A 53,881-nucleotide genomic window follows, 5' to 3' on the forward strand; every position below is an offset into this window, starting at 1 on the left:
TGCATTCGTATCACCTTTCAACAACATATCGATAACTTGGATTGTCCGCTCGGTGGCTCCGCGCTGTTCCTGCGCGAACTTCGCGGCTTTCTCCCCGATTTCGGCTCGTTTTGCCGGATCGCTCAGCACTTCGTCGGCAGTCCGCAGAGCTTCCGTAAAATCAGCCGCGCGAAGGAGCGCACCTTCAGACTCCGCTTTTTTCACAATAAAGTCAAAATTAAAGATACTCGGTCCTACGATCACCGGAAGTCCGATGGCGCAGGGCTCAATCACGCTTTGGCAGCCGTAATTTTCAAAACTGCCGCCCATGATGACGAGAGAGGAAAGCGCGTAGTAAAAGCCCATCTCACCCATGCTGTCGCCCAAGACGATCTGAGGGCCCTGCTTGGACAGCACGGTCTTCCAGTCTCGGATCTCAGAGCGCTTGATGTATGTGAAACCGCTCTTTTCAATGAGCTTGGCCACCTCCTCGAACCGCTGAGGATGACGGGGCACAATCAGAACCAATCGGTCTTCCAGGACGCCTGCTGTCTGAGCTTTCTTCAGCGCCTCCAGGAATTTCTGTTCTTCGCCTTCTCGGGAGCTGGCAAGGCAGATGATGTCGCGTTCGGCAAACTTCAGAATTTCACGCCCGGTCCTCAGCTGAATCGCGTTCGGCGTGAAATCGAATTTCAAATTGCCCAAGACCTTTACATCGTGAGCGCCTGCTGCTTTAAGACGCTCCGCGTCTTCTTCGTACTGTGCCAGCGCTATCGTCAGACGCCCGAATGCGTCCTTAATGAGTGAACCGGCTTTTTGTCCCTGCTTAAAGGATTTTTCAGAGAGGCGTCCGTTGACCAAGACCGTCGGGATTCCGAATTTCTTGGTGAAATAAGTAAGGTTCGGCCAGACTTCCGTTTCCATAAGGAGGCAAAGATCCGGCTGAGTGGCCTTTAAGAATTTTTTAACTGCTCTCGGAGTGTCGTAGGGCAGATAACACTGAGCGATCCGGTTGCCGAATTTCTGAGCAAATTTAGCACCCACCTCACGCCCCGTCGGCGTCATGTGCGTATAAAGAATTTCGGTGTTCGGCCAGCGTTTAAGAATCGACTCGACCAGAGAAAACGTGGCGCGGGTCTCTCCGACAGAAACTGCATGTATCCAAATTCGGGTTCTGCCTTTAGTGCGCGGCGGATAATGAGCCGTTCCGAATCGCTCGGACCAATGCTCCAGGTACTGCGGCTGCTTGCGCGAGCGCTTGTATAAATAGAGCATAGCCGCCGGCGCCGCGGCATAAAGCAAACCGCTGTAAATCGGACGTGGAAGAATCATTGAATTACCTTTTCAAAAGCGCTGAGCACTTCCTGCACTTGAGGACAGCATCCTACTCCGCCGAGAGCTTTCTTTTTGCCCTCGCCGACCAACGGGACCAATTCAATCGGGTAGTCACGGAAGATACCGACAGTGGGTCGTCCCATTGCGGCGGACAGATGCGTCATACCGGTATCCAAACCAATGACGGCATCGGACGAAGAAATCTTTTCCATGAGCTGTCCGATCGACATACGATCGGGAACCTCGGCTCCGGTGCCGAGTCTTGCTTGGATGCGCAAAACCCTGTCTCTTTCTTCCGGAGAACCCCATGGAAGGACGATCTTTTTACCGCGGCGTATGAGTTCGGCGCCCAGTTCAATCCATTTTTCTTCTGGCCAAAGCTTCGTCTCTCGACTGGTATTGCAAAAGAAGAAGACACAGCCTACAGACTCCGGAGAACCTTCAAACTTAAAGTTAAATTGAGGTTTTGTTGAACCGAAATCGTAGCCAAGACTTTTCGCTGCCAGTTCCCGACAGCGGTCCACTGCTGATTTCTGTCGATCGACCGAAGACTTAATGGAGTACAGAACCGTAGCTAAAGGCTCCTTACCCGAGCGCCAGTCGTAACCGGCAACCGGAGCATTTGTCCAGGAGGCCAACACTGCACTTTTAATCAGTCCTTGGAGATCAATGACTAAGTCGTAGTGTTTGCTGCGAAGCTTCTCACAAAGAGCCTTGATCTGACCTCTTGTAGATTTTTCAAAAATCCGCTTTTTCCATTTCCTTACCGAGCACTCAATGACCTCGGAAACGCCCGCGACATGTCTGGGAATGTCTGCAAAAGAATCCTCAACCAGCCAGTCGATTTCGGCATCGGAAATAAAACGCTTGATATCTTCGACGACGGGGACGGCATGAACGACGTCCCCCATCGAAGTCGTTTTAACGATCAGTACTCGCATTCGCTGCAAATCAGAACGGAAGTTTGGCGTCGGGTGCGACTTTCAAAATCTCTTCTTTAAAGCGATCCTGGATACGGGCCAAGGCTTCCGGAGTGTCTGCCTCAAAGCGAAGAACGACCACCGGTGTGGTATTAGAAGGACGAGCCAGCGCAAACCCGTCTTTCCATTCAACTCGGATGCCGTCGATCGTAATAATGTCCTGAGCGTCGTCGAACTTGGCATTTTCCTTCAGGCGTTCGACCAGTTTGACGTTCTCGCCCTCTTCGGTCGGAATCTGCAGTTCAGGCGTCGAAACCGCGTTCGGGAGCGCCTTAAGAGGAGCATTCGCATCTGCGCTGCGGGTCAAAATTTCCAGCAAGCGAGTAGAAGCATAAACACCGTCGTCAAAGCCGGGCCAGCGGTCATGGAAGAAAATGTGGCCGCTCATTTCGCCGGCAAAGTCAGCATTGACTTCTTTCATCTTCGCTTTGATCAGCGAGTGACCGGTGCGGGACATCACACAGACGCCGCCGCGGGACTCAACGTACGGACGAATGTTGCGTGTGCACTTAACATCGTGAACGATAACGGCACCGGGTTTATGAGCAAGGATATCGCCGGCAAACAGCATCGCCTGACGGTCCGGGAAAATAACTTCGCCGTCCTTGGTCACAACGCCCAAACGGTCTCCGTCGCCGTCATAGGCAATACCGATTTCGGCATCGCCTTCACGGAGCACCTTCTTTAAGTCTTCCAAATTTTCAAGTTTGGAAGGATCAGGATGGTGGTTCGGGAAATGTCCGTCAACATTGGTGAACAAGCCCTGAACTTCAACGCCGAGGCGAGTCAGGAGATCAACAGCCAAAGGACCTGCAATGCCGTTGCCCGCGTCGACAACCGCCTTAATCGGACGAGAAAGTTTGACGTCGGAAAGGATCTTTTCCATATAAGCGGGAACAACGTCGACCTGCTCATAGGGGCCTTCTTTTTCAGCAGTGCAGAGCTCGTTGTTAACGATCATTTCATAGATGTGCTGGATGGCCGGGCCGTAAAGCGTCTCATCGGCAAGCATCATCTTCAGACCGTTGTAGTCGGGAGGATTATGGCTTCCGGTAACCGCAACGCCGCTTCCTGTCTTGAGGTAGACCGTGCTGAAATAGAGCACCGGAGTCGGAACCGCACCGATGTCATAAACACCGACACCGGCTTTACGAATACCTTTCATTAAAGCTGCCTGCAGACGCGGACCGCTCAGGCGGCCGTCTCTGCCCACACAAATGTGGGAAACATTTTTCTTTTGGGCCAGCGTGCCCAGTGCCATGCCGACTTTTTCGCAGACCTCTTCGGTCAGCGTTTTATCAACTATTCCGCGAATGTCATACGCCTTAAAAATAGAACGGGAAATCGTTTCAGCCATCGTTTTCATCCAAAGAAAGAATAGTTACCGATTTTAACGGCTTTAGCGTCCGATGAACTACCGCAAAATGATGGCGGTAAAATTTGGAGAACATTCAATTTGATCTGTCGTAAATGAACATTCTCAAACCCTCCATGGAGGCTATTCGCAACGCCTCTGTTCTTGTTGTCGGGGATGCGATGCTGGATCGATACTGGTTCGGCGATGCTTCTCGCATTTCTCCTGAAGCCCCCGTCCCCGTCGTGAAAGTAACTCGCACAGAAGACCGTCTCGGAGGTGCAGCCAACGTAGCTCGCAACTCCGCCAGCTTAGAAGCCCGTACTTCTTTGCTTGCAATCATCGGCGATGACGAAGCAGGCACCAAAATCATGGACCTCCTCGAGGCCTCAAAAGTTCGTCCGTGCCTCTACCGCGCGGAAAATTTCACTACGACACTCAAACTTCGCATTCTTGCGCGCAACCAGCAGATGCTGAGAACTGATTTTGAATCCTCTATCGCAGGAACAGTCCTTGATCAGCATTCTCACCGCTTTACCTCTCTGCTGCCGGACCATGACGTCGTCATTCTCTCGGATTACGGCAAAGGCGGTTTGGACCGCATTGAAAATATGATTCAGGAGGGACGCACTTTCGGCCGTCCGATTCTGATCGATCCGAAGGGAGACGATTACTCCCGTTATAAAGACGCCACGGTGATCACGCCTAACCGCAACGAATTAGCTCAAGTTGTCGGCAAATGGAACAGTGAAGCCGACCTCTTTAACCGTGCGCAAAACCTGAGAAAAGAATTAAATCTGGAAAAAATCCTTCTGACACGCAGTGAAGAGGGTATGACCTTATTTGATGACGACGGGGCTTGGACCGTACCCGCGCATGCCCGTGAAGTCTACGATGTGTCCGGCGCCGGCGATACGGTCATTTCCGTACTCGGCGTCATGCTCTCGGCCGGATGCGACTGGCATACCGCCGTCTACATCGCAAACCAGGCCGGCGGCATCGTTGTCGGCAAACTAGGGACTGCGACCGTTACCCCGGAAGAACTCTTTAATACACTTTAACTTGAGGAACTTGGAATGAGCTTTATTGTTACCGGTGCTGCCGGCTTTATCGGCGCAAATATCGTCAAAGGTCTCAACAACAGAGGCTGCAATGATGTCATTGCAGTCGACAACCTCACTCAGGCAGACAAGTTTGTCAATCTTGCCGACCATCACATCATTGATTATTTCGATAAGGTCGACTTCATTGAAAAAGTTAAAGCCCGCAAGATCGCAAAGCCCGAAGCCATTTTCCACGAAGGCGCCTGCTCCGACACCATGGAGCACAACGGCCACTACATGATGGAAAATAACTACCGTTATACGCTCGAGCTTTTCCGCTGGTGCCAGGAAGAAAAGATCCCCTTCATCTATGCTTCCTCCGCCGCAACCTACGGCGCATCCAATGTCTTTAAAGAAGACATCCGTTACGAAAAACCCCTGAACGTGTACGGCTACTCCAAATATCTGTTCGATCAGGTTCTGCGTAAAGAAATGCAGAAAGGCCTTACGGCACCGGTCGCCGGCCTCCGCTACTTCAACGTTTACGGTCCGCACGAACAGCATAAGGGCCGCATGGCTTCCGTGGCATACCATCAGTTCCACCAGTTCCGTAAAGACGGAAAAGTCAAACTTTTCGAAGGCTGCTTAGGCTATACAAACGGTGCCCAGATGCGTGACTTCGTTTACGTGGACGATGTCGTCGATGTGAACTTCTTCTGTCTGGATAAATCCGTTTCCGGCATCTACAACTGCGGTACCGGTAAGGCTCAGCAGTTCAATGACGTTGCACTGACGGTCGTTAACACCTTGCGTGAACAGGAAGGCAAAGCCGCCTTGTCCCTTGCCGAAGCCGTGAATCAGGGCTTCATTGAATACATTCCGTTCCCGGAGGCATTGGTCGGCAAATATCAGGCCTACACCCAGGCAGACCTCACCGAGCTCAGAAAAGCCGGATGTGAAGTCAAATTTAAGAGCGTTCAAGAAGGCACTCGTCTGTACATGCTCGAACTTCTGAAAAAATTCGCATGAGATTTTGCTTCACCTTCAGGCCTCGATTCAGCAGCGCGGTAAAAGCCGCGTTTCTGGACCGGGACGGCGTTATTAACGTGGACTATGCCTATGTCCACAGCCGGGAAAATTTTCATTTCATTCCCGGCGCACTTGAGGGTGCCGCCGAACTCGTCCGAAAAGGCCATCAGCTAATCATCGTGACAAACCAAAGCGGCATCGGGCGCGGCAAGTACAGTATTGATCAATTTAGAGAGCTCACCTTTTGGCTGGCCGGCGTTTTCGCCCGCAACCATGCTCCGCTCTCGGCTGTATATTTCTGCCCGCATCATCCGACCCACGCTTTTGCACCGTATCTCAAAGACTGCGACTGCCGGAAACCTAATCCCGGAATGCTGCTTCAGGCGGCACGGGATCTCAATATCGACCTGACGCAAAGCGTTCTCATCGGAGATAAAACTTCCGACATACAAGCCGCAAAAGCCGCCGGTCTTTCCAAGGCTGTTTTAGTGCAGTCCGACGGCACAAAACCTTGGACAGAATGCGCCGTTCCTCACTTGCAGACTAAAGACCTTCTCGCAGCCGCCAAACTACTATGAGTCAGCATCTTCCTCCTCCCCCTTTCGAGAAAAAGATTGTTTCCTTCGAAAAGCTCGAAGAATTCGTAAGAAAGCTCCCGCATCCGGTCGTCCTGACCAACGGTGTCTTTGACATCCTGCATCGCGGTCATGTGACTTACCTGGCACAGGCCGCTTCTCTGGGTGCTAGCTTGGTTGTCGCAGTCAACAGCGACGAATCCGTGCGAATGCTCGGCAAAGGACCCGACCGCCCGATTAATTCGGAAAACGACAGAGCCGCTGTCCTTGCTGCTTTGGAAAGTACTGCCTGCGTCGTGATTTTTAAAGACAAGGTTCCGCTGGAAGTCGTAAAAAAAGTCCGCCCCGACATTTACGTCAAGGGCGGAGATTATGAGATCTCTCAGCTTCCTGAAGCCGAGATCGTTCATTCTTACGGCGGAAAGGTTGTGACGGTCGCCTTTGATTACGACCGCAGCACAACCAAACTCCTAAATAAGGTCAGATCTAAATAATTCTGTAGCCTTCTTTGCGAGCGTAGTGAACGGTTGCATTCAGGAAGCCCTGTTTAGAACCGCAGTCAAAGCGCTCGCCGTCGTACTTGCAGGCAACAGTTTTGCCCTTCGGAATTTCGCGTGCGATCGCGTCCGTCAGTTGGATTTCTCCGCCGGCGCCGCGGTCAATCTTGCGCAGACTGTCGAAAATTTCGGGTTCAAGAACATAGCGTCCGATCACGGCCATCGTCGAAGGAGCAACCTGAGGATCCGGTTTTTCAACAATGGAGCGGATCGTCGGGCACTTCTCGTGCTCACCGTTGACTTCAACAATACCGTACTGCTTTGTCAGTTCACGAGGAACGGTTTGTACAGCCAGTACGTTGCCGCCGTTATTCTCTTCACGAGCCTTGATCAGCTGTGCAATCGCAGGCTGTTTAGCATCGATCAAGTCGTCAGCCAGCAAAACGGCAAACGGCTCTTCTCCGACGACCGGCTGGGCGCACAGGACTGCGTGGCCCAGTCCAAGCGGTTCAGGCTGACGGATAAAAATGAAATTAATTCCGGGGGGCACAACTGCTTTCAAAGTCGCCAAAAGAGCATTTTTGTTTTTGCTCTTTAAGTCGCGCTCAAGCTCGGGCGCGCTGTCAAAGTGGTCTTCAATGGCGCGTTTATGACGGCCCGTGATGAAGATCATGTCCGTAATACCGGCGGCGGCGGCTTCTTCCACTGCGTACTGGATCAAAGGTTTGTCCACCACAGGAAGCATCTCTTTCGGCATCGCTTTCGTTGCGGGAAGGAAACGAGTGCCGAGACCGGCAACCGGGAATACTGCTTTTCTAACAGGTTTCATTTTCGTCATATAGGTACACAAAACACTACTGCGATAAGTTTAATCGTCTTCGCAAAAAATTCGAACCTTAGCCGTTTGCGATCGCTTTGGCCAAAGCCTCAGCCGCATTCGCATCGTTGGCTATATATTCGTCGCCCCAGATTTCTTGGAGCTTAGCTCTCATGCTCTCCTCACAAATCTTTGCTACTTCGTGGCGCGTGAGATCTTTTGTATTGGTAATCGGTTCCAGAAAGTGAACAACTACTTCGGCGTCTTCCATTGTGACTACATTCCATAAAGAGCCGAACAAAGTGACGTCTCCGGCAAAAGCGGCCCGCTTGGTCGGTTTCCCTTTATTTTTGTAGGAAAGGATCACGGGCTGAACCGTTGCACCGATTTCACAGGCAGGCGCAATAAAGTTGGCTTTAATCGGCAGAAGCTCATTGCCGAAGGTCGTCGTTCCTTCGGCAAAAATCGTCACAGCTTCGCAGTTGCAAAGTGCGCCGCGAATGTCATCGTTGATTCGCAAAATGGCGCGTTTGCTCGAACGATTGATGAAAAGCGTTCCGATCTGCTGAGCAATCAAACCGAAAACCGGCCATTTCGCAATTTCAGCTTTCGCAATAAAGCGACTCGGCAGCTGAGAGTCCAAAGAAAAGATATCGAGCCAGGAAATATGATTGCTTAAGACCATGTAGGCCGGGGGCGTGTCGGTCAGCCCGCATTCATGCAGCAGTTCAGGCACGTTGCCCTCATAGCTACAGCGCACACCGGCAAGCTTCAGTACCTGCGTCGGATAGTAGCGAAGCATTCTGCCTTTTTCTTTGCGGTCTACGCGTTTAAACCGCGTGTACGCCTGAAAAAGACAAACAAAGGTATAACAAATGACTCGGCTGAACCGCCAAATGCCTTTAATGGTTTTCATTGTTTTCTCCGGGAACCTTGTTCAGCCATTGGTCAAGAATAATTGCGGCGGCCTCATCATCGATGGGCTCGTCATCGTCGGCGTCATGGTAGCTTTCCGCCTCTACCGAGCTGTAGCGCTCGTCTTCCCGGACCACGGGAATACCGTACCTGCCTTCAACTTGATTGGCGAAACGCTCGCAGATCGGCGTCATATCGTTCGGTTTACCGTCTTTATGGCGAGGGACGCCCACCACAACGGCTGCAGGCTGCCAATCTGAGAGCACCTGTGTAATTTCCGCCCATTTTTGATCATTCTTTTTCCAATGAATGATTCTCAGAGGGCGTGCGGATTTGGTCAGTAAATTTCCGACGGCTACGCCGATTCTTTTCAGACCATAATCAAAAGCAATGACAATCGAGTCTTCCGAAAGTCTTTCCAGTGCAGATTGCTGAGACATCTTATTTAGGTAACGAAAAAGGGACCGATAAATTGTCTAAAAGCGCCCCTGAAAAACCCTATTTTAATTCGCAAAAACCTTTTTCTTTTCCTTTCTAAAAGCGAAAAGCCTTAATTAGGCTCCTTGTCGCCTAAAATTCGTTCATATACGTGAGGAGAAAAAATAATGGTTGAGTTCAGTGCGACGCTCTCAGACGCTCTCGCGCCAGTAACACTCATTTCCGGTGTGGGGTTGCTGCTGGTGTCCATGTCTGCGCGCTATTGCCATGCCACAAGCCGCATCCGTCAGCTTCTGGCTGAACGAAAAGAGGAATCCGAAGATTTCCACGAAGAAATCGACCAGTCTATCGACCTTATTTACAAGCGTGCCAGCCTGCTGAAAACCGGCATCCTGACACTGATGATCTCGGCCGCTTTCAGCAGTCTTCAGGTTTTGGTAATCGTAATCGAACGCCTCTTCAGCCTGGACTTATCCCTGATGAAATCAACGATGCTGCTGGCCTCCGTGATCTTTATCGTGATCTCGAGCTGCATCTACGTCAGTGAAGTTCAGGTTTCCGTGAAAGCGCTCGGCCTGACCGTCCATCACCACAACAGACCGCAATAGGAGACTGAGCATGATTTCTTATGCGGTAACCCTTTCCGATGCGTTGACCCCGATCACTCTGATTTCCGGTGTCGGCCTGCTGTTGCTTGCCATGACAGCCCGCTACAACTACACCACTGACCGAGTACGCGCCCTGCTTAAAGAGCGCCGCCAAAAAGCTCCGGCAGTTGATCCGGTTCTTGAGAAGGCTATCCGGCTCACCTATGAACGCAGCCACCTGTTAAAGAATGCGATTCTGGCTGTGACCACTTCAGCGGCCTTCTCCGGCATTCTCGTTTTGGTGACGATTCTCGAGCATCTTTCGGGCCTCAACTTGGAGGTCTGGAAATCCACCATGCTGCTCACCGCCGTTGTATTCATTGTGGTCTCCACCATTTTCTTTGTGCTGGAAATCCAAATCTCTCTGAAGACCATCCATACCTCCATCCGCATCGCGAGAGGCTCATAGTGGTGCAGCTCCGCTGAATATTTCCTCCAAAAAGGCGATGATGGAATCATCGTCATTGGAGGAAAATATGACACAAAATAACGCAAACAATCGTGTGGTAAATGAACTGCTGAAGCCTCTTAAGAAGCGCAGCGGTGCAATGATCGGCTGGGGTATCTTCTGTATCGTCCTCGGCACGATCGGATTATTTGCCCCGATCGCATTCTCGGTTGGCGTCACGATATTTATCGGCGCAATGCTTTTGGTTTCCGGTGCCACCGGCTTAGCCCTCTTCTGGAAAGCAGAAGGCTGGGGTGCAAGAACCGCCGCTATTATCCTTGCCCTTCTGACCGCTTTAACCGGTCTGCTTCTGATGTTCTATCCGATTGCCGGAACTGAAACACTCACGCTCTTCCTGGCCTCTTATTTCATCGCCATCGGTTTGGTTAAGTGCTGGGCAGCCTTATCTAACACGGATGCAAAAGGCTGGGGTCTGATGCTCTTCTCCGCTATCGTTTCCTTACTGTTAGGCGGCTGCCTGTGGTGGGGATGGCCTCAGAGTGCCACTTGGATCTTCGGCATCTTCGTTGCAATCGAACTGATCTTCGACGGATGGACCGCACTTATGTTCGGACTTGAAGTCAGAGCTCTTCCGGACGACGACAACGACAACAAGTGACTTGTAGCATCCAGAATTTCAAAATCCCGCGTTACGGTTTCGCAGAGCGGGATTTTTATTTTTCGGATTTAGTACACCCGACAGCTCGCCGGATGCCCTTTCAGACCTCAGATCACTCTTTCAGGTCTTTTTCCGATTCTTTCTGAACATCAGCCGTTAACTGATCAAGCATGTGATCGGAGAATTTCTCGAGACGATCGATCTGATCTGCGCTGTCGAGCTTAAGAAGGTCATCCAAAGAAGCTTCCTGAACCGGATAGCTGTACTGCACACGGATGCCCTGAATAGTGTCATCGAGGGTGAAGGAGTTCAGGCGTTCAGACAAACCCTGCGGCAGAATAACCGGCAGTGTTTCTCTTCTCATCGGAGCTTCGTAAGCCGGCAGAATCGGCATCGGAGTTTCCGACAAGTCTTTGAGCATTTCGAAAATATGAGCGAACGGCACGGAGATGTTCAGCATCATCACGTCGCGTTCCAAGTGAATGTATTCTTTACCCTCGATTGTCTCCGAGGACGGAACTCCGGAGGGAATAAGACCGGTTTCCCCGATGGACTGAGTCATGCACAGCGCAATGTCGGAGGTCCAGTCCGGAGCTTTGCCGATCTCGTAATAAACGTCCTGTTCCATGAGGTTGGCAATGGCATAGAACCCATAAGAAGGATTTTTCTCGGCAATGCTCTTTAAGATGGACTGAGCATGACGAAGGTTCTTAATCATGACCGGGAAACTGATGACGCGGAAAATGCCGTCTGGAGCGGCAAAATAAGTCGGCAGTCTCTTATCGCCCACAAGCCAAGTCAGATGGTACATCTCTTCGGCTTTTTTCTTTGCCAGCTGATCCCACATGGATGGGAGGCCGTTTTCGTAAAGCATGGCAAAGACTTGAATCAGCGGCGTGGTATCGGGCTGTTCCGTTGCGCTGCCCTCTTCGCCTTCCCAAACCTGAGTGGCCGTATAGCGGTGAGTGTTAGCGCCCCAATTCAGCGTAATTTTGGCCTTTTGCTGAGCGTCAGACCATTCCGCTCTCCAGCCCTCAGGAGTCAAAAGGAAAGTACCTTCGTTCAGCGGACCGAAAACTAAATACGGAGGAAGATCCGCCGGAGATTTGACGGCTTCGGGTTTGAAGGCGCCCCAATTAAAAGCGTTCTTTGACGGAGAAGGTGCATTGACTAATGCAATCTGAAAAAGCTCGCCTAAATTCTTGTCGTCAAAAGGCCCCGGAGAAGCCTGTTTTTCTGTCTTGTCTGTCATATGCAAAATCCTTCCGTTTCAATTCATTGTGTTCGGCAGAGTGTACACCGAGAACGATTTACCGCTCTTTTTTCAAGACCGCTTTAAGCCGCCGAAAAAAGAAGGCCCCCGAAGGAGCCTCCTGTTCAAGATTGATAAAAAATTAACCGACCCAGAAACGAGCGTTCTGGAAGATTCTTGCCCAAGGCGTTACGTTCTTCAGAAGCGGTGAACGCCAGGACATCTGGGTTGCACGCCAGCTGCGTTCAGGATGAGGCATCATAATCGTAGCGCGTCCGTCGGCCGTCGTAAATGCTGTCTTACCGCCGTGAGAGCCGTTCGGATTGAGCGGATAGATTTCCGTCGGCGTCTGTTTGGAATCCACGTAGCAAGCGGCGCAGATCGCTTCAGCCTCGTCGAGCGGATTGGCCCAATACGCACGTCCTTCACCGTGAGAGTTCACGATCGGAAGGGTGGCGCCGGTCATATCCGTGAAGAAGATAGACGGTGACTCGAGAATCTTGACATTGACCAAACGAGCTTCGAACTGCTCGGACAGGTTGCGGACGAAAGCGGGCCAATGCTCGGCACCGGGGATAAGATCCTTGAGCTGAGAAATCATCTGACAGCCGTTGCAGACGCCCAGCGTAAACGTTGTCGGCGTTTCGAAGAAGCGGCGGAATGAACTCTGCAGCTTGGCGTTGTGCAAAATGGTCTTTGCCCATCCGCCGCCAGCGCCCAACACGTCACCGTAGGAGAAACCGCCGCAGGCTGCTAAACCCACAAAGTCGGCAAGTTTGGCTCGGCCTTCGAGGAGGTCGGTCATATGCACGTCAACGGCATCAAAGCCTGCCTGCAGGAAGGCACTGGCCATCTCGTTTTGGCTGTTAACGCCCTGCTCTCTCAAAATCGCAACTTTCGGACGAACGCCGGTGTTGATAAACGGAGCAGCGAGATTTTCTTCAGGATCAAAGCCCATCGTCAGCACTAAGCCGCCGTTGTGCTTGTCAGAGATCAGAGCGTATTCGCTGTCGGCGCATTCGGGATTGTCACGCATTCTGGCAATCTGCCAGCTGACTTCATTCCAAGCTTTCTGCAGGTCGACGCGGTCTTCAGAGAGAACGCATTTGCCTTCAAGATAAATATTGAGGTGGTCATCCTGCGTCAGGTTGCCCAGATACTTCAGCGACCAGCCCATACCGGCAGCCTCGAAGTCTCTTTCCACTTCGGCGGCACGCCCGCGGGCCACCTGAATGACGGCACCGAGTTCTTCGTTGAACAATGCTTGGTTAAGCGTGCGGTCTTTGCTCACAAGGGCATCAGCCACAATTTCAACGCCGACGTGGCTGGCAAACATCATTTCACAGAGTGCCGCAGCTAAGCCGCCGTCACTGCGGTCGTGATAAGCCAGGATGGCGCCTTTAGCAGACAGAGAGCGAATCAATTCCAGGAACTTTTTCAGCTCTTTGGGGTCTTCCATATCCGGAGTGACGGAATCAAAGCGCTGAGTCACCTGAGAGTAGACGGAGCCGCCGAGACGATCTTTGCCGTGTCCGAGGTCAATCAGCAGGAGGGAGCTGTCGCGAACCGTTTCGGCAAACATCGGCAGAAGGTTGTTTCGAATGTCATATACCGGTGCTGCCGCAGAAACTACCAAAGAAACGGGGGACACGACGGTCTTCGCCTCTCCGGCCTGATCCTTCCAGGAAGTCTTCATGGAAAGAGAATCTTTACCGACGGGGATGCTGACGCCTAACTCCTGACAGAAGCAGCTTGCCGCACTGACGCCGTCATAAAGCGCGGCGTCCTGGCCTTTGGCGCCGCAGGCACCCATCCAGTTGGCAGACAGGATGATGCGGTCGAGATTTACGTCGGCGCTGACCAGATTCGTCAGCGCTTCGCCGATCGCCATACGGCTTGCTGCAGCCGCATTGGAGACGGCAATCGGCGTTTTCTCGCCCATCGCCATTGCTTCGCCCTTGAATTCTTCAAAGGAAACGGCCGTCACGGCAGCATCCGCAACCGGAACCTGCCAGGGACCGACCATCTGATCGCGGACAGTCATGCCGCCGACCGTTCTGTCGCCGATCGTGATCAGGAACTTCTTGCTTCCGACGGTCGGATGAGCCAAAACTTCATACAAAGCTTTGCGTGTATCGACTGCTTTATCCGTTTCCATCTTCACGGGTTCGGCGTGTTCGGCATCGCGGTGCATCTTCGGCGTTTTGCCGAGCAAGACGCTCATCGGCATATCCACGGCGGGTTCTTCGCCGGGACCGCGCGTAACGACCAATTCGTCGTCGGCAGAAATCTCACCTAAAACAGCGTAGGGACAGCGTTCACGTTTGCAGTACTGATCAAACTGTTCAAGACGTGCCGGATCAATCGCCAAGGAATATCTTTCCTGAGACTCGTTGCACCAAATCTCGAGCGGGCTCATGCCGCTTTCTTCAACCGGAACTTTGTTCAGATCCAGTTTTGCGCCCTTGCCGGAAAGGTCTGCCAGTTCCGGCATCGCGTTGGAAAGACCTCCGGCCCCGATATCGTGAATTGCCAGAATCGGATTTTCTTCACCGGCTTCCCAGCAGCGGTCGATTACTTCCTGAGCGCGGCGTTCCATTTCCGGGTTGCCGCGCTGAACGCTGGCGAAGTCTAAGGATTCACTGTTGGCTCCGGCGCCCATAGAAGAGGCTGCACCGCCGCCGATACCGATACGCATGCCCGGACCGCCCAGCACCACAAGGAGCGTGCCTGTCGGAAGTCCGAGTTTATGTGTCTGATCGTTGCGGATGTTGCCCAAGCCGCCGGCCAGCATAATAGGCTTGTGATAGCCGTAGCGAGTTCCGTCAACGTTGGCTTCGAAAGAGCGGAAGTACCCAAGAATGTTGGGGCGGCCGAATTCGTTGTTAAATGCAGCGCCGCCGAGCGGACCCTCGATCATGATCTCAAGCGGAGAGGCCATACGGGAAGGTGCGCCGTAGTAGGGAGCGGCTTCGGAAGCCTTGCTGACGTCACGGTCGTTTTCCCAGCCTTGTTCGTGGCCCGGAATTCGAAGAGCGGAAACGGTAAAACCGGTTAAGCCGGCTTTAGGTCTTGCACCGCGGCCGGTCGCGCCTTCGTCACGAATTTCGCCGCCGGAACCGGTTGAGGCGCCGGGGAACGGAGAAATCGCGGTCGGATGATTATGCGTTTCTACTTTGAAAACCGAGTGTGTCGGTTCAACCACGGTGGAATAAGAACGGCCGCCAACGGCGTCTTCATTGCCGCGCGGGTACATGCGGGCGGTATCGCCGCCCTCGAAAATAGCCGCATTGTCGGAGTACGCAACAATAGTTCCTTCCGGATGAGCCTTATGCGTTTCGCGGATCATGGAGAAGAGCGACTTGTCTTTCTTTTCTCCGTCGATGGTCCAGCTGGCGTTAAAAATCTTATGACGGCAGTGCTCGGAGTTAGCCTGAGCAAACATCATGAGCTCCACGTCTGTGGGGTTACGGTTCAGCTTGGTGAACGCATCAATCAAGTATTGGATTTCGTCTTCATTTAATGCCAAGCCGAGTTCGATGTTTGCCTTCTCAAGCGCTTCCCTGCCTTTCCCGATAATGTCGATAGACTGCATGCTCTTGCCTTTGGCATCGGCAAATACGATGGCCGGATTCACGTCCGGGCTCACGACGCTCTCTGTCATGCGATCATGCAGAACGGCAGCAACTGCCTCACGTTCCTCGGGCTTGAGGACGGCATTTCCTTTCAAAATCAATTCATAGCAAGTGCCTCGTTCCACTCGAAGCACTTTTCTGAGTCCGCAGTTATGAACGATATCCGTTGCCTTAGAAGCCCAGGGAGAGATCGTTCCCAAACGCGGGATAACCATGAAACGCTCGGTCGAAGCAGTAACAATTGCTTCTTCACCGTAGTCGAGGATCGATACCAGCGTGTGAAACTCTTCAGAGGAAAGAGCGCCGTCTACATTGACAAAATGAATATAGCGGCTGTTGAGAGTAACAACTTCCGGACAGATCTTTTGAATCTTTTTCAAAAGACGTTCAGTCCTAAAGTCGGAAAGTGCACGTGAGGCATCGAGGCGTAACTGTGTCGTATTGCTCATTTTTAAGCTTTGTTCCTGTGGGGGAATTCGCTTCCTCCGGGATTGTGGATCAAGATTGAAAGAGGTTTGGAGTCAGTATTCTAATATTTTCGACCTTGCTTCGGACCATTGGCGAAACGGTTTGCCTCGGTACTGCTGCTTAGGCCAAAAACAACAAATCCCAAGGCTCCGAATACTCAGAATTCCTTGGGATATTTTTTGCATATGTCGGTCTCAATTACGGGATAAGGATGACACGGTAATCGTTGATGTTGGTCCTTGTGGGGCCGGTATCAAGCAAATCACCGAGTTTGCCGAAGAATTCCTCTGCATTATGTTCCTCAAGGTACTGCTGGGGATCTAAGCCCAATTCTTCGGCTCTAGCCATGCTGTCGGGACGCAGAATTGCACCGGCGGCCTCTCCGTTCCCGTCCACACCGTCGGTGTCTGTAGCCATGGCGTAGATAGGCTCACCCTTGAGTTCCTGAGCAAGCGCCAGCAGGAACTCTGAGCACGGGCCGCCCTTACCGATGCGTCGGCCGGTCAGCGTTACCGTGCACTCTCCGCCGGATAAAAGCACCACCGGTTTGCGGCGCGGCTTGGAGAGTTCGAGACGAACTTTGCGGGCAACCTGCTGAGCAACCGCTTTTGCTTCACCGGTAATACCGTCGCCGATAATAACCGGACGCATGCCTTTCTCCTTAAAGAAAGCTGCTGCGACTTGCAGACCTTTGAAAGAGTTCGCAATGATCTTATTTTTGACGCCGCGCATTCTCGGATCACCGATTTTAGGAGTCTCGGGAATAATGCCGCGAGCACCGTTGCGCAGGTGATTCAAAATCGAGGGAGGAGCTTCGACATGCGCCTGGCTCAGATACCACAGAGCATCGGCATAAGTGGAGAAGTCTTCGGCACATGGTCCGGAGGCGATATCGGAGGGATTGTCGCCGACGGTGTCCGAAATAATCAGAGAAAGGACTTCGGCACCTTTAGCGCGGGCAGCCAATGCGAGCTGACCGCCTTTCACCTGTGAAACGTGTTTGCGGACAGCATTGATATGGTCGATGGAAGTGCCGGACTTCAGCAAATCCTCCGTCACCTTCCGAATATCTTCAATGGTGACGCCTTCGACAGGAAGAGAAAGAAGACTGGAGCCGCCGCCCGAAATCAAGGCAAGCAGCAAGCTGCCCTCTTTCAGATGGTCGAGCTGATCCATCATCTTCTGCGTTGCTTCCAAGTTTGATTTGTCCGGAATCGGATGAGAAGCCTCAAGTACCTGAATCTTATGAGTCTCCTCCGAATGGCCGTGGCGCGTGATCACCACGCCCGTTAAATCTTTTTCCGGCCAAGCCTGCTCCACCGCTGCAGCCATACTGGCGGCAGCCTTTCCTGCACCGACGACAACCACATCTCCTTGGAAGGTTGAAGGGATATGAGGCGGCACAACCTTATGAGGATCTGCGGCATCAATTGCTACATAGAAGGACTCTACGAGGAGCTCTTCAAAACGGTCTTTTTCTTTAGTCAAGGGAACCTCTGCTTTATCATTCTTAGTTTCCTAGATATCGGGCGGTTTTACTAGCGGGGATTTCTATTAATTCTTCCGGCGTTCCTTCAAAAAGGATTGTTCCTCCGTCCTCTCCGCCGCCCGGACCCATATCAATAATCCAATCGGCCGCTCGGATAACATCCAAGTTGTGCTCGATAATCAATAACGTATTCCCCGCATCCTGCAGTTTCTTAAACACCGACAGCAACATCGAAACGTCGTGAAAATGCAATCCGGTCGTCGGCTCATCAAGTACGTACAGTGTTTTCCCCGTTCCCCTCTTGGAAAGTTCATGCGCCAGTTTCACGCGCTGAGCCTCTCCGCCGGAGAGCGTTGTCGCACTTTGTCCTAACTTGATATAACCAAGTCCGACATCTGCGAGGGTCCGCAGTTTTCTCGCAACTGCCGGAACCGCCGAGAAGACCTCCAAGGCTTCATCTACGGTCAGATCCAGCACTTCCGCAATATTTCTTCCTTTGTATTCAACTTCCAACGTTTCACGATTGTAGCGGGTACCACCGCAAACGTCACATGGAACATACATGTCAGGTAAAAAGTTCATTTCGACTTTTACCAGACCTTCGCCTTCGCAGGCCTCACATCGACCGCCTTTGACATTAAAGGAGAAACGTCCTGACCCGTATCCCCTCTCTCTCGCAATCGGAGTTTCCGCAAATAAATCACGAATACCCGCAAGAACGCCGGTATAGGTTGCAGGGTTGGAACGAGGCGTCCGTCCGAAGGGACTCTGGTCTACAGCGATGACTTTATCGAAAAACTGGAGACCCGACACTGATTTGTAGGGACAAGGCTGAGTTTGCGCACGGTTCAGAGCATGAGCGGCGATGTTGTAAATTGTCTGGTTCACTAAGGTCGACTTGCCCGAGCCGGACACGCCTGTCACAACGGTCATAAGACCTACGGGCACGGAAACATCTACATTCTTCAGGTTATGGCCCGAAGCGCCTTTGACCTCCAAGAACCCGCCGTCCGGTTTCTTTCGCTCCGTATTTTGGCGAACTTTAAGCCTGCCGCTGAGGTAAGCTCCCGTCAGGGAATTGGGATCGGCTTCGATTTCTTTCGGCGTCCCCGCAGCAATGACTTCTCCGCCGTGCACGCCGGCAGCCGGGCCCATGTCCACAACGTAGTCGGCAGCTCGGATGGTGTCCTCGTCATGCTCTACAACAACCACACTGTTGCCAAGATCTCTCAGCGTTTTCAGCGTGTGAATCAGCTTATCGTTATCACTTTGATGGAGACCGATAGAAGGCTCGTCGAGTACATAAATAACTCCGCTCAGTCTCGAACCGATTTGACCGGCCAATCGAATTCTTTGCGCTTCACCGCCGGAAAGTGTGTCTGCCCGTCGATCCAAGGTGAGATAGCTCAGCCCCACATCAATTAAAAACTTCAGACGAAACAGGATTTCGTCGATGAGCTTTTTACCGATATCCAGAGACGCGCCTTCGAGCTTGAGCGTTCGGAAATAAGTCTCTGCCTTGTCCAACGGAAGCGCCGAAATATCCTGAATGGCTTTTTTGTGCTCTCCCGAACCGATGTAAGTGCTGCGTGCAGCCTCATTAAGTCGGGCGCCGCGACAAGCAGGACAAGTCTGAAGCGAACGCCATTTTTCAAGATCGGCTTTCACTGCAGAACTTTCAGTTGTCTCAAAACGCCGATTCGACATCGGAATAATGCCTTCGAAGGGCTGCTCGCGAGTGATCTTCTCTCCCTTCGGACTGCAGAAGGTCAGCGATATCTTGTCCTTGCTGCCGTACAAAACCATTTCCTGCGCCTCAGGACTCAGTTTTTCCCAAGGCTCATCCAATGAAATATGCTTTGCTTTAGATAAATCCTGAAGCAGCGTGAAGTTGTACGGCTGCGTGCAGCTCCAGCCCTGTACCGCACCGCTTCTTAGGGAGAGCTCGGGAAATTCAACTACTTTATTGATATCCCAGCCGTCGACCTCTCCCATGCCGTTGCAAGTCGGACAACTGCCGGTTGGACTGTTAAATGAGAAAAGTTTAGGCTCGAGCTTGGGAACCGAGTATCCGCAGTAAGGACAGGCATATCGGTCGGAAAAGACTTCTTCTTCATTGTCATCCATATCAAATGCGATGACCTTTCCGTCCGACAGTCTCAAGGCCGCTTCCGCGCCTTCAGCAATACGCTGACGCGAATCTTCTTTGACCCTTAGACGATCAACAACAATATCTAAGGTATGAGCGCCCTCTTCGAGTTTCGGCAGCTCATCAATCGTCACAATTTCGCCGTCAATGCGGAAACGTGTGTAGCCCCGTGCCTGCAAGTCCTCTAACAAAGAGGCGACATTTGAATTTCTGCCCTTTGAAACCGGTGCAATCAGCAGGGTTCGCTTGCCCTGATATTTCAGAAGAATCTTATCGGCAATTTCAGAAACCGGGAGTGCTTTCAGAGGAATATCGTGGTTCGGACAATACGGCACGCCGATGCGGGCAAATAGCAATCGGAGGTAATCATTGATTTCCGTGATCGTTCCTACCGTCGAGCGAGGATTATGACTCGCGCCTTTCTGTTCGATTGAAATGGCGGGAGAAAGCCCTTCGATAAGATCTACGTCCGGCTTTTCCATCAGCTCAAGAAACTGACGGGCATATGAGGAAAGACTCTCGACGTAGCGCCGCTGTCCTTCGGCATAGAGCGTGTCAAATGCTAAGGAACTCTTTCCGGAACCGGAAACGCCGGTAAGGACCACAAGACGGTCCTTGGGAATATCGATATCGATATTCTTTAGGTTATGTGTTCGCGCTCCGCGGATTCGGATTTCTGACATCGGTTTTTCCTTTTGTGTGAGCATATTAGCTAAATTCTTCATGGCTTTCACCTTTACCCACCCGTGGAGCCAACTTTAACGAATACCGCGGAATTCCCTATGGGTGAACGCGAGGATAGATGGCGGTCGAACTGGTGAGGTTCGCGTGATAGGAGCATCTGGTAAGGCGTGCCAGTTCCTCACAATCTTCGCGCACGTGAGTGCAGGAGAGTTCATCCTCGTCTGCTCCGTTCGTTTTTCTTCCGGATCGTTAAAATGTGCGGCTCGGTCGGAAAATCAGCCGGCCGCATCTTTTATCTCTTCAAAAGGAAAATCATGGCCTCTGTGAACAAAGTCATCCTTCTCGGTACGCTCGGACGCGATCCTGAAGTCCGTTTCTCTGCTAATCAGCTTCCTATCGCATCTTTAAGTCTGGCGACGTCTTCTTTTAGACGCTCCGCAGAAAGTCAGGACAGAATTGAAGAGACCGAATGGCATCGAGTGACATTGTTCGGACGTCAGGCCGAAATCGCTCAACAGTATCTCCGAAAAGGTTCCCGCGCTTACATCGAGGGGCGGCTCCGCACTAGAAAATATGAAAAAGACGGACAAACGCATTACGTCACTGAAATCGTTGCAGAACAGCTGCAGCTGATTGACCGCCGCCAGGATTCTCCCGCCGACGGAAACTTCTCTGACGGAAATTCCGGTTACGCTCCGAGCAGAAGCGCTTCACGCAGCAGCGGATATTCCTCCGGAAACCAGTATGCTTCTCAGCCTAAAACTCAGAACGCGTTCGACGACGAAGAACCTCCGTTCTAATCTTGATTTCAAGCCGCTTTTCTGCGGCTTTTTTACAGTTTTGTGTTTTTATTTCCGAAGGTTGTCGTTAGAATGAAACGATCAACATGAGGAAGAATTAACAATGGCTTCTGTAAATAAAGTAATTATTCTCGGCAATCTCGGCCGGGATCCTGAAACCCGTTTTTCCGGAAACAACCTTCAAATCACTTCGATGAGCGTCGCTACGACCTCTTATCGCAGAAGTGCAGAAACTCAGGAGCGCGTAGAAGAAACGGAATGGCACCGTGTGGTCCTTTTCGGTCGCCAGGCTGAAATCGCTCAGCAGTATCTGAAGAAAGGCTCTCGCGTTTATCTGGAAGGCCGCCTTCGCACTCGCAAATGGGAAAAAGACGGACAGACACACTATTCCACCGAAATCTTGGCTGATACGCTGCAGCTGATCGACAGAAAATCCGACGTAGTCGGAGGCGGTCAAAGCTACGCACCGCAAAGCAGCGGTGACGGTTTTGAATCTCCGGCCGCTCCGCGCCGCTCTGAATTTACTTCCGGCGCCCCGGCCGCACGTCCTGCAGCGCCTGCTCAGCCGGCAGCTCCGGTTCCTTCGGCCGCGCCGACGGATGATTTTGAAGCAGACGAAATTCCGTTCTAACAAGACCACATATGGTTAAGCCGCCCGCGGGCGGCTTTCTCTTTGTCCGGAGAACAGCTATTCGTGGCGAACGGCCTCGATCGGATCGAGCTGAGCCGCTCTACGGGCCGGAAAGTAACCGAAAATAATTCCGATAAACGCGGCAAAGCAGAATGCCAGCACGTTGATGCCGGGACTGAAAATAAAAGGCACGCCCATGAAGTGCGTCAGCAAAACAGAAGCGCCGAAAGCCAAGATAACTCCGAGCAGGCCTCCGAAGCAGGCGAGCATGATGGATTCCACAAGGAACTGAAGCAGCACTTCCCGCTCGGTCGCGCCGATCGCCAAACGCACACCGATTTCTTTTGTGCGCTCCGTCACACTTACCAGCATGATGTTCATAATGCCGATGCCACCGACCAAAAGACTGACCGCTGCCACGGCACCGAGAAGCATCGTCAGCACCTGCGTAGTTTTGGAAATCGTTTCAATCAGCTCCGAGGTATCAAGAATATTGAAGTTGTCCATCTCAGAACTCGACAAAGAGCGTCTTTCTCGCAGAAGAAGCCGAGAACTCTCTTTGACGCGTTCAATATCACTGCCGGGTTCCACCGCCACGGTAATCAGAGGAATGCGAACATTTCCGCTGATGCGGCGCTGGAAAGTGTTCAAAGGAATAATGACAACATCGTCTTTGTCCATTCCCATGCCGGACTGGCCTTTTTGTTCAAGCTCGCCGATGATTTGGCAGGAGAAGCCTTTGACGCGTAGCAGTTTGCCCAAAGCATCGTGGTTTTCAAAGAGCTCTTTTTTAACCGTCTGTCCGATGACACAGACCGCACTTCCGGCCCTAAGCTCAGACTGCTCAAAATTTCTGCCTTCCTGAATCGTCAGATTATTGATGGAAAAATAGTCGTTGGTCGTTCCGATCACGGAGGTCGACCAGTTCTTACCGTTTGCCACGACGACTTGAGTGGATGTGCGCGAAGGCGCTACCGCTTTGATACCGGCGATTTGTGTCGCCAAGGCTTCCGCATCCGATTCTTTGAAAGACGGCGCACCGACAGACTGCCCCGGACCCAACCTTTGGCCGGGACGAATCATCAGCGAGTCCGATCCCAATGAGGCAATCTGATCACGCACCTGCTGAGTCGCGCCGTTTCCGACGGTGACCATCGTAATCACTGCCGCCACGCCTATCACAATACCAAGCACGGTCAGAATCGACCGCATCGGATTTCGGAATGTTTGTCTGAGCGCAAGAAGAAGAGCGTTGCCTAACATGGTTTGTTCTCCTGATCCGAAGCTACGGTACCGTCCACGAAGTGAACGATACGTTTCGCGTATTTGGCCATGTCAGGCTCATGTGTCACCAATACAACCGTAATGCCTTCTTCATCGTTGAGTTTTTGGAGAAGCTTCATGATTTCAACGCTTCGATGCGAATCCAAACTTCCCGTTGGCTCATCTGCAAGGAGCAGTTTCGGGTGCGTCACGATGGCGCGCGCAATGGCAACACGCTGCTGCTGACCGCCGGAAAGCTCGGCAGGCGTGTGGTCTTTCCACTGCGTCAGGCCGACTTTATCCAAAGCTTCCAGCGCCATTTCATGACGTACTTTGGCTGGTTCTCCGCGGTAAAGCAAAGGAAGCTCAACGTTTTCGATCGCACTGGTGCGGGGCAGCAGATTAAACCCCTGAAAAACGAAACCTAGATACTGACGGCGTAAGAGCGCTCGCTGATCACGCGTAAAGTGTTCGACGTGAAAACCGTTGAATAAATACTGTCCGCGTGTCGGCGTATCCAAGGCACCAATGATGTTCATCGTTGTCGATTTTCCTGAACCGCTCGGACCCATAATCGCAACGAACTCTCCGGCATTGATGCTCAAGTCCACGTGATGGAGCGCATCAAATGCAGTCGGCCCGGTCCCGTAGCGCTTGCCGATGCCGATTAACTGGACAAGCGGCTTTTCTCCGGAACTCATTATTTCGCTCCGCGTCTTTGGTCAACGATAACCTTATCACCGGCCGAAAGCTTGCCTTCGAGCACTTGGGTCATCTTGCCGTCCGTAAAGCCGACAACCAGCGGAACCGGAACGGCGTGGCCGTCTTCCTCTACATAGACTTCCGCCTTCTTCTGCGAAGCGTTGGGGCTCGTCACAGAACCGGCGCTCTTGCGCACACTTCGTCTCATCGGCGGTCCGAAAACGTTCATTGCCGGCGCCTTAGATTCCGAAGAAACAGTGGGTCTGAATCTCAAAGCAGTATTAGGTACCAGCAGTGCATCCTTTAATGCGACGGTACGAATCGTTGCGGTCGCTGTCATGCCCGGGCGCAGCAGAAGGTCCGGATTCTTGACATCCAAGTAAGTAACGTAAGTCACCACGTTATCCGTCTTTGTTGATCCAAAAGCAACTTTTTTCAGCTCGGCCGGGAAGTTTCGATCCGGATAGGCGCTTACTGTAAAGCTGGCCTTCTGGCCCGGTTTCACCGCTCCGACGTCAGCTTCATCAACGTTCACCTGCAGCTCGAGATCTTTAAGATCGGTCGCAAGCTTTAAAAGTTCTACGGCTTGAAGCGACGCGGCAACCGCGTAGCCCGGCTCAACGGAGCGAGCTAAAACAACGCCGTCAATCGGGGAACTGATATGGGTCTTGGATAAGTCGCTTTCTGCCGACTTCAGCGCCTGCTCACTGTCCGTGATTTTTGCTTGGGCGCTTTGAACGGAAGCCTGAGCTTTGGCAACCAAAGCCTCCTGAGCATCAATTTCGGTCTTACTCGGGCTCTTGCCGCCGGAAAGACGTCTGACTTCCTGAAGTCTCGACAGTTTGGCCTTGGCTTCTTTCAACGTTGCCAAGGACTCTGCCAATGTGGCCTTAGAAAGATCCAGGCTCGCTTTGGCTCGCTCTACCGAAGCTTTCAGTTTGGTGTCGTCGAGCTCAATCAAAACTTCGCCTTTTTTGACTTGATCATTCACGTCGACATTAACCTTTCGAACGATACCGGACAGTTCGCTGCCTAGCGACACGGTTCGAATGGGATTGATCGTTCCGTTGGCGGAGACCTCAACCGTCAGATTCCCTTTGGTCAGAGGCTGAGTGACAAAACCGACTTGTCCCTGACTGCCTCTGAAGAAAAAGTAGTAAACGGCAAAGAGGATGCCTAAGAGAATCAGAAGAACAAGCCAGAAGCTACCTCGCTCATAGAGCGGCTTAACTTTATCGGCGCCCAACAGCCCTTCAATATCCGTTTTCTGCGCTTTGGTTGTATTTGTTTTATCTGTCATTATTTTTAAACTCCTGAGGAACCGTCCACCCTCCGCCTAACGCGGTGTAAAGGTCAATGTAGCCTTGTGCAATTTCAGCCTCCACACTCGCAAGGGATTCCTGAACAGTCAAAAGCGTTCTTTGGGTCGTCAGCACGACGGTGAAGTCCTGAAGGCCGGCACTGTAATTCTGCCGTGCGGCTGTCGCAGCGTTTCGTGCCGACTCGTCGGCAACGACCAATGATTTTTTACGGGTTTCCTGAGACCACACTTTGTTGAGCGCGTCTTCTACATCCTGAACGCCCGTGAGCAGACTCGCTTCATAGTCAATTTTGGCTTGAGCTGCCTGAGCATCGCGCTGCTCAACCTGCGCCATGAGAGATCCGGCGTTAAAGATCGGCAGCGTCAGTGAGCCAAAACCATTCGAATTATGAGTGCCCCATTCACCGAGCTGGCCCATGATCGATCCCGAGAGTCCGAAAGAGCCGCCGATCGAAAGACTCGGGAATAGCGCCGACTTAGCCTGTGCGTAACGCGCCAGAGCGCTCATCACTTTTGCTTCTGCCATACGCACCGCCGGACGATTGCGAAGCGTCTCGCCCGGAATATTGAGCGCTAAATTACGCGGCGGCTGGGGAATCGGAGCCGTCGAAGTCGGGTTAACTGCCTCGGGCGTGGTTCCGATTAGGCGAGCGATTAAATTGCGGTACTGCATGACCTGAGCTCGATACACGGGAATCGAAGCACGAGTCTGCTCGAAGGAAGTGCGCGCCTGATCGACATCGGTCGAAGGAACAAGTCCGGATAAATAACGCCAATTGGCGATATCCAGTGCTTCCTGCTGAGTTTTGGCGTTTTCCTGAGCTACGTCCAGCCGCTTCTGAGCGAGCCGCATATTGACATAGGCGCGGGCCACTTCAGCTGCGATTCGAGTCTGAACATCTCCCAAACTCGCTTGAGAAGACAAGTAGTCGGAGAACGCTGCTTCTGAGGCCGCAAAACGACCGCCGGCATCGATTGTCCAGCTAACGTTCAGACCGATGGAAAAGGCATTGGAGCCGTGGCCGAGAGAGTGGCTGCGGCTGGCTCGGTAGTTGCCGTCAAGTGTCGGGAACAGACCGGCATTGGCTACCGTCATCGAAGCTTGCGCGTAACGAAGATTTTCCTGTGCGGATCGAACATCCGTATTAGCCGCCTGTGAGGCCGCAACCAAGCGAGCGATTTCCGGATCGCTCCAAGTTGACCACCATTCGGAGAGGTCGGCAGCCTTCGTTGCTTTGAGGGCGGGACTGCCGCTCCACTGGTCGGGAATTACTTTTTTATCCTGTTCGGTTATTTGGAATTGAGGGATGGATACACAGCCGCTCAAGGCCCCAAATAAGAGCGAGAGGATAAGACCGGTACTGTTTCTCATAGGGACTTCTTATATAAATTGTCTCATCCTCAAGTTTCTCAAAAACCCAAAAGTTTTCCCTTTTCAATTATTTAAGGTTTGAAATTAATTGTGTCTTTTGAGAACAAGTGCAACAACTTCAAATAATTTAGCAAGCATTAGTTAGCGAGCTTACGAAGAACTTCAGGAAGCAGATATTCATTGGTCGCGACTGCCGATAAATCTTTAAGAGGATTGCCGCCTTTCATGCTCACGAGTCTGGCCCCGCTGCCTTCGATGACAGGTACTAGTGCTGCGACATCCCAGTAGTTCAAATCCGGGTCAATCATGATATCCGCACCGCCTGTTGCTACCGAGAAATAGCCAAAACAGTCGCCCCATGTGCGGTAGAGCTTAACTTCGTCAATGAGAGACTGCATCTCTTTTCCGCCCTTCTGCTCCGGAGTCGTCCAGTGAGACGTCACGACAAGCGTCGCATCTGCAAGATTTTTGGTTTCTTTGCAGTGCACTTGACGAACCTTGCTGTCCGGACCGTGCAAAATCGCCCGCTCCCCATCTCCGATGAGCCAAACGCCGACGTGGGGATGTGAAATCACGCCGAGCATTGGCTGAAATCCGTTGCCGTCATCTCGCTCCACGGCAATCAGCGTACCGAAATGGAAGGCATTATGGATAAACGCGCGAGTGCCGTCGATCGGATCCAAAATCCAGCGGTAGCGCGGAAAACTGTCGCCCGAGGCTTCTTTGATCCCGAATTCTTCTCCGAAGATGCCGTGCGTAGGAAAATGCGCCTCAATCCATTCACGCATAACCTTTTCGGCGCCTCGGTCGGCAGCAGTCACCGGCGTGTGATCTTTCTTGTCGAACACTTCCGTGCCTGCCAGGAAACGGGGGAGAATTTCTTCGTTAGCCAAGGAGATTAATTTCTTGATTGCCGGCTCAAAGAGTTTTAATTCCGCCTCTGAACAGCCGGCGCAGTAGGATTGTTTTTTCTCAGACATTTCTCCGCTTTCTCCCATCTTTGTTAAAGTCGCCTCTCGGCAAAAATCGGTCATTTGTCAAATTATTCTCGACAAAGACGATTGATTGTTTCACAATCAAAGGATACGTCAATTAATTTCATAAGAAAGGAAAAAGCATCATGCCTATTTTCTCAACCGAAAATCTCAGAACAGTTGCCTTGGTCGGCCATGGCGGTAGCGGAAAAACCACCTTGGCGGAAGGAATTCTTGCCAAAGCAGGCATGATCATTACATGCGGTTCTGTCGAACGCGGCACAACCGTCTGCGACTCCGACCCGCTCGAAAAAGCGGTTCAGCACTCTCTGCGTGCAGCCTGTACGCACTTCGAAGCAGACAACGAAAACGGACAGGAAGTTCGTGTGCACATGATCGACACTCCGGGATACCCAGATTTCGTCGGTCAGGCCTTGGGTGCTCTCGACGCTGTTAAAACAGCCGCCATTGTGGTGGACGCCACCGCCGGCATTCAGCTCATGACCCGCCGCATGATGGATTGGGCCAAGGAACGCAATCTCAACCGCATGATCATCGTCAACAAGATTGACGCAGAACACTTAGATTTGCCGCGTCTGGTTGAAGAGCTCAGAGAAGCCTTCGGCCAGGAAGTCATGCCGATTAACCTGCCCGCCAACAACGGCGCCCGTGTAATCGACTGCTTCTCCAAAGACGAAGGTGAAGCCGACTTCATGAGCGTACCCGAAGTCCATCGCGCTTTTATCGAACAGGTCGTGGAAGTCGACGACGCCGCTATGGAAAAATACCTTGAAGAAGGTGAAGCTGATCCGAGCACACTACACGCTCCGCTGACACAAGCACTCCGCGAAGGCCACATCATCCCGATCTGCTTCGTCTCCGGCAAGACCGGCGCTGGTGTCGACGACCTCATCAACGTGATGGTCCGCCACCTCCCGAATCCGTCCGAAGCCAATGCTCCGCTCTTCACCGATGAAAACGGAAATGACGTTGAACTTAAGTCCGATCCTGAGCTCCCGCTGGTTGCTCACGTCTTCAAAGTAGTTAATGACCCGTACGTCGGCAAGGTCGGTGTGTTCCGTATCCATCAGGGTACCCTGCGCCGTGACGATCAGCTGTTTGTTAACGACAACAAGAAGCCGATCAAAGTTTCTCACCCGATGATTCTTCAGGGCAAAGAGACCACTGAAGTTCGCGAACTGGTGCCGGGCGATATCGGTGTTATCGCCAAAGTCGACGAACTCGTGTTCGACAGCGTGATTCATGCTTCTCACGAGCACGACAACATCAAGATGAAACCGCTGAGCTTCCCGAAACCCATGTTCGGCTTAGCAATTTCTCCGGCTCGCCGCGGCGATGAAGGCCGTCTCTCCGACATTCTGCATAAGCTCCTGTCCGAAGACCCGACACTCGAACTCGAACACGACACCACATTGAACGAAACCGTTCTTCGCGGTCTGAGCGCTCAACACTTAAGAAGCGTTCTCGAAAGAATGGCTGCGCAGTTCAAGCTTGAAGTCAACACTCGTACACCTCGCATCCCGTACCGTGAAACCATTGCTCAGGGTGCTGAAGGCCACGCCCGCCACAAGAAACAGACCGGCGGCGCCGGCCAGTTCGGTGAAGTCTATCTTCGCATTGAACCGCGTGAACGCGGGGCCGGTTTCGAATTCGTTGACGAAGTCAAAGGCGGCGCAATTCCGTACAACTTCATCCCGGCTGTAGAAAAAGGCGTCCGTGACGCTTTGGATACAGGCTATGTTGCCGGTTATCCGATCCACGACGTTCGCGTTGTCGTCTATGACGGTAAGAGCCATCCAGTTGACTCCAAGGAAGTTGCTTTCGTCTCTGCCGGCAGAAAAGCCATGCTTGACGCTCTGTCCAAAGCAAAACCGACGATCCTTGAACCGATCGTTGACGTTGAGATTGTTGCTCCGGACAGCGCCATGGGTGACATCACGGGCGACCTCGCCAGCCGCAGAGGTCAGGTAACCGGTACCGCCAACATGGCCGGCGGCATGATGATCATCTCCGGCACGGTGCCTCTGTCCGAGCTCGACGGTTATGCCGCTCGTCTGAATGCCATCACTCAGGGTGCCGGCAGCTACTCTATGGAACTGGCCGGATACGCTCCTGTTCCGATGCAGCGCCAGGTTGAGTTGGCCTCCAACTATCACAGGAAGGATGAAGACGAATAATCCCGTCCTGACTGAATAAGTCTTTTCGGCCCGCGTTTTGCGGGCCTTTTCTTATTTCCGCGGCGCCGTCCTCAATCTCTTCTCAAGGTTAGTGAGGAAGAAAACCCGCCGCTCTATAATTGTCTAGCTTATGCAGCACGGACAAAGACTTGGCGAAAGCCTCCTTCCTTGCCGTGTTTTTTAAATTTTTTAGCTTCTATTATTTAAGCGAAATGCCTATCTACTCTTACAAGTGCTCTAACTGCGGCTACACAAAAGATGTTCTGCAGAAATACTCCGATGCTCCTATTACCCATTGTCCGAAATGCAACATGGAAACGATGGTTAAGCAGCTTTCGGCACCCGGCTTCGAGCTCAAGGGAAAAGGTTGGTATGCTACAGACTTTAAGGGCGGATCTTCTGCAGCCCTGCCTGCCTCCCACTGCAATGAAAATTGCCCTGCTAAAAAAGATAAGTGATTTGCCTTACTCCCGAATCCGAAAGACATACAACTGAATTGTCATTTTGGGTACCCATTGTTTAGAATGAACGGGAATTTATTGATAGAGCACGAAAAGTGCTCGCTTTTGCGGAGTTTTTAATGCGTACTGAATATGCAGGTTTGATTGACGAGAAATTCCTCGGTCAAACTGTCACCCTCTACGGCTGGGCCCATCGCCGCCGCGACCACGGCGGTGTTATTTTCATCGATTTGCGCGATCGTGAAGGCCTGGTCCAAATCGTCTGCGACCCGGATCGTCCCGACGTCTTCGAAACTGCCGATAAAGTCCGTAACGAATTCGTTGTGGAGGTTAAAGGCCTGGTTCGTGCTCGTCCGGAAGGCACTCGCAACGAAAACCTCATCTCCGGCGGCGTTGAAGTGCTGGCTCAGGAACTCAAGATCCTGAATCCTTCCGCACCTCCCCCCTTCCTGCTTGATGACGAAAATCTCTCCGAAACCACACGTCTGACTTATCGTGTGCTCGACCTTCGTCGTCTGCCGATGCAGCGCAATATGAAGCTCCGCTACAAAGCTGCAATGGCTTTCCGCCGTTTCCTTGACAAGCACGGCTTCATCGACATCGAAACTCCGATGCTCACCAAGAGCACTCCGGAAGGCGCCCGCGACTATCTGGTTCCCTCTCGTATTCACGACGGCCACTTCTATGCTCTGCCGCAGTCTCCTCAGCTCTTCAAACAGATGCTGATGTGCGCAGGCTTTGACCGCTACTACCAGATCGTTAAATGCTTCCGTGACGAAGACCTTCGTGCTGACCGTCAGCCTGAATTCACTCAGGTGGATATTGAAACCAGCTTCCTGAACGAAGTTGAAATCCGCGCCCTGATGGAAGAGTTGATCCGCGCCGTCTTCAAAGAAGCCATCAATGTCGACCTGCCCAATCCGTTCCCGATCATGCTGTGGACGGATGCAATGAACAACTACGGTTCCGACAAGCCCGACCTTCGCGTCAAGCTCAAACTCACAGATCTCACCGATCTGATGAGCAACGTTGACTTTAAGGTCTTCAGATCCGCTACCGAACTCAACGACGGCCGCGTCATGGCTCTCCGCGTTCCTCACGGCGCTTCCATGCCCCGCAGCGAAATCGACGGCTACACCGAATTCGTTAAGATTTACGGTGCCAAGGGGCTGGCCTACATCAAAGTTAATGACATCAAGGCCGGAAGAGAAGGTCTCCAGAGCCCGATCGTTAAGAACCTTTCCGACGATGTCCTCAAGGCCATCATCGAAAGAACCGGTGCTCAGGACGGCGACGTCATTTTCTTTGGCGCCGACCGCAAGAAGATCGTTTTCGACTCCCTCGGCGCTCTGCGTCTGAAAGTCGGTCATTCCGGATTCGGCAAATCTCACGGTCTGTTTGAAGAAGGATGGAGACCTCTGTGGGTCATCGACTTCCCGATGTTCGAGTACGACGAGGAAGAAGAACGCTGGGTTGCCTGCCATCACCCGTTCACCAGCCCGAAAGACGGCGACGAAGACAAACTCGTTACCGATCCGGAAAACTGCTTCGCCAAAGCCTACGACATGGTGCTCAACGGCTGGGAAATCGGCGGCGGCTCCATCCGTATCCACAAGGCTGATGTTCAGAGCAAGGTATTCAACGCTCTCAAGATCGGTCCGGAAGAAGCCCGTGCCAAGTTCGGCTTCCTGCTTGACGTTCTGCAGTACGGTGCACCTCCCCACGGTGGCTTAGCCTTCGGTCTTGACCGTATCGTCACCATGATGTGCGGTGCCGATTCCATCCGTGACGTGATTGCCTTCCCGAAGACACAGCGTGCACAGTGCTTGCTGACACAGGCTCCTTCTCCTGTTGATGAAAAACAGCTGAGAGAGCTTCACATCCGTCTGCGCAACGAACACAAGAAGGAATAATCTGAATCTCTTTTGATTCACGGCCCTCCGACGGAGGGCCGTTTTCATTTGTGCGGTATTCGTATATTCATCTTAGCGAGTCGGCAAGATCGCCGAGCCTCGCTTCAGCCAAATCGCCGCACAGGCCAGCACACAGACACCGATAAGTGCACAGGCAACATAGGGAACTGTGGCGAAACCGAACTCAGCAGACACTCGGCTTCCGATAAAAGCTCCGCCTCCGATACCGATATTGAAAATGCCGGAGAACATGGATGTCGCCACGTCGGCGGCATCTCGCGCCGTATCCAGCAGCAGTGTTTGAAATGCCATCGAAATCGCCGTCATCGAAGCACCCCAGAAGGTACCGAGGATGACGAGGGCGCCGAAATGCGATGAGGTAACCGTCAGCAGTCCGACACAGACCGTCATGATCAGCATCGGAATCACCAGCGTGCCTGAGCGGTGCTTATCCACTGTTCTGGAACTAATGACCGTTCCGATAATGCCGGCAATACCGAAAATAAACAGGAACCAGACCGTGGCATTCTCGGACAGGTGACCGACATTCATCAGGATCGGCGTGATGTAGGAATACACCGTGAACTGCCCCAAAATCACGACCATGGTCAGTAGGTATAGCTGCACAAGCGCCGGGCGCTTAAACAAGGACGGAAGACTCTTTAAAGAACCGGCTCGATTGCTGGTACAGACAGGCAGCGAGAAAAAAATAATGACCCAGACCAATACCGCTGCCATACCCACGATGAAGAAGGATCCCTGCCAGCCGACTTGCTGTCCGAGATGGGTTCCGATCGGAACGCCCAGCACCGTTGCGACAATCGAGCCTCCCATCACCGCCGCCAAGCCGAAAGCCTGCTTTCCGAAAGGCGCCACCCTTGCTGCCAGCGGCGTCATGATGGACCAAAAAATGGAATGCGTTACCGCGACGCAGACTCGTGCGCCCATGAGTTTTTCAAACGTATCGGCCCACAAAACCACAAAATGACTCAGGGCAAAAATCACAATGAGCCAAAGCAGCAGCCGGCGTCGCTCCAGCTTTGCTGTCAATATTGTCAGCGGAAGCGACAACAGGGATACGACCCAGGCGTAAACCGTAATGATGAGGCCGGTTTTTGAGACGGACTCATGAATCGATTCTGCAATGTTCGGCAATAAGCCGACCGGTAAAAATTCAGAAGTGTTAAATACGAAAGCGGCAAAGGCCAGTCCGATCGTCGGAATCCAGGCCTTAAATCCGAACTTGTGCTGCTGAGGAGTGTGCATCTAACCAAAAACTTTTAGAAATCACGCTGATCCGCGTCTCTCTGGACCCAAGGATCAATACTTAAAACGTAACGCAGAACTTTATCATCCTTGTCGTCAAAGTCGACCCATAGGGCCATCGGGAATCCGGATTCGTCAAGGTAGCGGTACATATAAGTGTGTTCGCCTAAGTTCCTGTAATGCCATTGTTCGCAGGGCTTTCCGAACATCGTGTAGATGTCCTGACTGTCCTGGACTTTGGGCTTGATCTGGTTGAAGTATTTTTGCTGCAGAAGCTGATCCTTAAAGATCAATCTGCCTTCCGGATTAAAGATCATCACGTAGGAAGTCTGGCCCATCGGCTGCATGGAGTAAACGATTCGAATCGATCCGTCGGGGAGCCGTGTCGTAGAGTCGGGAACTCCGAGCTCTTTAACAGTGTGGTCATATGTGTCGTTCAGCTTAATCATGTCGGGATGTGCACAAGCCGTCAAAAACAGCGCCGCGCAGCAAACCAAAATCAGTTTATAAAACTTTGTCATTTTCTTCTCCAGCCCGAGCTTTCTGCTCAGGGTATTGGGAATGCAGGTTGCGAATAAGGTCCAAGTAGGCCTCTCGGAAAGAGGCCTCTGAGCATCCCATAAGAACAGCGTCGTCGATAGCATCCTGAAGGTATCCTTTGATTTCTTCAAGATTCTCGGCCATCACCTTATTTTTTTCCGTACATGCAATGGGAGAGCCTTCCCAAGTGCACCACTTAGGCGCCGGCGCCTCAGCCTTCTTCATGGCCTTTCTCCTGCTGTCCGTAGGTCTTAAACTGCTCTTTCACTCGCGCCATCTCTTCTTTATCAATCAGAGGGCAGCCTCCGATCTGCTTAAGATTCATCCACATCCGAGCAAGCGATTCGATTTCCAAAGCAACAGCGTAAGCCTGCTTCAAGTTACGGCCCGCTGCCACGCTGCCGTGATGCGAAAGGAGGCACCCCAAGCGATCTTTGCCCAGCGTATCGCGACAGCCTTCTGCCAAGGCCACGGAGCCGAACGTAGCATAGGGTGCGCAGGGAAGCGTATCGCCTCCCACAGCTGCAACCATGTAATGGAACGGAGGAATTGCCTCGTCCAGGCAGGAAAGCATGGTTGCGTACGGAGAATGCGTGTGTACAACGGCATTGATATCGGGACGAGTCTGATAAAGAAAAGCATGCAGGTTCCACTCAGATGAAGGCTGGCGGCTTCCTACCGCCTTATAGCAGCCGTTGTCCGTAAATAAAATCCGCACCAAATCTTCCGGTTCGGTTTCGTCATAGGGCAGTCCTGTGGGCGTAATCAAAAAACCTTTGCCTTCCGGAGAATCAAACCGTACAGAGAGGTTTCCGCTGCTGTTAACATTAAGACCTGCTCGACTCAGTTTTAAGGCGTAGTCGATGATTTCCTCTCTCCCCTTTTCTTCCTTATCTTCAAACATGACTGTTCATCCTTAAATCTTTCAAGTCTTCCAGCGCAAAGACGCCGCGATCCGTAATGAATCCGGTAATCAAGCGTGCCGGTGTGACGTCAAAGCCGGGATTCACGGTTGCGATGCCGGGATCGGTGATACAGACTTCCGCCTCCTGTCCGTGTTTATCAACACCTCGCACCCAGCGTATTTCGTCACCGGAGCGGTTTTCAATCGGAATATCTCCTCCGCTCTTTGCCGTCCAGTCGAACGTCGATATCGGTGCCGCAACATAAAAAGGAATTTGATTATCTGCCGCCGCCAACGCTTTTAAGTAGGTTCCGATCTTATTTGCCGTATCTCCGTTCGCCGCAATGCGGTCGGCTCCGACAATCACCAGATCGATTCCGCCTTCCCTCATGAGCTCGCCGCCTGCATTATCTGCAATCAAACAAACAGGGATACCTGCGGCCTTCAGCTCCCAGGCGGTCAGCGTGCCCTGAAGTCGGGGACGCGTTTCATCGGCATAAACCGTCAGCGGAATTCCGGCCTCAAATGCCGTATAAATGCCGGCCGTTGCGGTTCCGAGTTCCACGGTCGCAAGCTTTCCGGCGTTGCAGTGCGTGAGAATATTAAGCGGCCTGCCGAGCTTTAAATAAAGCGCCTCAATAATTGTTTGAGCGTGTTTAGCAAGACGAATACTCATCGTTCGCTCTTGCTCACAGATCTCGGCGGCTAAGTGCCAAGCCGCTTTTCGTCTGCGGTCCGGTTCCATTCCTTTCAGCCTCTTGAGCATAAAGTCGACGGCCCAGTTCAAATTGACGGCAGTCGGCCTCGCACTCTTTAAGAGGTTCGCGGCCTCAATCAAAAATCCTGTCTCGGTGCTTTCATCTGCAGCCAAAGCCATTCCGGCTGCGCCCGTCACGCCGATCAAAGGGGCTCCGCGAACCGTCATATCGCGGATCGCCTCAGCCGCCTCTTGTGCATTTTTAAGATCAACGTGCTCTACACGGTGGGGCAAAAGTCTCTGATCCAACACCGTCACGCGCCGCTCGGCTTCGTCAATAAAAACAGTGTACGGGGAATTAAATTCGACGCTCACACACTCTCCTTCTCAAGCATACTTTGAGCTTCTAATCTTATTCGGATGCGAAAAAATCTGCAGACGCATTTGGCATTTTTGAGACATTCTTCGCTACAGAGTTACCCGCCTGATTTAGACTTAAATCTTCCGTCAGGCTTCTGGATCGGCCAACACCATGGACTTCAATCACTATCTGCATTCGCTGTTTAATCCGCGTTCCGTCGCCATTATCGGAGCGAGCGCAAGAAGCGGAAGCTTCGGCACGCTGATTTGGAAAATCGCCAAAAGCGCTTCGCCGCGAGCAAGGCTTTTTCCCGTGAATCCGAAATACAAAACGATCGGCCGTGAAACTTCTTATGCGGCACTAACGGACATTAAGGAAGATGTAGATTTAGCCGTCCTTGTCTGCCCTCCGTCGGTTTACCCGAAGGCCTTGGAAAACTGCCTTAAAAAAGGCGTCAAAAACATCCTCCTCTGCGGAGGGTTCCCGAAGTCTGACCTGACCGAACCTGTTCTAGAGGCCATTAACAAGACGACGGCTGCGGGGGTGCGGATTGTCGGCCCGCAGTCTTTGGGCCTCATGACGCCTTCCGAAGGCTTGAATCTGAGTTACCTCCCTTCTCTGCCTCCCGCCGGAGAGGTCGGACTCGTCAGTCAGTCCCCGGGGTTGTCATGCACCATTATTGATTACGTCACCAATGCGCAGTGCGGTTTTTCCCACGTCATCGACCCGGGCTTTGAACAAGTCCTCACGGTGGCCGACTACGTGGATATGCTAGCCTTTGACCGCAAAACCCGCTGTATCGTTCTTTACCTCGAGTCTTTCCAGCAGCCGAGAAAACTGCTGTCCGCTATTCGATTAGCCGCAGCAAACAAGCCGGTAATCTTACTAAAAGGCGGCCAGACCCCGGGCTCCGCAGACATTGTCATTAACAACAGCGGTGCGCGGGAAGATGAGGACGGCGTCATGAAGCGGGCGTTAGTGCGTGCCGGCGCCCTCCTGGTGACCTCACTTAAAGAATTGAATTACGCAGTTCAGGCCTTTGCCATGCGTAAGGATCTGGCTTCCGGCGAACTGTACGGACTTGTGAACAGCAAGGGACTCGATTCCCTGTTGGCGGATCATGCTTATAACAATGATCTGCGCTTAGCGACACCGGACAGCACGGTCGCCAAAGAGCTCCGAGACAAATACAAAATCACTTTCCCCTATGCCAACCCGGTCAACATGGGTTTGGACATGGACGCTGCGACTATCGTAGACTTAACCGACTACCTCCTCAATCGCCCGGAATGCTCAGGCATCGTGCTGAGCGTAGTGACGAATCCCTCGTTTGATCCTCTGGAGTTAGCCAAGAAGCTAGTCCCCATTCTTAAAAAGTCCTCGAAGCCGGCCGTGACGGTTTGGATCGGAACGGAATCCGATTTCCCGGCGATCAAGTACTTGCGCAAAAACGGTATCGTAGCGATGAATGACATGAAGGGGGCCTGCCGCGCGATTCGTCTAATGGAGCAGTTCCGTAAATTTAAGAGCGACGGCGTTCCGGGAAGCTATTCTGTTATTCCATCCGATCCGGCATTTTTTGCCAGCGCCCGCAAGATCATCCAAACAGCCCGCCGAGAAGGTCGTCATCTCCTCTATGAAGAAGAGAGCAAACGTCTTCTGGCTGGCATCGGCTTCGAAACCACTGCCGGAATTTATGCCGGCTCACTCGGTGAAGCAATCGAAGCTGCACGGGCGTTAGGCTACCCCGTCGCTATGAAGCTCCGCATGAACGGCGTCCTTTCAAAAAGCGACGCCAAGGGCGTGATCCTGGGAATCCGCAATGAGCGTGAACTTAAAGGGTCCTGGAAAAATATGTCGGAGCGGGCCGTCCATCTCGGCCAACCCGAAGAAGGCTTAGGCGTATTCCTTCAAAAAACACTTGATTCAGACAACCGCCGCGAACTGCGCATCGGCATGAAACTGACCCGTCATTTCGGCCCCATCGTCTATCTGGGTATCGGCGGCCTCTACGGAAAGATTTTTAAAGGCACCGCCTTTAACTTTGCACCGCTTTCGCTCAAAGAAGCGCGGGACATGATCTCCTCTGAGCCCTTTAAGACGTTCTTAGGCGATTTCCAGGGACTTCCTCCGTGCGATCCGGAACCGATTGTGACTGCACTCATTCGCCTCTCGCAGCTTGCCGTAGAAGTGCCGGCCGTCCGTTCCATCGACATCGATCCGCTTCTCTGCGGAAAAGGTCATGCCATTGTTTTAGATGCTCACTGCGTCATAGGATCCGATACGCTGACCGCAGACGAAAACGCCTCGCATTTGATCTTCCCTTATCGTCCGAGTTTTGAGAAAAACGTTCGCGGCAAGTATGGGTTAGTTAAGATCAAGTATTCGGCGCCGGAAGATAAAGAAAACTTCTTGAAATACCTAGGAAGCCTTTCCGATCAGTCTCGCAGACTGCGGTTCCATAGCCTGACGAGTTCTCTGGAATCGATTGCCGTTTCGGCGGTTTCTTCCGACCCCGACCGTTCCTTCTCTATTTTTGCCGTGGATCCGAACTCAGACTCCGGCGACATTATTGCCGAAGCTCGACTGTCCCAGCTGCCCAACCGCACGTCCGCCGAGTTCGGAATTTCAGTCAGAGACGATTGGCACGGCCGAGGACTCGCAACGCTGCTCATGGACGAAATTGAAGCGGAGGCTCGCCGCAGAGGATTAGAGAAGGTCGTGGGCTATGTGCTCAAAGACAACGAAAACATGCACGGCATGATGGCCAAACGGGGCTATGTCCGTACGACGGACAAAGACGACCCGAATATCGATCTCTTTACTCTGGATAACGTGAAAGTCTCGAATTAGTGAGAATAACCCGCGGCCTCTCTATATAAGCGCCAAAATAAGCGGAACTCTAAAGGAAACGATATGCCGATTGTTACAACGATTGAAGGCAAGATTGCGCAGATCGCAATCGACCGCCCTGAAAAACGAAACACTCTTAATTCCGAACTCTGCAAGGATTTGGCCAGAGAGTTCCTTGAACTCAACGATGACACCCGTGTACGCAGCATCGTTTTGTGCGGACACAACAATGTCTTCTGTGCAGGCCTGGATATTGAAGAGCAGCTGGCGGAAAACACGCAGATTTTTAGTGAATTCCAGAAAGTCATCGACGCGCTCGACGCACTTTCTAAACCGATCGTTGCAGCCGTGAGCGGTCCTGCTGTCGGTCAGGGCGCCGCAATGCTTTATCACTGCGATCTCGTCTTCGCGGGTGAACATGCGCTTTTCTCTATGCCGGGTTTGGCATTGGGACAGACGCCGCGTTACGGCGTAAGCCTATTGGCCGTAAAGAGCGGCGGCTACAAACTTGCCGCCCAGAAACTACTTCTTTCCGAACCGATTTCTGCTGCCGAAGCTGTCGCTATGGGGCTCGTCAACCATGTCGTTGAAGACGACAAAGTCATGACCGTCGCCGGCGCCGCCGCGCTGCGTCTGGCTTGCTTACCGCCCGAGGCTATGGTTGCCACAAAGAGACTGCTTAAAGCCGCCTATATGTCCGGTTTATCAGAACAACGCAAGCTTGAAGAAGAAGCGGCCTCCCATTTAGAAGGAAGCGCCGAAAGCAAGGAAGCTTTCAGCGCTTTCATGGAAAAACGTCAGCCGAAGTTTGCTGAATAGTTTTCTATTCTGTTTTTTCGGGCGCCGGATTGTCCGCTCTATAGACGGGCTGAGGGCGCCCGTCTTTATTTAAGGCCACAAAAACCAGCTGAGCCTCCGTCACTTTGACAATACGATGGTTGTCTTTGTGCAGCCTTTCCGCAAAAACAGTGACGTCTACCGTGATGGAAGTCGTGCCGACTTTAAGCACCGTTGCGTAGAACGAGACAACATCGCCGACCCAGACAGGCTCCTTGAATGTGAAGCTTGTCACGGCCACCGTAGCGGTTCGACTGTTTGCAACGCGAGAAGCAATGGAGGAACCCGCTAAGTCGACCTGACTCATAATCCAGCCGCCGAAAACGTCTCCGTACTGATTGGTATCCGGAGGCATGGCCATCACCCGTAAGGCGGGCTGCTGATCCGGCAGCTTTTCTACTAAGTTTTTCATTTTCTTTGTTCTCTTCAAAGTTTCAAGACTCAAAAATTCTAATTCGTTTAGTTGCCGGATTGTCCTGACCGTATGGTGTTTTTGCTTACCTGCGCCGAGTCGCCGCTAAAGAGGCGTCGAACCTGTAAATCAATTTCTTAGAACCGAGGTTCGGTGCGCATTTCGCTAAAATGGGAAATCGAATTTAACTTATAAATGCAGAACATCCTGCTCCTTGGCTCATGCGAAGGCGCAGGCGCAGAGGATATTGAGCAGATGATCAGGATCGAGAACGTCAGTAAATGGTACGGAGATTTCCAAGTTCTTAAGAACTGTTCCACCTCCGTCAAAAAAGGCGAGGTGGTCGTCATCTGCGGACCCTCGGGCTCAGGTAAGTCCACGCTCATCAAAACCGTCAACGGTTTAGAGGACTATCAGGAAGGCACTATCTACGTAAACAACATCAATATCGGAGATCCCCACACAAACCTTCCGAAGCTGAGAGCACACGTGGGGATGGTTTTTCAGCACTTTGAGCTCTTTCCTCACCTCACCATCCGCAACAATTTGACGCTTGCTCAGATGAAGGTCCTCAAGCGTTCTCGCGATCAAGCAAACAAAAGAGGCATGGAGCTCTTAGACCGCGTGGGTTTGATTAAACAAGCCGATAAGTTTCCGCCTCAGCTTTCGGGCGGCCAGCAGCAGCGTGTAGCCATCGCCCGCGCTCTTGCGATGGACCCGATCTGCATGCTCTTTGACGAGCCGACTTCTGCGCTTGACCCGGAGATGATCAACGAAGTGCTCGATGTCATGATCAATCTGGCCAAGGACGGCATGACCATGATGGTCGTCACTCATGAAATGGGTTTTGCCCGAAAGGTGGCCGACCGCGTCGTGTTTATGGACGCCGGAGAGATCGTAGAAGAAGCTCCGAAGGAAGAGTTTTTCTCTACACCGCGCAGCGAAAGAGCTCAGCGCTTCCTCGCAAAAATTCTGCAACACTAACCTTCTTCTTTTTGTTGCCGAGCGTAAGACGACAGGCAGATTCAAACTCCTGTCTCTATAATGTTTTGCACGAAAACCGCAGGCTTCTTGTATCTCGAAAACTACTCAATTTTCCGTCCTGCGCGACCACCGATTTATGATTGAAAGAGAAAGCGAGCCGCTTTCTCTTCGGAGAGAGGAATGAAACCTGAGATTTCTGAAAAAGGAATTTTGAACTTAGGACGTCACGTCCTTCTTGAAGAAGCAAAAGAGCTCGAAGCCATTGCAGGAAGACTCGATGAGACCTTTGTAAAAGCCGTCACTCTGATTCTGAACTGCAAGGGACGCGTTGTCGTCAGCGGCGTCGGCAAAAGCGGCCACATTGCACGCAAGATTGCTGCCACGCTGGCTTCAACCGGATCCCCTGCTTTCTTCGTCCATGCCGCAGAAGCCGCACACGGCGATCTGGGTATGATCACCAAAGACGATGTCGTCATTGCCATTTCCTACTCCGGCACCACCTCTGAGCTGCTGACTATCATCCCGACTGTCATCCGCGAAGGCGCACCGGTGATTTCCATCACGGGCTCCGATGACAACACGCTGGCAAAGGAAGCGACCGTCAATCTCAATGTGCATGTTTCCCGAGAAGCTTGTCCTTTGAACTTAGCGCCGACGTCTTCTACGACCGCAACACTTGCCATGGGAGACGCCTTAGCCGTTGCCTGTTTAGACGCTAAAGGATTCGGACCGGAAGACTTTGCGCGCTCCCATCCGGGCGGTGCGCTCGGACGACGCCTTCTTACCCATGTCAGGGATGTTATGCGCAGCGGAGAAGCCACTCCCGTGGTGCGCATTGATGCCACAGTACTGGACGCCGTAAAAGAAATTACGAAGAAAAAGATCGGTATGACCGCCATCGTGGACGAGACTGATAAAGTCAAAGGCATCTTTACCGAAGGCGATTTAAGACGCTTGATCGAGCGCGTCGGCGATATCCGTCCGCTGAAAATCCGCGATGTGATGACGCCTAACCCCACAACGATCCAGCCTCAGGCATTGGCTGCTGAAGCCGCTAAAATTCTCAACAGCACTTTAAGAAACCAGCTGCTGGTTGTCGACGACAGCGATCGGCTGATCGGTGCGCTCCACATCCACGACCTTATGACCGCAAAGGTAATCTGATGAAAGCAGAAGCGATTGCTAAAAAAATTAAGCTTGTTTGCCTGGATGTCGACGGCGTGCTGACGGACGGCTCCATCATCATTTCCGGACAAGGCGAGCTCTTCAAGCAGTTCTACGTCAGAGACGGACTCGGAATTAAGTTCCTGCAGGACTGCGGAATTCAGGTTGCCATCTGCACCGGCAGACAGTCCGACATCGTCATTGAACGCGCGAAAGAACTCGGCATTACGCTTTTAATGCAGGGACAAAAAGACAAACGCGAAGGCTTAGCCGAGATCTGCCGCCAAGCCGGCGTCTCCCCGGAAGAAACCGCTTATATGGGCGACGACATTCCCGACTTGTGCCTCTTCCCACTGGTGGCGCTCTCCTGCGCTCCCTCGGACGCTTCTGTCGTGGCTCTGAAGAAAGCCTGCTGGGTCTCTCGCTTCCCCGGCGGTCACGGTGCCGTCCGCGAACTTGCAGAATTCATTCTGAAATCACAGGGACGTTTTGAGGAAGCCGTCATGAAACGTTTTAATACTGAGCTTTAAGCTATGCGCGACCGACTGACCTCTCTAATCGCTATTGCCCTTTTGGTGACGCTTTGTGCCATGAGCTACTGGTATTCCGTCAAAGCAGAACTCGAGAACGTGACGCACCTTTCCGATCTGAACTCACCGGACTTCATTGCAAGAGACATCACGATCACTCAGTTTGACGATGACGGAATCGCGAAAGCAAAGGTCTTCGCCAAAGAAGTCGAGCATTACTCGGACGGACACGCCAATGCGAAGTTCCCTGAATATGCGTCGCTCAACCCGAATGAAGCCCAAATCACTGCGAAGTCCGACCGAGCCACAATGGTGGACGGAGGCGCTGTGATTCATTTCTACAACAATGTGGACATTCGTCAGGCGGCCACTAAAGACGCCCCGGCGAGTCGCCTTCTGACCTCTCAGCTCGATGCCTATCCGGACACGGACACTTATAAATCCGATAAGCCCGTCGCGCTCACTCGCGGAGAAGACACTTCTCACGGTATTGGAATGGATTACGACAATGTCGACCGAACCTTCAAACTTCGTTCCAGAGTTCAGACCGTCATTCAGCCCAAAACTGTGAAAGAGGTTGAGCGCAAGCAGCCTTAACCTCTTCTGACAACGACCGCGTTCCGACTTTCTAAAGCTCGTTTCGCGGCTGATTTGTTCTCGGCTTTCGCTTGACCGCGCGAGTAAGATAGAATGTCCTAACTGCTTAAACTTCCGTCACTGATTACACAAAAATGAAGCTTCTCCCGATCTGGTTCTTTTGCGCACTCGGGCTGCTTTCCTTCGGTACGGCACACGCTGAAACAGCCGACTCCGAACAGCCAATCCAAATCTTTTCCGATAAATTTGACGGCGACGATGTCAAGCAAGTCGCAATTTATACGGGGGACGTTGCAGTTCACCAAGGAACCTTAGAGATTCACGGCAACAAGCTCGTACTTACCGTTGATCCGCAGGGTTACCGCCACGCTGTTATGACGCCCTTGAAAGGCAAACTGGTGACCTTCAAACAGCGCCGTGATCAAAAAACGCCCGGCGTTGAAGAATGGATGCACGGCAAGGGTAACGAGCTCACTTATGACGAAAAACGCAATGTGCTGATTCTGACGCATCGCGCCGAAGTCGCACGCAGCGAAAACGGTGTCCTCAAAGACGAAAGCAAGGGCGACAAGATTACTTATAACCTGACCAATTCAACGGCAATTATTGACGGCAACAAGGCAAAAGGCCCCTCGGGCCGTGTCTCTACCGTCATTGCGCCCCGCGACTCCAATATGGACGCAGGCAAGCCGCTTGAACTTCAGGGCAGCAGGAGAGTCTCTCCATGACAGACGGAGTAAACCTGCAGAAGCATCAAACCAATGTGCTTGAGGTCAAAAACCTCAAGAAAATTTACGGACCGAGAACCGTCGTCAAAGACGTGTCCTTGTCCATCAAAAGCGGTGAGGTCGTCGGTCTTTTAGGCCCGAACGGCGCCGGTAAGACCACGACGTTCTATATGATCGTGGGGCTAGTGGCAGCCAACGGAGGACAGATTCTTCTGAACGGAGAGTCGATTCAGCACCTCCCCATTTACAAGCGCGCCCGCATCGGAATTACTTACCTTCCGCAGGAAAACAGTGTTTTCAGAACGCTGACGGTCGAAGAAAATATTCAGGCCATTCTTGAGCTGCAGACCAACGAAGACGGCAGTCCGTTCACCAAGAAACAGATCAAGGAAGAACTTGAAAAGCTTTTGAACGAACTTCAGATCACCGGTATTCGTAAGAACCTGGCACCAACAGTCTCGGGCGGTGAGCGCCGTCGTACCGAAATCGCTCGCGCCTTGGCCGCTCGTCCTCGTTTTATTTTGCTCGACGAACCGTTTGCCGGCGTCGACCCGATTGCGGTGATTGAAATTCAGCGTATCGTGCATTTCCTGAAGGAAAGAGGCATCGGTGTTTTGATCACCGACCACAATGTTCGAGAAACCTTGGGGATTTGCGACCACGCTTACATCATCAGCAACGGCAGCGTCCTTGCACAGGGCAAGCCGGAAGCCATCGTTGAAAATCCGCAGGTCCGCAACGCTTACTTAGGCGATAACTTCACAATGTAGGAGCTGCGTCATGGCGGCATCGCTAAATCTGGTTCCGAGCCAGCACCTCACTCTTACGCCGAAGATGCGGCAGACGCTTCAGGTGCTCCAGCTCTCCACTTTGGAACTGTCCCAGAAGATCAACGATGCCCTTGAGGACAATCCTCTTCTCGAAATTTGCGAATCCTCGGAAGAAGTCTCTGAGGGCAATACATCGGAAGGCGACCAAGAGCTCTACTGGAACGCCGAAGGAGACGACCCTGAAGAGTGGGAAACGCCGGCCGAAAAAACACTTTCAAGCCACCTTCTTGAACAGGCCGGCTGCCTGCCGCTTTCTGAAAAAGATTCCGGCCTTCTGCGCTGGCTTATCGGCTGTCTCGACAATGACGGTTTTCTTCCGGAAAGTCTAGAGGAAATCTCACAAAGCGCACCCTTCCCGAAAGATGAAACAGAGCTGGAAGACTGGCATGTCGCCCTTTCCCTTTTGCAAAGCTTCGATCCGCCCGGCATCGGCGCAAAGGACGCCAACGACTCCCTGCTTCTGCAGCTGAAGCACTTGCTCAACCGCAAGCTCGTTGGTACTGAGCTTGCAAAACTGACGGAAGCAACGCTTCGGGATCATCTGACCCTCGTTGCAAAGCATCGTTACGACGAGCTCAAAAACAAGCTCGGGTGCTCCACAGAGGAGATTAAATCCGTTCTCGAAGTGATCAGCCGACTGACGCCTCGGCCTGCCGCTGAGTTTTCTGCCGACAAAATTAATTTCATCATTCCGGAAATTGCCGTAACTAAAGTTCAAGGCCGCTGGACTGTGCGGCTGATCAGCCGATTGGGTTCAAAAATCCGTTTGAATGATACTTATGCACAAGCTGTCGTCCAAAGCAAAGATAAAGAAACAATGCAGCTTTGGAAAGGTCGCCTCACGGAAGCCCGAGAACTGCTGCACAGCATTGAGCAGCGGGAAAAAACGCTGCTCAAGGTTGCCCGAGCGATTTTGGCGCATCAGGAGGCTTTTTTTGATAAAGGTCCTTCCGCGCTTCGTCCCCTGGTGCTTCGTCAAATTGCCGATGAAACCGAGCTGCATGAATCCACGGTCTCCCGTGCGTGCAGCGGCAAGTACCTTATCTGTCCGCTCGGGGTGTTTGAACTGAAATATTTCTTCAGCTCTTCCGTAGGACCTTCGGACAGCGGCGAGGCAGCCTCTGCCGCCTCCGTTAAGGCCGCGTTGAAACGCCTTGTCGACCAAGAGCCAAAGGCCAAGCCGCTGTCGGATGCCAAACTTGCTTCTGCGCTTGAACAGCAAGGATTTGCCGTAGCACGCCGAACAGTAGCCAAGTATCGTGAATCCCTCGGGATTGCCCCCGCCTCCGAACGAAAAAATCTCGACTAAAGCGGATGTGCTTTAGAATGGAAGGCTGTCAAAAGTTATGTCAATCTTATGAACGGTTTGTGCAGTCTGTTAAAACCAGACAATGTGTTGCTCGGAATCTCTCCCAGCAGTAAAAAACGAATCTTTGAACAGGCTTCCCAAACACTGAGCCTGATCTACGGTCTCGACAGGAAAGAGATTTTCGACGGCTTGTTTGCCCGTGAGCGATTGGGGTCAACCTACCTCGATCACGGCATCGCGCTTCCTCACTGCCGTCTCCCGAACATTAAAGAACCGTGCTGCCTGTTTGTAAAGCTGCACGGTGAACTTGAGAGCGACCGTCCCGGCGAACCGGCAGTCAGCGCCTTTTTCTTCCTCATTGCTCCGGAAGAGGCCGCAAGCGAACATTTGGCGCTTTTAGCTTCCGCCGCCGAAGTTTTTTCCGATGATACGCTGCGCGAAAAACTTTTAGCCGCTTCCTCTGCGGATACATTCTGCGGCACTTTAAGAAGCTGGTGCAGCGTCCAGCCCTCCGATAAGGCTTAAATATTCAGGTCCGACAACCATGGCAACCTACCAACAGCTTTTCAACCTTTGCAAAAAGAAGTTCAATATCAGTTGGTTGTACGGTCAGTCACATGCCAACGAGAAGCTTTTCCTGACAGAAAAAGCAAAACAGTACCCTACTCTGTGTGTCGGCTTCTTGAACATTATTCATCCTGACCGACTTCACATCATCGGGCCGGCGGAAATAGAGTTTTTTAACCAGATCTCGCACGATGCCCGCATCGGTTTTCTGCAAAAACTTGTCGATAACAAGTCCTTAGGTTTGGTTGTTTGTCTGGACCTGGCGCTTCCGGACGACATGATTCAACCGCTGATCGATACCAATCTGCCGGTCTTCGGGACCTCCGAGCCGCCGGAAAAGGTTTTGACATTTGTCCGTCACAATATCGTTAAGCTCCTTGCACCGAGCTGTTCCATGCACGGCGTCTTCATGGATGTATTCGGCATGGGCATTCTGCTTTCCGGCCAAAGCGGCATCGGTAAAAGCGAACTCGGCTTGGAGCTCGTCACGCGCGGCCACGGCCTAGTAGCCGACGACGTCGTTGATTTCATTCAGAGAGCACCCGACTGGGTTGAAGGCTCTGCTCCTGCCCTTTTGGCAAATCTCCTTGAAGTTCGCGGAATCGGCCTGCTGGATATCAAAACGATTTTCGGAGAGACTTCAGTGCGCAGAAAGATGCGTCTGAACCTCGTCGCCGAACTGAAACAGTTTGATCAGGGCGAACTGATGGAACGCCTGCCCGAAACCGAACTCTTTACCGAAGTTCTCGGACAGCCCATTCGCAAAATGATTATTCCCGTTGGCGGCGGCCGAAACTTAGCCGTCCTCGTTGAAGCAGCCGTGCGCAGTGCTATTCTTCAGCTCAGAGGCATCAACACCATTCAGGAATTCTTTGATCGCCAACGTAAACTCATGGAGCAGGAGGACGGTTTTTAACCGTTAAACGGATATGCAGCTTATTGTCGTCACGGGACTTTCCGGCAGCGGGAAATCCATTGCATTAAGGCAGCTCGAAGACCTTGGCTATTACTGCATCGACAATCTGCCGGGCAACTATTTGGTACCGGTCGCCGAGCATCTCCATTCCGTCGGCCGAGACCTATTGGCGGTTTCTTTGGACTCGCGCAGCGACGCCTCCATCCCGGAAATTTCCAAGAGCTTCAAAACACTAAAAGAACACAACGTTGATATCCGCGTGCTGTGTTTAACTGCTTCCACCGATGCGCTCGTTCAGAGATACTCCGAGACACGCCGTCAGCATCCCTTATCGCAGCGTTCCGCCTCCGGCCCCGAAACTTTAGTCGAGGCCATTGAAAAAGAGCGGAAAATGCTGGAGCCTTTTGTCGGCTTTTCTCACATCATCGACACGACCGGCATGCTGCCCAATACGCTGAACCACTGGATCCGTAATTTCGTCAGAGCGAAGAAGGGCCGTATCCTCCTGACGTTTGAGTCCTTTGGATTTAAGCGCGGTCTTCCGATGGCGAGCGACCTCGTTTTTGACGTCCGCTGTCTGCCTAACCCTTACTGGGAAGAAGATCTTCGAAAGTACACCGGCAAGGACCAGCCGGTGATTGATTACTTGCGTTCAAAACCCGAAGTTCAGGAAATGATTTCCGATATTCAGAACTTCGTGGAGAAATGGCTCCCGTCTTACGAAGCTCAGAACCGACACTATCTTACGGTCTCGATCGGCTGCACCGGCGGTCAGCACCGTTCCGTCTACATCGCCGAAACGCTGGCTCGACACTTTTCGAAACTGTACGAAGGCGTCATCGTCCGCCACCGTACTTTGGACGCCGTCGCATCCAAAGATTAGAGAATTTCCAATAAGAGTTTTCGAATCGGCGTCGGAAGCGCTTCCCTCTCGATTTGCTCCTTCGTAAAAACTCTCCACTCGGCAGGAACTTCTTCGGGCATCGGGAGCCGAACAGGATAAATCTTGAGCAGAAGGTGCGTCAGTCGATGCTCGACGACCGGAAGAACCGCTTCCGGTTTCTCGGCGTCTTCCTCACAAAGCTCCGGAAGAGTCCACAGCCCCTTCCAGTAGCGTTCGGTCTTTCTTACCAAATAAACTTCTTTTCCGTCGGTATAGACAGCAAGATTCAATATCTCCTCCGGCACCCGTGCCCTAACCTTCTTTATTGGATATTCCAGCTGGCAGTCCGCAAGAAAAGCCTTGCAGTCTTGGTTGACAGGACACAGAAAACACAGCGGCTTAGTCCGTGTGCAGACAGTCGCGCCAAGATCCATGACTGCTTGAGCGTAGGTGCGCCCTTCCCGTTGAGGCGTTTTGGCACGCGCATCCGCCCACAGCCGCTTTTCAGCCTCGCTCGGCGTCAAACCCTTGCCGATCATGCTGTGACGTGCCAGCACGCGCTTCACATTCCCATCAAGAATAGCGCAAGGCTCATCCGTTGCCGCGCTGCGAATTGCTGCGGCCGTCGAGACACCAATACCGGGAAGCGACTCCAGATCCACAAGCTCAATGGGGAAGCAGCCGCCAAAACGCTGCTGAACTTCTTTTGCACATTTGTGAAGGTTTCTGGCGCGGCTGTAATACCCAAGACCCGCCCAGAGCTTCATGACCTCTTCCTCTGGAGCTTCGGCAAGAGCTTGAACCGTCGAAAACCTTTCCATAAAGCGATTGAAATAAGGAATGACAGTCTTAACCTGCGTCTGCTGGAGCATGATTTCCGCAAGCCAGCGCACGTAAGGATCATGACTTTGCTGCCAAGGCAGATTGTTTCTTCCGTATTCCTTTTGCCAGGCAATGAGTCTCTCGGCAAAATTGCTGTCCATTCAACTACCTCAAAACAATGTGTTCGGTCGCACTCTGCATTCCATAACGACTGCAATCTACAACAAAAAACGGTTTTCACGGCATTGAGCCGATCGCTCAATGCCGAAAAACCGTCTTCAAAATCACTCAGAAAAACGTTACTCTTTTTTGAGTTTCTTATCTTCCATGATCAGGTTCAGCAGAATGGCCGCAATGGTTGCTGTTCCGATTCCGCCCAAACCGAATCCGCCAATTTTCAGCGAGAAATCCCCGGCACCTATAATCAGCGTAACAGCCGTCACGATCAGATTCTTGCTGGAAGCCAGATCAATCTGGTTTTCGATCATGATACGCACACCGGCTGCAGCAATAAAACCAAAAACAATAACCGAAACAGCGCCTAGTAGCGGTCCTGGAATCGTTTGAATCAAGGCGCCGAACTTCGGAGAGAAGCTAAGCAAAATAGCAAAGCAGCCGGCAACTGGGAAGATTAATGTGGAGTACACACGGGTTGCAGCCATCACACCGATGTTTTCACCGTAGGTCGTCACACCGGGACCGCCGACAAAACCGGCAAGGATCGTTGCTAGACCGTCGCCGAAGAAGCTGCGGCCGATATACGGGTCGAGGTTGCGGTGCGTCATCACGTTGACAGCTTTGATATGCCCAAGGTTTTCAGCGATCAGAATCACAACCACCGGAACGATCAGGATCATAGCTTCAGGCTGGAAAACCGGAGCGGAGAAATTGGGAACTCCAACCCAACTGGCATTAATCAGCGGCTGGAAGTCAATCGGCTTGCCTAGAGCCATTACATTGGTGAGCAGCCAGTAAAGGATATAAGCAATCACAATACCCACGAGAATCAGCAGCTTCTGCAGGAATCCTCGTAGGTAAACAGCGACAAAACCCATGATCAGGACCGCTACAGCCGCATACCATTGTTCAAAGTTGGTAGCGCCCATGCCTTTAACGGCAACCGGAGCGAGGTTCAGACCAATCGTCATCACAATGGCACCGGTCACAACCGGGGGCATCAGGCGTTCAATCCAGCCCACTCCGGTCCACATTACGATTAGACCTACAAGCGCGTACACAACACCGCAAGCAATCACACCGCCCATGGCGATCGGAATGTTGGGATTAAGGCCTGTGCCGGCATAGCCCGTGGCCGCAATGACCACACCGATGAAAGCGAAGCTGGAGCCCAAATAGCTCGGAACTCGGCCGCCAACAATTAAAAAGAATAAAAGCGTTCCGACGCCGCTCATGAAAATCGCGACATTGGGATCCAAACCCATAATCAGCGGTGCGAGCACCGTGGAACCGAACATGATGACGACGTGTTGGATACCCATTGCCAGGGTTTGGCCAAGAGGAAGTGTTTCGTCAGGCGCAATTGTGCCTTCCGTCTTGACTTTCCAACGTGGAAAGTAGTTTTGTGTCATTGGGAGAGTCTCTAGGAATTAATCCTGGTAATTTTAGTAGCTCAATTAGTTAAATTTCGTTCATAAACCCTCACTTTTTCATTCATTGACATTTGAATATCCATCCTTTGATCTACAATTCTCGGCTACAGATAAGTATAGGATTCTGAACAAAATGGCTTTGCTAAGTCCACAGGCACAGAAACAAGTAAAGAGGCGGAGAACCTTCGCAATCATCTCTCACCCCGACGCTGGTAAAACGACATTGACGGAAAAGCTTCTGCTTTTCGGCGGAGCTATTCAGATGGCCGGAGCCGTGAAGGGCCGAAAGGCAGGCCGTCATGCAACCAGTGACTGGATGGAAGTTGAAAAGCAGCGCGGTATTTCCGTCACCAGCTCGGTAATGCAGTTTGAATACAACGATCACGTCATCAACTTACTGGATACCCCGGGACACGAAGACTTCTCGGAGGATACCTACCGCGTCTTAACGGCAGTGGACTGCGCCGTCATGGTCATCGATGCTGCCAAAGGCGTGGAAGCTCAAACCATCAAACTGCTTGAAGTCTGCCGTATGCGCAAGACTCCGATCATTACGTTCATCAACAAACTCGACCGCGAGGTTCAGGATCCGATTGACTTGCTCGGCGAGATTGAAAATGTTTTGAAGATCGACTGTGCCCCGATCACCTGGCCTGTCGGCATGGGAAAAACATTCCGCGGCGTCTTCTCCCTGCTCGATAACCGCATGAAGCGCTTCACCCCAGGGGGAGAAAAACTCTCCGACGACGTTGAAGTGATCGAAGGACTGGGCAATCCTCGCCTCGACGAACTTTTTCCGCTGGAAATGGATTACGTTCGCGAAAGCATCGAACTCATTCAAGGCGCCAGTGAGCCGTTCTCTCTTGAACGGTTCTTGGAAGGCTCCCAGACACCGGTTTTCTTCGGCTCCGGTGTCAACAACTTCGGTGTCGAGGACGTGTTGAATGCCCTGGTAAATTGGGCTCCAACGCCTCAGCCTCGCGACGCCGGAAAGCGTATGGTTGAACCCGATGAAGCCAAGTTCTCTGGCTTTGTGTTCAAGATTCAGGCAAACATGGATCCGAAGCACCGCGACCGTATTGCCTTCTTCCGCGTCTGCTCCGGCGAATACCAGCCGGGTATGAAAGTGTTTCATGTCCGAGAAGGCAAAGAAATGAAGATCCCGAATGCCCTTACCTTCATGGCCAACGACCGCGTGCTGATGACAAACGCCGTTGCCGGCGACATCATCGGTATCTACAACCACGGCCAGCTGCACATCGGCGACACGCTTACGCAAGGCGAAGTGCTCGGCTTCACCGGTATTCCATACTTCGCTCCGGAACTGTTCCGCAGTGCTCGTCCGAAAGACCCTTTCAAAGCCAAACAGCTCCATAAAGGCTTGAAAGAACTCGGTGAAGAAGGTGCGATTCAGGTGTTTGAAGATGAACTCGGCAACCTTTACCTCGGCGCTGTCGGGCAGCTACAGTTCGAAATCGTAGCCCAGCGCTTAGCGACGGAATACAACGTCGACGCGATCTACGAAAACACATCTGTTTCTACGGCACGTTGGGTGACTTACCCCGACGAGCAGACACGCAAGGATTTTGAGAAGGAACAGGGAATGCGTCTAGCCAAGGATGCAGACGGCAACACCGTTTACCTTGCCACAAGCATCTACAATCTGCAGACAACGCAGAAACATTGGCCTCAGGTCACTTTCCACGTGACCCGTGAGCACGGTCAGAAGCTAAAACACACAGACGTCGACCTCGATATCTAAATGCGCAGAGCCCGGAAATTCCGGGCTCTTGCCTTTTAGTTGTCTTTCATCGGCGACATGGCGCGGTCCATGATTCCGTGTAAGTAAGAAATCAGGACTCCGTAATTGACGATCGAAACTCCGGTCTCGGCGCATTTCTTTTGTCGGCTCAGCATGGCTCGGCGGTTAATCATGCACGCGCCGCAGTGAATCACAAGCTTATAAGAAGAAACATCTTCCGGGAAAGAGTCTCCCGTATACCACTCATAGTTCAGTTCGCCGCCTACTTTCTTATTCAGCCAAGCCGGTATTTTGACCCTGCCGATATCTTCTGCCTGACAGACATGAGTACAGGCTTCCGCAATCAAAACTTTATCGCCCGGCTTTAAATTTTCCACCGCTTTGGCACCAGCGGCTAATCCGCTTAGGTTGCCCTTTTGACGCGCCATGAGAATGGAAAAAGACGTAAGAGGAATTTCTTTAGGCACCGCGCGATCTGCTTTTGCAAAGACTTGGCTGTCCGTAACCACCAATGCAGGCGGCTCCTTGAGATTATCAAGCTGTTCGGCCAGTTGATTCTCTTTGACGACAACTGCCTTTGCATTAGCATCCAAAATATCCCGGATGGCGTGGACCTGAGGAAGAATGATTCGGCCCTTAGGAGCAGCTGTATCGATGGGAACGCAAAGTACGACGGTATCACCTTCTTTAACGAGATCTCTTAGCATAGGCCCGTCTTCGAAGGCTTCCGGTGCCGTTTTGACGATAAGCGAACGCAGCTCATCAATGCCTTTTTTCTTAAGCGCGCTGATTGGGACGACCTTTTCTCCGAAAGCCTTGTCCAAAAAAGCAATCCGCTCGGCAGGATCGGCGACCGTTTCAATCTTGTTGGCTGCGAGGATGTAGGTCGTCCCCAGTTTTTTAAACTCAGAAACTAAGGAACGTTCAAAGTCAGAAACGTCATTGGCAGCGTCAATCACAATGACCGCGACGTCGGTCTTTGTCATGACTTCTTTAGTTTTGCCGATCCTAAGTTTGCCCAGATCTCCGATATCGTCGATGCCGGCGGTATCAATGATCATCACCGGCCCCAGAGGCAGGATTTCCATCGCTTTAAACACCGGATCTGTGGTCGTACCGGCAACGTCGCTGACAAGCGCAATGTTTTGTTTGGTCAGCGCGTTGATCACACTCGACTTACCGGCGTTTCTTCTGCCGAAAATACCAATGTGGACACGCATCCCTTTTGGGGTCTGATTCATCTCTGCCATGACAATTCCTCTGTTTTCCGAGATTCTAGATGGATAGGCGAATCGAGTAGGGGAAGCTTTCACCTACCCCT

At 52.2% G+C, this 53,881-nt stretch carries 50 protein-coding genes (2 of these 50 only partly in view); 25 read left to right on the forward strand and 25 right to left on the reverse strand.

The window, feature by feature from the left end:
• Positions 1 to 5, reverse strand: the start of a protein-coding gene (gene thiD, locus HMPREF9439_RS11665) for a bifunctional hydroxymethylpyrimidine kinase/phosphomethylpyrimidine kinase (RefSeq protein WP_008865004.1). Its footprint begins 814 nt before the window's first position; the window shows 5 of its 819 coding nt (coding positions 1-5); it begins with the start codon at positions 3 to 5; its stop codon lies beyond the left edge, outside the window.
• On the reverse strand, positions 1 to 1,311 hold the 5' portion of the coding sequence (locus HMPREF9439_RS11670; RefSeq protein ID WP_008865005.1) for a 3-deoxy-D-manno-octulosonic acid transferase. It extends 15 nt beyond the left edge of the window; the window shows 1,311 of its 1,326 coding nt (coding positions 1-1,311); it begins with the start codon at positions 1,309 to 1,311; the stop codon falls past the left edge of the window. The genes thiD and HMPREF9439_RS11670 overlap by 20 nt, the downstream gene beginning before the upstream one ends.
• Positions 1,308 to 2,255 carry a lipopolysaccharide heptosyltransferase I gene (waaC, locus tag HMPREF9439_RS11675; RefSeq protein ID WP_008865006.1) on the reverse strand — a complete coding sequence of 316 codons (948 nt, stop codon included), beginning with the start codon at positions 2,253 to 2,255 and terminating at the stop codon, positions 1,308 to 1,310. Before waaC ends, HMPREF9439_RS11670 begins: the two co-directional genes overlap by 4 nt.
• A gap of 10 nt (positions 2,256 to 2,265) precedes the next feature.
• The gene (locus HMPREF9439_RS11680; protein WP_008810183.1) at positions 2,266 to 3,660 is read right to left on the reverse strand and encodes a phosphomannomutase/phosphoglucomutase; all 1,395 of its coding nucleotides are present in this window, start codon (positions 3,658 to 3,660) and stop codon (positions 2,266 to 2,268) included.
• 104 nt (positions 3,661 to 3,764) lie between these two features.
• Between HMPREF9439_RS11680 and rfaE1 the strand changes: the two genes are divergently transcribed.
• From rfaE1 to rfaE2, 4 genes are read left to right on the forward strand one after another with little or no spacing between them, the layout of a single operon-like run.
• Positions 3,765 to 4,709, forward strand: coding sequence for a D-glycero-beta-D-manno-heptose-7-phosphate kinase (rfaE1, locus tag HMPREF9439_RS11685; RefSeq protein WP_008865007.1), 945 nt, complete (start codon positions 3,765 to 3,767; stop codon positions 4,707 to 4,709).
• 15 nt (positions 4,710 to 4,724) lie between these two features.
• Positions 4,725 to 5,720: an ADP-glyceromanno-heptose 6-epimerase gene (rfaD, locus tag HMPREF9439_RS11690; protein WP_008810185.1), complete on the forward strand. Its 996-nt coding sequence runs from the start codon at positions 4,725 to 4,727 to the stop codon at positions 5,718 to 5,720.
• Positions 5,717 to 6,298 carry a D-glycero-beta-D-manno-heptose 1,7-bisphosphate 7-phosphatase gene (gene gmhB, locus HMPREF9439_RS11695; protein ID WP_008810186.1) on the forward strand — a complete coding sequence of 194 codons (582 nt, stop codon included), beginning with the start codon at positions 5,717 to 5,719 and terminating at the stop codon, positions 6,296 to 6,298. The genes rfaD and gmhB overlap by 4 nt, the downstream gene beginning before the upstream one ends.
• Positions 6,295 to 6,789 (forward strand): D-glycero-beta-D-manno-heptose 1-phosphate adenylyltransferase, encoded by a 495-nt coding sequence (gene rfaE2, locus HMPREF9439_RS11700; RefSeq protein ID WP_008810187.1) that lies wholly within the window; start codon positions 6,295 to 6,297, stop codon positions 6,787 to 6,789. Before gmhB ends, rfaE2 begins: the two co-directional genes overlap by 4 nt.
• Here the strand turns inward: rfaE2 and galU are convergent.
• From galU to ruvX, 3 genes are all read right to left on the reverse strand, one after another.
• A complete protein-coding gene (galU, locus tag HMPREF9439_RS11705; protein WP_008810188.1) occupies positions 6,782 to 7,621 on the reverse strand; it encodes a UTP--glucose-1-phosphate uridylyltransferase GalU in 840 nt (279 codons plus the stop codon). The two genes, rfaE2 and galU, sit on opposite strands and share 8 nt — an antisense overlap.
• A 67-nt stretch (positions 7,622 to 7,688) precedes the next feature.
• Positions 7,689 to 8,525 carry a lysophospholipid acyltransferase family protein gene (locus tag HMPREF9439_RS11710; RefSeq protein WP_008810189.1) on the reverse strand — a complete coding sequence of 279 codons (837 nt, stop codon included), beginning with the start codon at positions 8,523 to 8,525 and terminating at the stop codon, positions 7,689 to 7,691.
• The gene (ruvX, locus tag HMPREF9439_RS11715; protein WP_008865009.1) at positions 8,512 to 8,964 is read right to left on the reverse strand and encodes a Holliday junction resolvase RuvX; all 453 of its coding nucleotides are present in this window, start codon (positions 8,962 to 8,964) and stop codon (positions 8,512 to 8,514) included. The genes HMPREF9439_RS11710 and ruvX overlap by 14 nt, the downstream gene beginning before the upstream one ends.
• 165 nt (positions 8,965 to 9,129) lie before the next feature.
• On the opposite strand from ruvX, the gene HMPREF9439_RS11720 reads away from it, so the two are divergent.
• The 3 genes from HMPREF9439_RS11720 (at position 9,130) to HMPREF9439_RS11730 (ending at position 10,676) form a co-directional block, all read left to right on the forward strand.
• Entirely contained in the window at positions 9,130 to 9,570 is a 441-nt protein-coding gene (locus tag HMPREF9439_RS11720; protein WP_008810191.1) for a DUF2721 domain-containing protein, read from the forward strand.
• Between the two features lie 10 nt (positions 9,571 to 9,580).
• Positions 9,581 to 10,018, forward strand: coding sequence for a DUF2721 domain-containing protein (locus HMPREF9439_RS11725; protein ID WP_008810192.1), 438 nt, complete (start codon positions 9,581 to 9,583; stop codon positions 10,016 to 10,018).
• Between the two features lie 67 nt (positions 10,019 to 10,085).
• The gene (locus HMPREF9439_RS11730) at positions 10,086 to 10,676 is read left to right on the forward strand and encodes an HdeD family acid-resistance protein (RefSeq protein WP_021868176.1); all 591 of its coding nucleotides are present in this window, start codon (positions 10,086 to 10,088) and stop codon (positions 10,674 to 10,676) included.
• Positions 10,677 to 10,788: 112 nt separating this feature from the next.
• Here HMPREF9439_RS11730 and HMPREF9439_RS11735 read toward each other — a convergent pair whose 3' ends face one another.
• The 4 genes from HMPREF9439_RS11735 to uvrA all read right to left on the reverse strand — a co-directional run bounded on the left by HMPREF9439_RS11735 (position 10,789) and on the right by uvrA (position 20,352).
• The gene (locus HMPREF9439_RS11735; protein WP_008865011.1) at positions 10,789 to 11,928 is read right to left on the reverse strand and encodes a hypothetical protein; all 1,140 of its coding nucleotides are present in this window, start codon (positions 11,926 to 11,928) and stop codon (positions 10,789 to 10,791) included.
• A 142-nt stretch (positions 11,929 to 12,070) separates the two neighbouring features.
• The gene (purL, locus tag HMPREF9439_RS11740) at positions 12,071 to 16,012 is read right to left on the reverse strand and encodes a phosphoribosylformylglycinamidine synthase (RefSeq protein WP_008810195.1); all 3,942 of its coding nucleotides are present in this window, start codon (positions 16,010 to 16,012) and stop codon (positions 12,071 to 12,073) included.
• 217 nt (positions 16,013 to 16,229) lie between these two features.
• Positions 16,230 to 17,519 (reverse strand): glycerate kinase type-2 family protein, encoded by a 1,290-nt coding sequence (locus tag HMPREF9439_RS11745; protein WP_008810196.1) that lies wholly within the window; start codon positions 17,517 to 17,519, stop codon positions 16,230 to 16,232.
• Between the two features lie 22 nt (positions 17,520 to 17,541).
• Positions 17,542 to 20,352, reverse strand: coding sequence for an excinuclease ABC subunit UvrA (gene uvrA / locus HMPREF9439_RS11750; protein ID WP_040603669.1), 2,811 nt, complete (start codon positions 20,350 to 20,352; stop codon positions 17,542 to 17,544).
• Positions 20,353 to 20,667: 315 nt separating this feature from the next.
• On the opposite strand from uvrA, the gene HMPREF9439_RS11755 reads away from it, so the two are divergent.
• Both HMPREF9439_RS11755 and HMPREF9439_RS11760 read left to right on the forward strand, forming a co-directional pair.
• A complete protein-coding gene (locus HMPREF9439_RS11755; protein WP_021868174.1) occupies positions 20,668 to 21,153 on the forward strand; it encodes a single-stranded DNA-binding protein in 486 nt (161 codons plus the stop codon).
• 103 nt (positions 21,154 to 21,256) lie between these two features.
• Complete coding sequence (locus HMPREF9439_RS11760) at positions 21,257 to 21,784, forward strand: single-stranded DNA-binding protein (protein ID WP_008810199.1); 528 nt, start codon at positions 21,257 to 21,259, stop codon at positions 21,782 to 21,784.
• Between the two features lie 57 nt (positions 21,785 to 21,841).
• Here HMPREF9439_RS11760 and HMPREF9439_RS11765 read toward each other — a convergent pair whose 3' ends face one another.
• The 5 genes from HMPREF9439_RS11765 to HMPREF9439_RS11785 all read right to left on the reverse strand — a co-directional run bounded on the left by HMPREF9439_RS11765 (position 21,842) and on the right by HMPREF9439_RS11785 (position 27,422).
• Positions 21,842 to 23,047 (reverse strand): ABC transporter permease, encoded by a 1,206-nt coding sequence (locus HMPREF9439_RS11765; protein WP_008865015.1) that lies wholly within the window; start codon positions 23,045 to 23,047, stop codon positions 21,842 to 21,844.
• The gene (locus tag HMPREF9439_RS11770) at positions 23,041 to 23,748 is read right to left on the reverse strand and encodes an ABC transporter ATP-binding protein (protein WP_008810201.1); all 708 of its coding nucleotides are present in this window, start codon (positions 23,746 to 23,748) and stop codon (positions 23,041 to 23,043) included. Before HMPREF9439_RS11770 ends, HMPREF9439_RS11765 begins: the two co-directional genes overlap by 7 nt.
• Positions 23,748 to 25,049 (reverse strand): efflux RND transporter periplasmic adaptor subunit, encoded by a 1,302-nt coding sequence (locus HMPREF9439_RS11775; RefSeq protein ID WP_008810202.1) that lies wholly within the window; start codon positions 25,047 to 25,049, stop codon positions 23,748 to 23,750. Before HMPREF9439_RS11775 ends, HMPREF9439_RS11770 begins: the two co-directional genes overlap by 1 nt.
• The gene (locus tag HMPREF9439_RS11780; RefSeq protein ID WP_008810203.1) at positions 25,039 to 26,442 is read right to left on the reverse strand and encodes an efflux transporter outer membrane subunit; all 1,404 of its coding nucleotides are present in this window, start codon (positions 26,440 to 26,442) and stop codon (positions 25,039 to 25,041) included. The genes HMPREF9439_RS11775 and HMPREF9439_RS11780 overlap by 11 nt, the downstream gene beginning before the upstream one ends.
• A 137-nt stretch (positions 26,443 to 26,579) precedes the next feature.
• Positions 26,580 to 27,422 (reverse strand): inositol monophosphatase family protein, encoded by an 843-nt coding sequence (locus tag HMPREF9439_RS11785; RefSeq protein WP_008810204.1) that lies wholly within the window; start codon positions 27,420 to 27,422, stop codon positions 26,580 to 26,582.
• Between the two features lie 140 nt (positions 27,423 to 27,562).
• Here HMPREF9439_RS11785 and fusA point away from each other — a divergent pair, with 140 nt between their 5' ends.
• The 3 genes from fusA to aspS all read left to right on the forward strand — a co-directional run bounded on the left by fusA (position 27,563) and on the right by aspS (position 31,988).
• A complete protein-coding gene (gene fusA / locus HMPREF9439_RS11790; protein WP_008810205.1) occupies positions 27,563 to 29,614 on the forward strand; it encodes an elongation factor G in 2,052 nt (683 codons plus the stop codon).
• Positions 29,615 to 29,826: 212 nt separating this feature from the next.
• Positions 29,827 to 30,072 (forward strand): FmdB family zinc ribbon protein, encoded by a 246-nt coding sequence (locus tag HMPREF9439_RS11795; protein ID WP_021868173.1) that lies wholly within the window; start codon positions 29,827 to 29,829, stop codon positions 30,070 to 30,072.
• Positions 30,073 to 30,194: 122 nt separating this feature from the next.
• The gene (aspS, locus tag HMPREF9439_RS11800) at positions 30,195 to 31,988 is read left to right on the forward strand and encodes an aspartate--tRNA ligase (RefSeq protein WP_040603670.1); all 1,794 of its coding nucleotides are present in this window, start codon (positions 30,195 to 30,197) and stop codon (positions 31,986 to 31,988) included.
• A gap of 72 nt (positions 31,989 to 32,060) precedes the next feature.
• Here aspS and HMPREF9439_RS11805 read toward each other — a convergent pair whose 3' ends face one another.
• Genes HMPREF9439_RS11805 through mtnA form a run of 5 tightly spaced genes read right to left on the reverse strand, consistent with a single transcriptional unit; the run spans position 32,061 to position 35,770 of the window.
• Positions 32,061 to 33,254, reverse strand: a complete 1,194-nt coding sequence (locus HMPREF9439_RS11805; protein ID WP_008810208.1) for a sugar transporter — start codon at positions 33,252 to 33,254, stop codon at positions 32,061 to 32,063.
• Positions 33,255 to 33,268: 14 nt separating this feature from the next.
• Positions 33,269 to 33,775: a hypothetical protein gene (locus HMPREF9439_RS11810; RefSeq protein ID WP_008865020.1), complete on the reverse strand. Its 507-nt coding sequence runs from the start codon at positions 33,773 to 33,775 to the stop codon at positions 33,269 to 33,271.
• Positions 33,759 to 34,019, reverse strand: a complete 261-nt coding sequence (locus HMPREF9439_RS13525; RefSeq protein ID WP_008865021.1) for a hypothetical protein — start codon at positions 34,017 to 34,019, stop codon at positions 33,759 to 33,761. The genes HMPREF9439_RS11810 and HMPREF9439_RS13525 overlap by 17 nt, the downstream gene beginning before the upstream one ends.
• Entirely contained in the window at positions 34,006 to 34,698 is a 693-nt protein-coding gene (locus HMPREF9439_RS11820) for a class II aldolase/adducin family protein (protein WP_008865022.1), read from the reverse strand. The genes HMPREF9439_RS13525 and HMPREF9439_RS11820 overlap by 14 nt, the downstream gene beginning before the upstream one ends.
• Complete coding sequence (mtnA, locus tag HMPREF9439_RS11825) at positions 34,691 to 35,770, reverse strand: S-methyl-5-thioribose-1-phosphate isomerase (RefSeq protein ID WP_008865023.1); 1,080 nt, start codon at positions 35,768 to 35,770, stop codon at positions 34,691 to 34,693. Before mtnA ends, HMPREF9439_RS11820 begins: the two co-directional genes overlap by 8 nt.
• Positions 35,771 to 35,927: 157 nt before the next feature.
• On the opposite strand from mtnA, the gene HMPREF9439_RS11830 reads away from it, so the two are divergent.
• Together HMPREF9439_RS11830 and HMPREF9439_RS11835 are read left to right on the forward strand one after the other, a co-directional pair.
• Entirely contained in the window at positions 35,928 to 38,609 is a 2,682-nt protein-coding gene (locus HMPREF9439_RS11830) for a bifunctional acetate--CoA ligase family protein/GNAT family N-acetyltransferase (protein WP_008865024.1), read from the forward strand.
• A gap of 63 nt (positions 38,610 to 38,672) precedes the next feature.
• Complete coding sequence (locus HMPREF9439_RS11835; protein WP_008810213.1) at positions 38,673 to 39,428, forward strand: enoyl-CoA hydratase-related protein; 756 nt, start codon at positions 38,673 to 38,675, stop codon at positions 39,426 to 39,428.
• A gap of 4 nt (positions 39,429 to 39,432) precedes the next feature.
• Here the strand turns inward: HMPREF9439_RS11835 and HMPREF9439_RS11840 are convergent, their stop codons facing one another.
• Positions 39,433 to 39,858, reverse strand: a complete 426-nt coding sequence (locus HMPREF9439_RS11840; protein WP_008865026.1) for an acyl-CoA thioesterase — start codon at positions 39,856 to 39,858, stop codon at positions 39,433 to 39,435.
• Positions 39,859 to 40,113: 255 nt separating this feature from the next.
• Between HMPREF9439_RS11840 and HMPREF9439_RS11845 the strand changes: the two genes are divergently transcribed.
• From HMPREF9439_RS11845 to rapZ, 10 genes are all read left to right on the forward strand, one after another.
• Positions 40,114 to 40,842, forward strand: a complete 729-nt coding sequence (locus HMPREF9439_RS11845; RefSeq protein ID WP_040603677.1) for an amino acid ABC transporter ATP-binding protein — start codon at positions 40,114 to 40,116, stop codon at positions 40,840 to 40,842.
• 180 nt (positions 40,843 to 41,022) lie between these two features.
• Entirely contained in the window at positions 41,023 to 42,006 is a 984-nt protein-coding gene (locus tag HMPREF9439_RS11850; RefSeq protein ID WP_008810216.1) for a KpsF/GutQ family sugar-phosphate isomerase, read from the forward strand.
• Complete coding sequence (locus HMPREF9439_RS11855; protein ID WP_008865028.1) at positions 42,006 to 42,536, forward strand: KdsC family phosphatase; 531 nt, start codon at positions 42,006 to 42,008, stop codon at positions 42,534 to 42,536. Before HMPREF9439_RS11850 ends, HMPREF9439_RS11855 begins: the two co-directional genes overlap by 1 nt.
• Positions 42,537 to 42,539: 3 nt before the next feature.
• Positions 42,540 to 43,133, forward strand: coding sequence for an LPS export ABC transporter periplasmic protein LptC (lptC, locus tag HMPREF9439_RS11860; protein WP_008810218.1), 594 nt, complete (start codon positions 42,540 to 42,542; stop codon positions 43,131 to 43,133).
• A 134-nt stretch (positions 43,134 to 43,267) separates the two neighbouring features.
• The gene (gene lptA, locus HMPREF9439_RS11865) at positions 43,268 to 43,861 is read left to right on the forward strand and encodes a lipopolysaccharide transport periplasmic protein LptA (RefSeq protein WP_008865029.1); all 594 of its coding nucleotides are present in this window, start codon (positions 43,268 to 43,270) and stop codon (positions 43,859 to 43,861) included.
• Positions 43,858 to 44,631 (forward strand): LPS export ABC transporter ATP-binding protein, encoded by a 774-nt coding sequence (gene lptB / locus HMPREF9439_RS11870; protein WP_008810220.1) that lies wholly within the window; start codon positions 43,858 to 43,860, stop codon positions 44,629 to 44,631. Before lptA ends, lptB begins: the two co-directional genes overlap by 4 nt.
• A 10-nt stretch (positions 44,632 to 44,641) precedes the next feature.
• Positions 44,642 to 46,000: an RNA polymerase factor sigma-54 gene (rpoN, locus tag HMPREF9439_RS11875; RefSeq protein ID WP_008810221.1), complete on the forward strand. Its 1,359-nt coding sequence runs from the start codon at positions 44,642 to 44,644 to the stop codon at positions 45,998 to 46,000.
• A 48-nt stretch (positions 46,001 to 46,048) separates the two neighbouring features.
• Positions 46,049 to 46,525, forward strand: coding sequence for a PTS sugar transporter subunit IIA (locus HMPREF9439_RS11880; protein WP_008810222.1), 477 nt, complete (start codon positions 46,049 to 46,051; stop codon positions 46,523 to 46,525).
• Positions 46,526 to 46,544: 19 nt separating this feature from the next.
• Complete coding sequence (gene hprK, locus HMPREF9439_RS11885; RefSeq protein WP_008810223.1) at positions 46,545 to 47,483, forward strand: HPr(Ser) kinase/phosphatase; 939 nt, start codon at positions 46,545 to 46,547, stop codon at positions 47,481 to 47,483.
• A gap of 13 nt (positions 47,484 to 47,496) precedes the next feature.
• Positions 47,497 to 48,366 carry an RNase adapter RapZ gene (gene rapZ / locus HMPREF9439_RS11890; RefSeq protein ID WP_008810224.1) on the forward strand — a complete coding sequence of 290 codons (870 nt, stop codon included), beginning with the start codon at positions 47,497 to 47,499 and terminating at the stop codon, positions 48,364 to 48,366.
• On the opposite strand, the gene mutY is transcribed toward rapZ, so the two are convergent.
• Positions 48,363 to 49,349: an A/G-specific adenine glycosylase gene (gene mutY / locus HMPREF9439_RS11895; protein ID WP_008810225.1), complete on the reverse strand. Its 987-nt coding sequence runs from the start codon at positions 49,347 to 49,349 to the stop codon at positions 48,363 to 48,365. The genes rapZ and mutY overlap by 4 nt on opposite strands.
• 138 nt (positions 49,350 to 49,487) lie before the next feature.
• Positions 49,488 to 50,777, reverse strand: coding sequence for a solute carrier family 23 protein (locus tag HMPREF9439_RS11900; protein WP_008810226.1), 1,290 nt, complete (start codon positions 50,775 to 50,777; stop codon positions 49,488 to 49,490).
• 154 nt (positions 50,778 to 50,931) lie between these two features.
• Between HMPREF9439_RS11900 and HMPREF9439_RS11905 the strand changes: the two genes are divergently transcribed.
• On the forward strand, positions 50,932 to 52,560 hold the full coding sequence (locus tag HMPREF9439_RS11905) for a peptide chain release factor 3 (protein ID WP_008865030.1): 1,629 nt from the start codon (positions 50,932 to 50,934) through the stop codon (positions 52,558 to 52,560).
• Between the two features lie 35 nt (positions 52,561 to 52,595).
• On the opposite strand, the gene hydF is transcribed toward HMPREF9439_RS11905, so the two are convergent.
• The gene (gene hydF / locus HMPREF9439_RS11910) at positions 52,596 to 53,810 is read right to left on the reverse strand and encodes a [FeFe] hydrogenase H-cluster maturation GTPase HydF (protein WP_008810228.1); all 1,215 of its coding nucleotides are present in this window, start codon (positions 53,808 to 53,810) and stop codon (positions 52,596 to 52,598) included.
• Positions 53,811 to 53,881: the final 71 nt, after the last annotated feature.

It is taken from the genome of Parasutterella excrementihominis YIT 11859 (assembly GCF_000205025.1).
Taxonomy (GTDB): Bacteria; Pseudomonadota; Gammaproteobacteria; order Burkholderiales; family Burkholderiaceae_F; genus Parasutterella; species Parasutterella excrementihominis.

Bases quoted from the DNA above. Each gene is read 5' to 3' on its own strand.
- mutY (WP_008810225.1), bottom strand. From the start codon at position 49,349: ATGGACAGCAATTTTGCCGAGAGACTCATTGCCTGGCAAAAGGAATAC.
- HMPREF9439_RS11810 (WP_008865020.1), bottom strand. From the start codon at position 33,775: ATGACAAAGTTTTATAAACTGATTTTGGTTTGCTGCGCGGCGCTGTTT.
- HMPREF9439_RS11760 (WP_008810199.1), top strand. From the start codon at position 21,257: ATGGCTTCTGTAAATAAAGTAATTATTCTCGGCAATCTCGGCCGGGAT.
- HMPREF9439_RS11775 (WP_008810202.1), bottom strand. From the start codon at position 25,049: ATGACAGATAAAACAAATACAACCAAAGCGCAGAAAACGGATATTGAA.
- HMPREF9439_RS11720 (WP_008810191.1), top strand. From the start codon at position 9,130: ATGGTTGAGTTCAGTGCGACGCTCTCAGACGCTCTCGCGCCAGTAACA.
- rfaD (WP_008810185.1), top strand. From the start codon at position 4,725: ATGAGCTTTATTGTTACCGGTGCTGCCGGCTTTATCGGCGCAAATATC.
- HMPREF9439_RS13525 (WP_008865021.1), bottom strand. From the start codon at position 34,019: ATGAAGAAGGCTGAGGCGCCGGCGCCTAAGTGGTGCACTTGGGAAGGC.
- HMPREF9439_RS11840 (WP_008865026.1), bottom strand. From the start codon at position 39,858: ATGAAAAACTTAGTAGAAAAGCTGCCGGATCAGCAGCCCGCCTTACGG.
- hprK (WP_008810223.1), top strand. From the start codon at position 46,545: ATGGCAACCTACCAACAGCTTTTCAACCTTTGCAAAAAGAAGTTCAAT.
- rpoN (WP_008810221.1), top strand. From the start codon at position 44,642: ATGGCGGCATCGCTAAATCTGGTTCCGAGCCAGCACCTCACTCTTACG.
- aspS (WP_040603670.1), top strand. From the start codon at position 30,195: ATGCGTACTGAATATGCAGGTTTGATTGACGAGAAATTCCTCGGTCAA.
- lptC (WP_008810218.1), top strand. From the start codon at position 42,540: ATGCGCGACCGACTGACCTCTCTAATCGCTATTGCCCTTTTGGTGACG.
- rfaE1 (WP_008865007.1), top strand. From the start codon at position 3,765: ATGAACATTCTCAAACCCTCCATGGAGGCTATTCGCAACGCCTCTGTT.
- HMPREF9439_RS11855 (WP_008865028.1), top strand. From the start codon at position 42,006: ATGAAAGCAGAAGCGATTGCTAAAAAAATTAAGCTTGTTTGCCTGGAT.
- HMPREF9439_RS11735 (WP_008865011.1), bottom strand. From the start codon at position 11,928: ATGACAGACAAGACAGAAAAACAGGCTTCTCCGGGGCCTTTTGACGAC.
- rapZ (WP_008810224.1), top strand. From the start codon at position 47,497: ATGCAGCTTATTGTCGTCACGGGACTTTCCGGCAGCGGGAAATCCATT.
- waaC (WP_008865006.1), bottom strand. From the start codon at position 2,255: ATGCGAGTACTGATCGTTAAAACGACTTCGATGGGGGACGTCGTTCAT.
- fusA (WP_008810205.1), top strand. From the start codon at position 27,563: ATGCCTATTTTCTCAACCGAAAATCTCAGAACAGTTGCCTTGGTCGGC.
- HMPREF9439_RS11770 (WP_008810201.1), bottom strand. From the start codon at position 23,748: ATGAGTTCCGGAGAAAAGCCGCTTGTCCAGTTAATCGGCATCGGCAAG.
- HMPREF9439_RS11805 (WP_008810208.1), bottom strand. From the start codon at position 33,254: ATGCACACTCCTCAGCAGCACAAGTTCGGATTTAAGGCCTGGATTCCG.
- HMPREF9439_RS11725 (WP_008810192.1), top strand. From the start codon at position 9,581: ATGATTTCTTATGCGGTAACCCTTTCCGATGCGTTGACCCCGATCACT.
- HMPREF9439_RS11710 (WP_008810189.1), bottom strand. From the start codon at position 8,525: ATGAAAACCATTAAAGGCATTTGGCGGTTCAGCCGAGTCATTTGTTAT.
- HMPREF9439_RS11905 (WP_008865030.1), top strand. From the start codon at position 50,932: ATGGCTTTGCTAAGTCCACAGGCACAGAAACAAGTAAAGAGGCGGAGA.
- lptA (WP_008865029.1), top strand. From the start codon at position 43,268: ATGAAGCTTCTCCCGATCTGGTTCTTTTGCGCACTCGGGCTGCTTTCC.
- ruvX (WP_008865009.1), bottom strand. From the start codon at position 8,964: ATGTCTCAGCAATCTGCACTGGAAAGACTTTCGGAAGACTCGATTGTC.
- uvrA (WP_040603669.1), bottom strand. From the start codon at position 20,352: ATGTCAGAAATCCGAATCCGCGGAGCGCGAACACATAACCTAAAGAAT.
- HMPREF9439_RS11845 (WP_040603677.1), top strand. From the start codon at position 40,114: ATGATCAGGATCGAGAACGTCAGTAAATGGTACGGAGATTTCCAAGTT.
- hydF (WP_008810228.1), bottom strand. From the start codon at position 53,810: ATGGCAGAGATGAATCAGACCCCAAAAGGGATGCGTGTCCACATTGGT.
- HMPREF9439_RS11795 (WP_021868173.1), top strand. From the start codon at position 29,827: ATGCCTATCTACTCTTACAAGTGCTCTAACTGCGGCTACACAAAAGAT.
- HMPREF9439_RS11780 (WP_008810203.1), bottom strand. From the start codon at position 26,442: ATGAGAAACAGTACCGGTCTTATCCTCTCGCTCTTATTTGGGGCCTTG.
- HMPREF9439_RS11755 (WP_021868174.1), top strand. From the start codon at position 20,668: ATGGCCTCTGTGAACAAAGTCATCCTTCTCGGTACGCTCGGACGCGAT.
- purL (WP_008810195.1), bottom strand. From the start codon at position 16,012: ATGAGCAATACGACACAGTTACGCCTCGATGCCTCACGTGCACTTTCC.
- HMPREF9439_RS11820 (WP_008865022.1), bottom strand. From the start codon at position 34,698: ATGTTTGAAGATAAGGAAGAAAAGGGGAGAGAGGAAATCATCGACTAC.
- gmhB (WP_008810186.1), top strand. From the start codon at position 5,717: ATGAGATTTTGCTTCACCTTCAGGCCTCGATTCAGCAGCGCGGTAAAA.
- rfaE2 (WP_008810187.1), top strand. From the start codon at position 6,295: ATGAGTCAGCATCTTCCTCCTCCCCCTTTCGAGAAAAAGATTGTTTCC.
- HMPREF9439_RS11765 (WP_008865015.1), bottom strand. From the start codon at position 23,047: ATGTTAGGCAACGCTCTTCTTCTTGCGCTCAGACAAACATTCCGAAAT.
- HMPREF9439_RS11785 (WP_008810204.1), bottom strand. From the start codon at position 27,422: ATGTCTGAGAAAAAACAATCCTACTGCGCCGGCTGTTCAGAGGCGGAA.
- lptB (WP_008810220.1), top strand. From the start codon at position 43,858: ATGACAGACGGAGTAAACCTGCAGAAGCATCAAACCAATGTGCTTGAG.
- HMPREF9439_RS11835 (WP_008810213.1), top strand. From the start codon at position 38,673: ATGCCGATTGTTACAACGATTGAAGGCAAGATTGCGCAGATCGCAATC.
- HMPREF9439_RS11880 (WP_008810222.1), top strand. From the start codon at position 46,049: ATGAACGGTTTGTGCAGTCTGTTAAAACCAGACAATGTGTTGCTCGGA.
- HMPREF9439_RS11680 (WP_008810183.1), bottom strand. From the start codon at position 3,660: ATGAAAACGATGGCTGAAACGATTTCCCGTTCTATTTTTAAGGCGTAT.
- HMPREF9439_RS11850 (WP_008810216.1), top strand. From the start codon at position 41,023: ATGAAACCTGAGATTTCTGAAAAAGGAATTTTGAACTTAGGACGTCAC.
- galU (WP_008810188.1), bottom strand. From the start codon at position 7,621: ATGAAACCTGTTAGAAAAGCAGTATTCCCGGTTGCCGGTCTCGGCACT.
- HMPREF9439_RS11900 (WP_008810226.1), bottom strand. From the start codon at position 50,777: ATGACACAAAACTACTTTCCACGTTGGAAAGTCAAGACGGAAGGCACA.
- HMPREF9439_RS11730 (WP_021868176.1), top strand. From the start codon at position 10,086: ATGACACAAAATAACGCAAACAATCGTGTGGTAAATGAACTGCTGAAG.
- HMPREF9439_RS11830 (WP_008865024.1), top strand. From the start codon at position 35,928: ATGGACTTCAATCACTATCTGCATTCGCTGTTTAATCCGCGTTCCGTC.